This is a genomic window from Thalassotalea profundi, from assembly GCF_014653195.1.
Lineage (GTDB): Bacteria > Pseudomonadota > Gammaproteobacteria > Enterobacterales > Alteromonadaceae > Thalassotalea_B > Thalassotalea_B profundi.
In genome coordinates this window covers 230686-288356 of the sequence record NZ_BNAH01000006.1, presented here as the reverse complement: position 1 = coordinate 288356, position 57671 = coordinate 230686, and the positions used below count along the sequence as shown (strand labels likewise).

The following is a 57671-nucleotide window of genomic DNA, read 5'->3' as shown; positions in this document are numbered from 1 at the left end:
AAATGACACGATATTCTTATCATCTAATTCATTCAATTTCGGAGTGAACGCTGGTCGACTGCCCAATAAGTCTTCGACATTTTTATTAACCATTTCATTGTTTGGGTGACTTAATATTTTTCCTTTCGAGATGACTAAATAAGCGTAGCCTAAATCAAGAAAGTCTATTTGATTCAGTATTTCAATAATGTCATCAAGAAAGATATCACCACCGGCAACCCCTACAAATTCACCATTAGGCATCACAGGCGAAACTGGGGATATAACTAATTTATCTATCGTTACATCGATATAAGGCTCAGTGAATGACGACTTTCTGGTTTGTTTAACTTGGGTATACCATGGACGCTGTCTGGCATCAAACCCCTCGGGAAGCACAAGTGAATCGTCATCTAAAATGAACTCACCACTACTTTCAACCCCCACATAAGCGTTTTTAAAAGCCCCTGACTTTACTGCTTGTTGCACCGTTTTAAGTACCGTTCTCTTTTCAGGGTTTTCTGAGGTACTTTGCGCAATCGATTCGACGATACGAAGCTTACCGCTTAACCAATTGGCAATATTACTTGAGACTGAATAGCCAATTTCATCAATGGCTCGATTAAGATTTGCTTGGGTGTCATTTTTTAAAGAGATGTAATTGATGGTTGTGGAAACTGACAAAGCTTAAATTAACAAAACAGCACTGATAACAATAATTTTATGAGCAAACTTACGTTGAAGCACAAACAACTCGCTTTCATGATGATTTAAAAGGTAAAATCACTTTATCACTAGAGCGTTAAAAATCCAATTTCATTAGAAATTAATTAACTAACTTTTTGTAAATAATGAAAAAAAGATACTTACTCATATTAATTATTTCGAGCTCAATTCTTGGAATGTTCTTAACTAGAACTGCTGGTGATAACTCTCCAGAAATAGCTATAGTAAATACTGAACAACCGAGCGAAACCAGCAAAGGAAAATCTCACGAGCATAGGCTATATAACATAAAAACCGAGAGTTTAAACACTGTTGATAAAAGCGAAAGACAACCTGTATTAAAAATCAACCCCACTTACTATGTCGATGAAGATACACAAACGAAAATACTAGAGAAATACACAGAAAAGAAAGCCGATTTTTATTATCAGAGTTATTGGGCGGAAGTAGAAGTAAACGAAAACGGACTCCCTGTGATTACATTGACTGATTTAAACACATTTACTCCAGAAGCGTTCATAGCGGTTGAAAATAAATTTTATTATGAAGTAGATGAAATGAATCAATCTGAGGATATATATGGAAATTACAGCTTAGAAAACGAAGATAAGATCAGAAATATAATTTCCGAAAAAACCCCTAATATCTCAATTGATTTTTTAACCTGTAGAGATCTAAGGTGCATGTTAATCATCAATCATAACAATAGCTCAGGCTTGCTTGAATTAGATAAATCTTCCTCTAGGTTACTAGGTGGCGAAAAATCTTGTTCTTCATTTCGTTATTCAAATGGTGTCGGTAAGTTTTTTGTAACAATCGACTGCACTTAAAAATTCAAGATAAAATAAGATCTACTACAAGAGGGTTCTTCTTGTTCACTATATTATAAATAAGGATCAAGCACTTAACTCATTCGCCAAACCAACAACTGGTTGTTAGCGGGCATATCAATATCGGCCTCAAATAAAAATCCTGCCGCTGTTGCTAATTCATTTACCCATTCAAAATCACGAATTCCACTAAGCGGATCTCTATTCTTTAACCATTGTTCAAACGTCTCATTGCTATCGCTGCTATATTTACCTTGATAATTAAACGGCCCGTAAATCACTAAAATTGTATTTGATTGGCAAACCTTGGGGAGGTTGTTAAAGAATGCTTTTACATGATCAACTGACATTATATGTAAAGTATTCGCTGAATATATTGCCGTATACTTCTGTTGTGGCCAATCTGTAGGATTAGCTACGTCTAACGTTATCGGTGCTAATACATTGCTAAGATCAGCTTGGTTTTGATTATGACTTAAAGCCTCTATTCCAAGTGCTCTATCAGATAATTGCCAATTTAATTGAGGAAGGTGTTGAGCAAAATGAAAAGCATGTTGACCAGAGTGACTACCAATTTCTAATACCGAACGACAGTCAGACAACAAGGTAATTAATTGGGCTAAAATAGGGTGTTTATTACGTTCACAAGATTCTGAAAAATTTAACATGTAATGGCCATTGTAGAAATGAAAGCGAATGATAATTTAAGTAGGCACTCAAAAAGCATAGCCTACTTAAAATTCACTTAAATGCCTAGGGCATAATACATGTTTATCAATAACAATATTAATTAACAGTTAGACTGCGACCTGCGCGTTTACCATCTGCACTTCTTGCTCGTACATTTACCGGTAAACTCACCGCAACAGGTTGTAGATAACCATGCCAAGTGCCATCTTCCGTTTGATATTCTAATGGTAAGCCGCTTAGAGAGCTATTAAGGTGTAACTTGCCATCAATGACTTTAGCGCCAATAGTTGGTACGCGATAAAACACATTTAACGCATCAAGCTTAATAAGTTCTTTTTGAGCGATGGTATTACTAAATAATTGCCATTGTTGATCACGTACCGTTTGCAATTCTTTAGTAAATACATGACTGTCTTTATCATAACGAGCGCCCTTATAATTATAAGGCACGTGCCAATTAGGTGAGTGCCACGCTTTTTCGGCAAACGCTAACAACCGAGGGAATATCATATATTCCGCTTGCTGTTCACTACGTACCGTCTCACTCCAAAGCTGCCCTTGAATGCCAGCCACATGATAGTTGTTAGGCATTGGTTGATGGGTTATGTCACCTTCATCATTTTTTTGTACGGTATCATCAATCGCATAGGTTTTTCCTAAGGTATCAAGTCTAAATTCGGCGTTAATAGGTAAATTATCTGGCATAAAATTAAAGATATTACGTGTATCTACTCTTCTTGACGCCCAGTTATAACCACGCTCTTTCGGGTCGACTTCATAAGGGAAATCAAAATAAAAAACATCCGGAATTGATAATACAACCTTCCAACCACGACGAGCTTGTTCGCTTACTTGTTGATGCGCGCCACCTGGCAATGTTCCCCAAATATAAGAATAAACATCTTCAGGCATTTGTTTCACGTTAGTTTCACCTAAACCATCATTCCAGCCCCCTACAGCAATACCTTTCGCTACAATCATGTTAGCAACACGTTCAATGAAGTGTGCACCTAAATGCTTCGCATCATGTACTTCATTACTTTTATCGTTGATTAACGCTTGGCATTGAGGTGATTCTAACCATGCACCTGCTGTTTCATCTGCGCCAATATGGTAAAGCTGTAACGGATGTTCTGCTTGTTGATGTAATGAGATCAAATCGTCTAGCACTCGGTCAACAAAGCTATAGGTTGACTCCATACAAACATTAAGCGTATTGTCATTGTAGTTTTGAATAGATCTATACTTTGTTGTATCGTTAAAATCTGACAATAAATACCGTGTAGCTTCTACTTCATTTTCTTGTTCAATGAAACGTTGATATCTTGCTTCCATCGCTTTAACAGCTGCACGAGAATGCCCAGGCATATCAAGCGATGGGATCACTTGAATATGATGACGTTTTGCATAGGTTAATATTTCAATATAGTCTTCAGTACTGTAGTAACCATCGCGTTCACTTGCCCCTGCTCCACCGAGTTGTGGTTGTAAACAATGCTTATCTGTTAATGACATACAACGTTTACCACCAATTTCCGTTAATTCAGGTAAACTTGGTAACTCGATACGCCAGCCTTCATCTTCAGCTAAATGCATGTGTAATTTATTTAATTTATAGGCCGCCATTTGCTCAATTAAACGCAATACCATAGCTTTATCATGAAAGTTTCGGCCAACATCTAAATGTTGTCCTCGATATTTGTAATGGGGTTGATCTTTTATTTCCACATAAGGTACAGATAGCGTTGATAACGTTAATAAACCTGCAACACTTTGCACGCCATAAAATGCGCCGGCATTATCTGCTGCAATAATAGTGATACCTTGATCATTAATAGTCAGTAGATAGCTTTCAGCCTCAGATACTAATGCATTATCAACGCTCACCGAAAACTGCTTACCTTGCTTTTGTTGAGTAACACCTAACTTTGCCAATCGGTCCAATGCCGCATCAATTTCTGTAATGTTAATGCTGGTTAAAGACACATCAATCCCACTTTCTAATACTAAACGCTTACTTTCATCACTTACCTTGATTGATTTAGGCGTAGGAATAATCGCAAAAGGGATATGTTCAGAGGTAAGGTCAGTGTCAGCGTTATGATCATATAACCATTGTGCTGAAGCGTAAGCATTTATATCACTTGGTGCCGACTTTATACGTTTTTCAATAGGTGTTTGCCAATTGATATAGGGCTGAATTTCAAGCTGAGTTTCTGCATCTAACCTTGTTTTAGTACTTTCTATTACAGCAGGCGTTAATTGATCCGCGCTCAACCAATAATTTGGCATCAATTCCGATTCAGTGATCACAGTACTCGCAATCCATAATTGCACAGTTAACGCTTGATTAGCTTTAAAGCCACTAAAGTTTGCTTTAGGGGATATTTGATGAATATCACCATTTAGGTGCACCAATGATAATTGCTCAGATTCAGCAGCATAAGCAGGATAAACTTGCGAATAATTAATCTGCCATTCGTTCACTAAGACATTGATGGGAGAAGTAATTTCAATGGTCGCACTATAGCAATGCTTAACGACTTTACCTGCTTTGTCAGGGCAATTAGTTTCCACATTACTTAAGGGTTGGTATTCAATGTTTAACTCTTGCGCTAACACATCTAATTGCGATTGCGTAATGTTCGACAGTGGAGCGGTAACAACCTCTTTCTTGACGTCTTTAACTGGCGAACATGCTCCTAGAGCACACACCATAAAACTTGGCATTAAACACTTAAAATTTTTCAAAGAACCCCCTCCAATATTATTACTGTTATTTATTTCTCTAACTTTTATAGCACTCTATGGCTTTGGCTTTCATCGTTAAATTTTTATAAATATTTTACGATCATAAAGCCATTTCGATATCCAACCAAATAACACCACATGACTTAAGCCAAACACCAAAGAGGCTAATTTTTCAGGCATGAAATCCGCTAACCTCATAAATAACCATTGATGTAAGCTACCGTCTGCCGTTGGCACGAATACATAACTGACCACCCAAAGCCAAGAAAGTACATAGATAAAAAGTGGGTTCGTGCCATAAATGAGCAAAGGAACAATCGGTTTTTCAATATTTTTTATATCAATAATATAAATAAAAACTGCCAGTACTAAACAAGCCAAACCTGAACTAACAAGTACATAAGAGCTCGTCCACAATGATTTATTAATAGGGTGCCAAAATTGCCAAATTAATGCGGCAACAATAGAAACAAAAGCAATTTTGACTAAATGAATTATGGCTTTATTTTTGCTCTGACTTTGGCTCACCATTCGTGTCACTTCGAAGCCAAAAATCACACTCACTACGGCTGGAAGCGAGCTTATTAAGCCTTCAGGATCAAATGCTAGCCCTTTTCCTTGATAAAGGTGACTTTCCCCCCAAAGCGCAATATCAATTGTACGTACTATATTGCCATCTAAAGAATAGGCAGCTTCTGCACCCGCTATGGATAATATAAAAGGGTAACTAACCAGTAGGAGTATGCTCACAATAAACAAGCCCAAACGACTGAATATAAGTACAAGAAACGCCGCAGCAACATAGCAAAGGGCAATACGTTGTAATACCCCCATTATCCGTAAATTTTCGAATGACGCTAAAAAAGGGAAAGCATTAAGAAAAACGCCAATTAAAAAGATAATAATCCCACGCTTAATTATTTTGACACTTTGCTCTGCCGATAATGTAAATTCACTCTTTTTAAAAGCAAAAAACATCGCAGAGCCAACAATAAAAAGAAAGAAAGGGAACACTAAATCTGTTGGTGTAAGTCCATTCCAATCGGCATGTAAAAAGGGAGAATACACATGCGACCATGACCCTGGGGTATTAACTAAAATCATAAGCGCAATTGTTAAGCCTCGAAAGGCGTCTAATGCAATGTATCTGTTCAAAATAAGCTCCGATAACCTCAATAATATTCATTAAACTAAAATAAGCCAATGTTCTATCTAGATTTTTAATTATTTTCCAAGGAATGTTTGTATTTCGTTCTATATGACTTTGCCTACAAGATAAAAACAACTCTCCAGAAAAATGTAGATTCATTCTGCGGCTAAACACTCCACTTTAGTTACACTATTCTAAGCAATTATGGTACTTTACTATCATAAATTGACAACGCTGTCTTTAATATGAAATTAATGTTTGAAAAAATATTACCTAATGAAAATTCGTCCTGGCGATTTTGGTGTTATCAAGACAACGAAATTGAATTTAATTGGCATTACCATCCAGAATATGAAATAGCATTAACGTTAGGAAGTAACGGGCAGCGCTATGTAGGCGACAGTATTGAGGATTATGGAGAGTTAGACCTTGCTTTATTGGGCCCGCATTTACCACACACATGGAGTTCTGCTGCTGAGTTAAATGGTCAACTCCAACAAGTTTATGTAGCTCAAATCCCTGCAAATTGGATTGAAAACTTAGTCGTAGGCATGCCTGAGTTAGACAACATTAAAGCCTTACTCGTCATGTCAAAGCGTGGGATAAAATTTAGTGATTTCACCGCGAAAAAAGTAGCATCACATTTCAAAAAAATGCATAAACAAAATGCGTCTCAACGATTTATTAGCCTTATGGAAATTCTGCAATTAATGGTAGATGACCCAAATAAAAATACCTTATCGAGCGAAAATTATACCATTGCATTAACTTCTGATAATGCTTCAGATAAGCTCGATAAAATTATTCAATATATCTATCAACGTTATACTGACGCGATTAAAGCGGAAGATGTTGCCAAATTGGTACATATGAGTACCAATCACTTCCATCGTTTTTTTAAACAGAGAACAGAACAAACATTTATAGAGGTGGTAAATCAGTTACGGATCAGCAAAGCCTGTTCGTTACTCATTAATACCCATATGCCCATATCGACGATTAGTGATCTTTGTGGATTTAATAATATTTCAAATTTTAATCGACGCTTTTTAAAGCTGAAAGCCATGAAACCAAGTCATTTCCGTCAACATTATAAAAACATAAAAAATTAAACTATATAAAACTTATTGGATTTTAACGAACCAAACGCTACACAATTATATCTTGCTTAATAATGTTAACTAGTCGTTATTTGTGATAAAACTATTTCTATAATAAAAACTAAAAAAATAACGATAGGCGTTATGAGTAATAACTTAAAAACGTTACGCCATACAAGCTTAACCACTATAGCTAACTTGGCTCATGCTGCCAGTCAATGGCTACTATTGATAATTATAGTCAAGCAGTTCGATGATCTTATTTTAGGCTCACTTGTTCTTACCCTATCAATTATTTCACCAATTTTTTTACTGTTTAGCTTTAAGTTACGCTCATTAATTGTCACTGATTTTCATAACAAACATTCCTTCGAGCAATACATAAATACACGTATATTGGCGCAAATCTTTATTCTTGCATTATTAGCTTACCTTACCCCATTACTTTTACCTGAAGTGCCACGGGTTATTGTTATCAGTGTCATCATCTTCAAAGTTTTTGATGGTATTTCAGAGCTATGCTATAGCTATTTGCATAAGCAACAGGCTTTTAGTCGAGCCGCCCTCTCGCAAACATTAAGAAGTGCTTTGGCTATTATCGCTTTGTTAACATCTGCCATGTTAACTCATAATATTACCCTTACGTTCTTGGCATGGGCTGCTGTAACTGTGTTATTTTCATTCGTTGATATAGTCATTGTCGCTCGCACAATTAAAGTAAAAGAACACCGACGATTTATATTGAAGAAAGTCTTATTTTCTTACCAATCAATTAAAACGTCTTTATCTTTATATAAAGCCTATTGGCCCATTGGCCTATCTATCGCCTTTGGTGCTATGTTTGTCTATATTCCAAATTATGTTTTAGAGACTTATCAAGGAACAAAAGCTGTCGGGCAATTTGCTGCAATTAGTTATTTCTTAGTTGCTGGCGGTATTCTAATAAATAGCTTATCGCAAGCGGCAACTCCCTCTCTTTCTATGCAATTTAATCAGGGTGAATCTCAACGTTTTATTAAAACCTTACAAAAGCTGATGTTAGTTGGTGTACTCATTGGCATTTTGGGACTTGTTATTGCTACAACAATGGGCACTTGGTTGCTTACACTAATTTATAACGAATCGATAGCGCAATTAACGACTGAACTACAATTGATTATTTTTGCTAGCTTAATTCGCTATAGTTATATTTTTTTAGGCGCAGGGCTTAATGTTCTCCAATGTTTTAATCAACAAACTTTAGTTTATGGCGCTGGTACTATAGGGCTTACCATAATGTGTTTGCTTTTGGTACCTGACTACGGCACGTTGGGCGCAAGTATTGCGATGGTTTTCGCATGTTTTATTGAGTTATTAGTAATGAGCTTTATTTTTATCAAAAAATGGAAAACTATTACCTCTCATAACAAAACAACTGACGGTATGGCGATATGACAAAAAAAGTACTGCATATCTTCGGTATTATGAATAGGGGCGGTGCAGAACTTAGAACCCTTGACACATTATTGCCTTTAGCAAATAAAGGTATACATTTAGAATTTTGTGCCTTAACAGGGCAACAAGGCGTGCTCGATCAGGAAATAACCACACAAAAAAGCAAAGTGCATTATTGTCGGCTAGGTTTATTATTCCCAATACGTTTTTATTTACTCTTAAAAAAACATCACTTCGATAGTGTGCATAGCCATGTTGCAGATGTATCAGGCGTTATTTTATTTATTGCTAAGCTTGCTGGCGTAAAACAGAGAATCGCACATTACCGTAGTACTCAAGTCTCAGCTCAAATGACCTTAGTAAAAAGAATACGAAATCAGTGTTTTAAAAAGCTGATTGATTGGTTTGCTACAAATATTATTGGGGTTTGTAACGCCGCTCTAGACGCGTTTTGGAGTAAAGAATGGCAAAATGATACCCGATGTCGCGTAATTTATAATGGATTGAATAGACAGCAACCTTTACCAAAGGACCCTGACTATTGGCATCAATTCCAACTTACTGAAAAGTTACCGGTAATTATCAACATTGCCAGAATGGATCCCCCAAAAAACCATGAATTTACACTTGAAGTATTTATTAATACCTTTAAAGAATCCCCTTGCTACTTAGTCTTTATAGGAAAAGAAAACGCAAGCGTTAAACAAAGATTACTTAAACGTATCAACGAGGTAAAGCTAACTAAGTACGTTTACTTTGCCACTGAGCAATCTGATGTTTATCCGTTTATCTCTAATGCCGATGTGATGCTATTCCCGTCATTATGGGAAGGCTTACCTGGAGCTGTGATTGAAGCAGCATCTTTAGGCTTACCCGTTGTTTCAAGTGAATTAGCCGGTGTAACTGAAATAGCTCATTATTTACCCTGTATTCAGCAGGTTTCCTTAAATTCAGCAATAACTCAATGGAGTAGTGCATTAACAATTGCATTTGAACAAACAACAGAAGAAAAAATAGCAGCACAAACTGCGTTTATTCAAAGTCCTTTTAATTTAGCGTTATGTGTCGAATCCTTATATGCTGTCTATCAATAGCATCAATCCCTTCCACAAACTTTTATACGTTATTGTATTAGCGCTTATCGGATTTTTATTAATTCCGATCCACTTTAATATTGTACAAATATCACGAGACACCTTAGAACTAATCACTTTATTTAACTGGTTAGTTATTAGTACTATTTTAATGTACGCGATACCGAAAGGGATTTGGTCGATTAGCTTTTTCTTCTTTTTTACCTTTAGTATCTTTCATGGCGGTTTAATTTTTGTATCGGCCATAGGGATGATCACCGACCAAGCAATTTTAAAAGCAATACGTTATTGGTATTACCTTCAGGAGACTAACTTAGCAATATATCTCTTCAACTACACTATGATACTTTATGCGATCACAGCCATCATACTGTCAAAAGTACCATTACAGTCAAAAGGAGCCATACATATTAAATTAATAAAACGCTTACACCATATTGGCGGTTTGATGTTAATTTTTATGGTGTTAATTTTTTTCGCAATCGGTTTTGCAACAGGCGCTTTAAGCTCTTATGGTGCTTACCTCGCTATTGTAAAAAGCTCTCCGCTAATTACATTACTTTTTGTCTATATTTATTTATTTATTGGTATGGCCATTGTCTTTGTAGCTGCATCTTACCGTGAAGGTTTTGGTTATACCTATTTTATCGTGTTTGCTATTTGGGGCTTATTTGCCTTTAAAGTTGGTTTACGAGGGGAAGTTATGTTCCCGACAGCGGTAATAGCAGCTATTCTTGGCAGAAGGAGAATTCCCTTAAAAACACATAAATTATTTATTGTGGTAAGCCTTATGCTATTCGCCACAATTATTGTAAAAAACGCTAGAATTTCAGGTGATTATTCTTCCGTAGATAATATCAACCCACTCAACGCTATTGCAGAGATGGGCAGTAGCTTAAGGGCAATACAAGAAGTCATTAAATGGCGAAAGTCTGGTTTCGAATTATTAAATGGTGAGAGCTATTGGGCACCAATCGAAAGACAACTTGCACTATTTTTACCCATAGAACGATTACCCTCATTGCAAGATAAACGACTGTTAAATGTAGTTGTGATGGAAAAAGCGGGGCCTATAGGCTTTTCACCTGTCGCTGAAGCTTACGCCAACTTCGGTGAGAAAGGTATTATTTTAATTTCCATTATTCTTGGGAGTCTTTTTGCCAAATTGGATCGAATACCCTCGACGATTCGCTCAGATATTCTCATTGGTGTTGCCATTATCCCGTTATTTGTCATGATCAGAAATAGCTTTGCGTTTATTCCCGTACAGATATTTATTGGGGTCGTACTCGCTTTTATTATCTTACAGCTCGCTAAAGTTAAAGTGGATACTTAAATATTATGAATATACTCGTTAGTTGTGAATTTCATTTTTCTCAAACGCCTGACGGCCAAGTCTGGACCACATCTTCATTTAATTATAACTTTTGGCTACGGTATTTGAGCTGTTTTGACAATGTTGTAGTGATTGCCCGCGTTAAGCAAGTAGCTTTAGCTCAACCTGAATGGGTTTTATCCAGTGGACAGTCAGTGGCTTTTTTCAATTTGCCCGAATATTTAGGGTTATTTGGGTTAATTAGAACATTGCCAAAACTTATTTATCGATTACATCAAGCAACGAAACTAGAGGGGGTATTATTATTCAGAGTACCTTCACAATCAGCCAATATTCTGACTAAACTACTACCTAGTGGAAAAAAATATGCCTTAGAAGTAGTCGGTGATCCTGAAGATGTGTTCTCTTCCGGTGTCGGCGGAAAAATACTTGGGGGTGTTTTAAAATTTTTAAGTACACGCTCACTAAAACAACAATGCAAAAATGCTGCTGGTGTTAGCTATGTCACTAAAAGCTATTTACAACAGAAATACCCTGCGGGTAAAAATACCATCACCAGCCATTACTCGTCACTTCAACTAAATAAGAAGTCTTTTAGCTCAGAAGCACGCCAATACAATCAACCGGCTCGTCGATTAGTTTTTATTGGCTCTCTTAATCAACTTTATAAAGCCCCAGATATACTGCTTAAAGCATTTGCGAAGTTAGTGAATAACGATACAAAATATCACTTAACTATTATTGGCACCGGCATTCATCAAAACATGCTGATGCAATTGGCTAATGAATTAACTATCAAAAAAAACATCACCTTTACTGGTGAAATCAATCATCAACAAGTGCTCGAGCACTTACAACAGTCTGAATTATTTGTGCTACCGTCACGGACTGAAGGCTTACCAAGGGCGATGATCGAAGCAATGGCGCAAGCCTTACCTTGTATAGGCAGTAATGCTGGAGGCATTCCGGAATTGTTAGCGCCAGATTTTTGTGTACCTATTAATGATATTGATGCATTGTATAGCGCATTAGATAAATTATGTAACAACACCAAACTATTGTCAGCACAATCAACAATAAACTTAGCCACTTCAATTGATTATCAGGAAGACGTGTTAGCAAAAAGAAGATCTGATTTTTATGGCAAACTAAAAGAACTTAATTCATGAAAGTATTACATTTACTTAAAACCTCAACCGGCGCAACTTGGGCATTAAGGCAATTACGAGAATTAGTCAAACTAGGCGTTGAAGTACATGTTGCACTACCTGATGGACCATTAGTAACAGCTTATAATGAAGTAGGTGTTCATACACATATTCTACAAACAGCGATTCATGTAAAAAACCCATGGAAAAACATACGTCTTTTCAAAGAGTTTCGTCGACTGGTAAAGAATATTGAACCTGAAGTTATTCATAGTCACTTTGTCGCCACAACGCTGACGATGAGACTAGCGCTTGGTAAAAACCACCCAATAAAACGAATTTTTCATGTGCCAGGTCCTTTACATTTAGAACATAAGCTTTTTAGAAATGTAGAATTGCTTACTGCTGGAAAAGCAGACTTTTGGTTAGCTTCTTGTGTGTGGACAGCACAAGCTTATCAAAATTTTGGAATCGAAAAAAAGCGTATTGGCTTAGTATATTATGGAGTAGACATTGAAGACTTTACAACGGGACTAAGTGCAAATTTACATCAAGAACTTGGGCTTCCCCCAAATACACAAATTATTGGTAATGTTGCTTATTTTTATGCGCCTAAAAAACACTTAGGTCAAAAGCGAGGACTAAAAGGTCATGAAGATTTAATTGATGCCATCGATATAATCTCTCAAACACATAACAATATTGTTGGCGTTTTTGTTGGTGGTCCATGGGCTGGATGTCAACAATATATGGATGACGTTATTCAATATGCCAATAATAAGCAATATGGTAAGTATTACTTTTTAGGATTACGCCGAGACATTCAACAACTTTATGGTGATTTTACGCTTGCAGTGCACCCTTCTCATTCAGAAAATGTTGGTGGCGCAGTTGAATCATTGTTTTGTCAATGTCCAACCATTTCAAGTAATGTGGGCGGATTTCCTGATTTAGTTAAACCCAATGTCACTGGTTGGTTAACACCTGCGAAAGACCCTGAACAATTAGCGCATACATTAATTTCAGCGTTAGCCGATGAAGAAAACAGAAATCAGCTCGCTAAACAAGGCAGAGAACTTGCCCAAGAGATGTTTGATGTGAGAAATAACGCAAAAGATGTATTTTATTATTACACCAAACTCATTAATGATGGTGAATTAGGCATGAAAGATGATTAAACGATTATTGGATATAGTGAGTGCTACTGTTTTAATTATTATCTTTTTACCTTTGATGTTGATAACGGCCGTTATTCTATTTATTACCGGCTGTCGTCCCGTACTTTACACGCAAGCAAGACCCGGTGAAAAGAATCGTATTTTTAACATGATAAAATTTCGTTCAATGATAGACCAAACAGATAAGAACGGAGAGCTACTCCCCGATAGTGAGCGGCTAACATCGTTTGGTAAATTTATTAGGAAAACAAGTATCGACGAACTGCCCGGCTTATGGAATGTATTAGTAGGCCATATGAGTTTAGTTGGGCCTCGCCCTTTGCTAGTTGAATATTTACCTTTATATTCTGCCGAACAAGCAAAGCGCCACAACGTTAAGCCAGGAATCACTGGCTGGGCACAAGTGAACGGGCGTAATGCCATTAGCTGGGAAGAAAAATTTTCCCTTGATGTGTGGTATGTTGAAAATCAAAGTTTTTGGTTAGATATTAAAATATTATTGCTAACGGTTAAAAAGGTATTTGCACAAGCTGATATTAATGCCGAAGGCGAAGCAACTATGTCAAAATTTACAGGCTCAAGCCATGACTAAACCCAATACTGAAAAACCTACTATTAATAGACTCATTATCATTGGCGCAGGTGGTCATGGTCGTGTAGTCGCAGACTGTGCACTAGCGACAGGACAATATCAAGAGATCCGTTTTTTAGACGATTGCTATCCAGAGCGTAAAGATAATGCGTTGTGGAGTATTGTAGGTACAGTAAAAGAATTTACACAATATCTCGACGAGGCTCATTTTATCGTAGCTTTTGGCAACAATAAACTCCGTGAAAAAGTGCAAAGTCAATTACATGCTGCTAACGCTAATATAGTGACCATTATTCATCCCCAAGCAACTGTCAGTCCACATGCCCATATTGGTCTTGGGGTCGTAGTGTGCGCTAATGCAACAATCAACATTGGCGCAACAATTAATGATGGATGCATTATTAATACGGCTTCAACCATAGAACATGACTGCAATATTGGTGAATTTACGCATATTTCACCAAATTGTGCACTAGCCGGTGGTATTACTGTAGGAAAATTATCTTGGTTAGGAATAAACTCCACAGTGATAGAATGTTTAACAATTGCCCCAAATACTCAAGTAGGAGCAGGGGCTGTTGTCATCAGTAATACAGACAAAGATTCACTTTATCTTGGTATTCCTGCTAAACGGATATCCCCAACAGATAAACATTAACTAAATTAGGAGTAAAACGTGCTAAATACCCAATTATCCCCATGGCCTTGCTTTTCAGAGCAAGAAATAGACGCTGTTAGCGCGGTATTACGCTCAAACAAAGTAAACTATTGGACCGGTCAAGAAGGCCGACAGTTTGAGCAAGAATTTGCTGAATTTTCTGATTGTAAATATGCCATAGCGCTGGCTAACGGTACATTAGCATTAGACTTGGCACTTTATAGTTTAGGTATTGGAAAAGGCGATGAAGTTATAGTAACTTCTCGCACGTTTATAGCCAGCATTAGTACCATTATCAATGCTGGCGCTACTCCAGTATTTGCGGACGTTGAGTTAGACAGTCAAAATATCAGTGCCAAAACAATTGCTCCTGTAGTAACAGATAAAACGAAAGCAATAATCTGTGTTCACCTTGCCGGTTGGCCTTGTGAAATGGATGACATTATATCTTTAGCAAACATTCATAATCTCTATGTTATTGAAGATTGCGCGCAAGCACATGGCGCCAAATATAAAGGGCGATCTGTAGGATCCATTGGTCATGTAAGTGCATGGTCATTTTGCCAAGATAAAATTATGACCACGGGTGGCGAAGGTGGTATGTTAACCACCAACAATGAAGAGCTTTGGCGTAAAGCCTGGGCATTTAAAGATCATGGTAAATCGTACGCTGCCGTTTATGAGAAAGAACACCCTCCCGGCTATCGTTGGTTACATGAATCTTTTGGCACTAACTGGCGAATTACGGAAATGCAATCAGCTATTGGTCGCATACAAGTTCAAAAAATGCCGCAATGGTTTGCAACACGTAATCGTTATGCACAGCAAATACTCAACACTTGTGCTGCTTTCAATTTTATTCGTGTACCGACTATGCCTGAACATATTGAGCATGCTTACTACAAATGTTACGCCTTTGTTGATCTCGCACTTCTCCCTGAAAAATGGAATCGTGATAACATCATTAACGCTTTAAATGAACAAGGCGTCCCCTGCTTTTCGGGGAGCTGTTCTGAAGTTTACTTAGAAAAAGCCTTTGATGGTCAAGCCTGTAAACCCAAAAAATCACTTGTAAATGCAAAAACATTAGGTGAAACCAGTTTAATGTTTTTGGTTCATCCGAGTTTAACCCAAAAAGAAGTGGATAATGTTTGTAAAATTATGAGTAAATTATTTAAACAAATACAGACAAGCGCATAAAAACTGATACTATAGAAAAGTTGTAACAAAATAATAACAATAAAATAATAATCAGAACCTCTAAAAGGCACATCTATGATCAGAAAAATAGATTTAATTCCACGTTCGTTGAAACTGATGGTCCTACTTTCTTATGATCTTTTTTCACTTGGATTAGCTTTTTTTCTTGCCTACCTTATTAGACTTGGTGCTTCCAATATAAACTTTACTCAAGCTGAGTGGTCGGTCTTTATCACCGTTACCCTCAGTACTATGTTGCTATTTTATTTTTTTGGTACATATCGAACTATTATTCGTTACTTTAATGCAAGAACAACACTGAAAACCTTTTTACTATTGGGTTTAGCAAGCCTTATATTTTACTTGAGTGAAGTACTTTACGATGCTTTTGTGCCGCTTTCAGTTCCCATTGTATTTTTTGTGATCAGTAGTGTTTTCATTGCCGGCGCACGCGCACTCTTTGGATTAATACTTGGAAAACAATGGTTTGATAAGCGTACTGCTGTAATTATCTACGGTGCAGGAAAAACAGGTCAACAACTTGCCAATAGCCTAACATCTGGCAGCGTTTACCAACCCGTGGCATTTATCGATGAAAAAAGCCGTTATCATGGCCGAGAGTTATCAGGCATTAAAGTATTTTCAACAGATAATATTGAAAAGCTGACCAAGCGCTACGGTGAATTTAAAGTCTTAATTGCACTTTCTCACGTAGGGCCTGTACGTATGAAAGAAATTATCGCCACTTTTGAACCTCATGCGCTCGAATTACTTTCAATCCCCAGCATGGCAGACATTGTTTCTGGTAAACAAAAAATAGATCAGCTGCGTGAAGTCTCTGTTGACGAGCTCCTAGGACGAGAAGCAGTCACCCCTGTTGCCGATTTAATGCATGCCAATATAAAAGATAAAGTTGTCATGGTATCAGGTGCTGGTGGTTCAATTGGTAAAGAACTTTGTCGTCAAATAATCAAACAAGGTCCGACTAAATTAGTATTACTTGATGTGAGTGAAGCTTTTCTCTATGAAATAAATCAAGAATTAAGTGTTTATATTAATGAGCTTAATGTTGATATCCCTTTAGTCCCGCTCATTGGTAATGTGCAACACGGTATGTTAATGAGCTCAATTTTTCATACCCATAAAGTACAAACTATTTATCATGCCGCTGCCTATAAACACGTGCCTTTAGTGGAAGGTAATGTCATTGCCGGTATAGCTAACAATATTTTAGGCACCTATGAAATCGCTCAAGCTGCAATTTACTGTGATGTGGAAACATTTGTGCTGATTTCTACCGATAAAGCCGTGCGCCCTACTAATGTTATGGGCGCCACCAAACGTATGGCTGAACTAGTTTTACAATCATTATCGCCTCGAGATCATAATACCCGATTTGTAATGGTGCGATTTGGTAATGTACTTGGTTCATCAGGCTCTGTCGTACCTTTGTTTAAGAGACAAATTAAAAAAGGCGGCCCTATCACCGTTACACACCCTGATATTATTCGTTACTTTATGACAATTCCAGAAGCTGCACAGTTAGTTATTCAAGCAGGTGCCATGGGTAAAGGTGGCGATGTTTTCGTGCTTGATATGGGCAAACCGGTAAAAATTATAGATTTAGCCATCAAAATGACTCATCTCATGGGGTTAACCATTAAAGATGATCAAAACCCTAACGGCGATATTGAAATAAACTACAGTGGTTTGCGCCCAGGTGAGAAACTTTATGAAGAACTACTGATTGATGATCACGCTCAACCCACTGATCATCAACGTATTCTTACCGCTAATGAAAGATCACTCAGCTGGCCTGAAGTTAATGTGATTCTAAATGATCTCAATGACGCCATGCGCGCTGAAGATGTAGATAAGTTGAAACAAATTTTATTAAATGCACCGCTAGAATATCAACCAGAAGGTCACAGTCAACATAATGAAAAAAAGGCAACGACTAAAAATAGTGAGCTTTTAGACGATACTATTGAACCAATATTGCTTAAGTCGTAGTGTCACCCAGTTAGATCTTCATTTAAAACAAGTGAATAACTTACTTATACTGCAATAAACTATTTTTTTAATAACAACCAAGCACTTGCATAATCAGGCAATTGCTTATTTGCCTGATAATAATCTTTCCAGCCATAATAACTGCCTTTTAACCAATCAAGCTGAAATAAGTTATTATCAAATGCACCGCCTTGATCGGCTAAAATACCCAGTTTCCCTTGGATTGCTCCCTCTGCTTTGTAATTGATTAGAAACAATTTACCTAAGCCTAATGCTTTAACATTACCCGCAAAAGCAACATCAGTCTCTATGGCTATTTTACTGTCCAAGGTTTTTCCGTAGCCAAGTACATTAGGTACTTCAGCAAAGTACCAGTAACGCGCTTGTTCTGTTTTTCCAATGCCATAGTCATAAACAATGCCATTATTCCTATGAACATTAAAGTAACGAATGGTGCCATCGACCTTAACCACACCAGTGCCTTGTAAAAGTACATCATGCAATGCGGCTTCAGTTAACCAAATTAATGGTTTAGCAAGTTCTTTATCAAGTAACACACCTTTAATTACGTCTTGACGAGTGTATTTAAAGCGCGTGAGTTTGTGCTTTATTAAATCAGCTGCTTCCAATGTTAGCCCATGTTCATCATGTGGAAGGGCATAAAGTGCTTGATTGAATTTTTCGGTACGCACGCTACTAGCATTTAATAATTTGGTGTAATACTTTGTTAGAAATATTTTATCTTTGGGAATATTCGTTAATAAACGTGTTTTCACATCGTTAGTGCTTTTACTTGCCAGAAAATCTGCTTGTTTTTTATCAGGAATCCATCGATAAAAATCAAATTTTTGCTTTAAAAACTCACTATTGTTCATCTGACTTTTATTAGCCGGTAAGCACATAAAAGCTAGCGTTTCTTGTACACGTTTTAATGTAACATCAGGTGCTAAATTATCACCTGAGTGCACCGCAAATTTATCATCCTGATGTTGTGTTAAGTATGCTTGTGTGCTTTTAGAGACACGGCACAAAGCATTAACATCGATATGCATATTTGTGCTAATTTTGGGCTCTTTAGCACGAATAAACTCGGCTAAAGTTACAGGAATAAAGCCCAGTAAACAACAAGATATTCCGAGATAAAATAAGCGTTTAACCTTCATTAAACACTACTTTTATTAGTTTCAATTAACGTTTCAATGGCTTCAATAAACTCTGGATCATCAGGGCTTGTTTTAGGGCTAAACGATGTTACTTTATTGCCTTTTCCGTCTATTAAATATTTGTAAAAATTCCATTTAGGCGATGATGATTTATCCCCTAAAAACTTAAACACACTATTAACATCACTGCCCCTTACCGCACTTGGCGCTAACATTGTAAACGTTACCCCGTAATTAACAAAACAGACTTTAGCGGTATCTTTTTCAGCACTTTCTTCTTGAAAAAAGTCATTGGAAGGAAAGCCGATAACCACTAACCCTTCTTTTTCATACTTTTTGTGAATCGCTTCTAAGCTTTCAAAATGATGCGTAAAACCACAATTACTTGCAGTATTAACGATTAACACTGGGTTATTTTGTGCAATTTCACATAAATTAGCTTGTTCCGATGAATGAAGTTTTTTTAATGTCACATTTAAGTAATCAGGACAACTTTGTGCAGATACAGGTAACGTTGGCAGTAATAAGAATGTAAAGATAGCGATTAGTTTTTTCATCTTTGCCTCAATTTAAAATCATAGTGAGATTTTATCGAATAATTATACGATATGTTATACATTACTGCCTCATTAGCCAATTTAAACTACTGACAACTTTATGTACAAAATACCATCGTTATTATTAACTTTCATATTATACACTTTATTTACCTTTTCGGTTCACAGTCAAACTATTTTAAAATCTGAATTTAGCGCGTCTGTTAATAAATACCTCCAAGAAATAGCGGATCCGGTAAAAGGGATTGGCGCAAGGGAAGCCGGTAGCGCCAAAGAAAAAGAAACCATTATCTATGTTGGAAAAAACTTCAAAGAAATGGGACTTAACGTGAGTGTTCAACCATTTTCACTTACTAAAGGTGAATTAACCTCGGCTAATGTTATTGCTGACCTTAATAGCAATAAAGCAAAAACCTTAGTACTTGCTGCGCATTTAGATTCAACGGGCGCAGAACATGGCTCTCATGGTGCAACCGACAACGCAACAGGTCTTGCGGCACTGCTAACGGTAGCGGAAGAATTAGCTCATAAAGAAAATTTACCTTATAACATTCGCTTTATCGCTTTTGGCGCAGAAGAAGTTGGCTTATTGGGGGCAAAATACTACGTAAAAAACTTACTTGAAGAATCTGGAACGGCTGAAAACATTCTTGCGATGATCAATTTAGATACCATTGCTGGTGGGGATTTTTTATATGTGCATAGCGCGCATACCACGCCATATAAATGTGGTGATATTAAGGCTAAATATAACAGTGATACCCATGTTAGAGATGCCTTATTTTCGCTTTCAAGTTCACTTATCAATAAAGCGCAACAATATATTATTCATCCTGCCTACGAAGGTTACCCAGAAGGAGTCACTGGAGGCTGGTCTGATCATGCACCTTTTGCCTGCGCAGGCGTGCCAATAGCTTATATAGAATCAACGAACTTCACCATAAACGGTAAGGATGGTTACGATGGCTATTCTCAAAGTGATAATGCCGCACTATGGGATTGTTTTGATAAAACAACCCATTCAGCATGTGAGCGTAAAGAAGAAAACCAGTGGGGGCATATTTGGCACACAAAATCGGATCAATTAGCCATAATGGATCAATTATTTTCACAAAGACTAACGCAACAACTAACAGCTAGTGTAGAAGTGTTAATTGCTTTTTTAAGTAATTATAAACTTGACGAGATTGAAAATAATCAAATGAATAACCAATAAACAAGCATAAAAAGCGGTGTGTAATTCGCCAATAATTAATATTAATTTACACTTTAAAAATTAAGTTTCTACATAATGAACTATATCATTAAATCATCACTGATTTAGTCCATTTTTATAAATTAAAGCTAGCCATTTAAATAGGATTTTATGTCTAAGTTAATCTCATATATATCGCTGAGCATTTTTGCAGCTACGGCTTATATCTATTCTCTGCAAGCATCGGCACAACAAGGCCGTGCTGCCAATGTCAATGTAGCACAAGTCATTCAAACCACACTATCTCCAGTTGCTTGGGTTTCAGGCTCGATTGTAAGCCGAAACAATTCGGCTATAGCCTCCGAAGTTTCTGGTCGATTGAAAAGTTTAGCTGAATTAGGTGATACCGTTGTTAAAGGCCAAGTTATTGCGACCATAAACGATTCTTCATTAAAACTAGTGTTAAATGAAGAAAAAGCATTACTCGCAAGCTCTAAATCTAAGTTAACCTTCGAACAATCTGAAATAGAACGTAAAAAAAGCTTAGTTGAACGGCAGTTAATTTCTCAAACTGAACTTGACGAGAGTATTTCAACTTTTAACATTGCTCAAGCAAACTATGAGGCAGCTATGTCAAAAGTTGCGCTTGCAGAACAAAACCTTAATTACAGCCAATTAAAAGCACCATTCAATGGCATAGTAACCCAGCGATTAAGTAATGAAGGAGAATACGTAACGAGTGGTACAGCCATTATTCGGCTCGTAGAAACTCAGAATATTGAAGCTTCAGTTTTTGCCCCTTTAACCTCTTATTTATTTGTAAAAGCAAGAGAATCTTTAACTATCCGCTCACCTCTAGGCCAAAAACAAGTGCCAATAAAAGCAATTATTCCAGTTTCAGATAACCGCTCTCACTTAATGGAAGTACGTTTAGATTTAAGCGCTGTAGATTGGCCTATAGGTTTAAACATTCAAGCTGCCGTTGCTAATGGGGAGAAAAAATCAACGCTTGCCATTCCTCGCGATGCCATTGTTTTAAGACGTAATAGCACTACAGTTTTCCGTATTAACAATGAAAACATTGCAGAACAAGTCCAAGTTTCATTAGGTCTCAGTGAAGGCGAATTAATTGAAATAATGGGAGAAATTAAAGCTGGCGATAAACTTGTTATTAGAGGTGCAGAGAGACTACAGCCAGGCCAATCGGTTGTTATTAAAGACAATAATCAATTGCTAATTTCAGGTAAATCATGATATTAACTAAAGCCTCTCTGAATAATCCAACTGCGGTAATTGTCGCAATTTTACTTGTGGCACTTTTTGGTGCGATCAGTTTATTTAAACTCCCCGTTCAATTGACACCTGAAATCAGTCAACCACAAATAGTAATTTCAACCGCTTGGCGTGGTTCAGCACCAGAAGAAATCGAAGCTGAAATTATTGAACGCCAAGAAGATGTGTTAAAAGGTTTGCAAGGTCTAGAGCTTTTAGAATCAAACTCAAGCCAAGGTAGTGGCAGTATTACTCTGCGGTATCGAACAGGGATAAATTTAGAACGAGCCTTGATCGATGTCATGAATGCGCTTAACCAAGTCCCCAGTTATCCACCTGATGCAACTGAACCTACCATTGCTGTTGGCGGGGCAAGCACGTTTACCGCTATAGCTTGGTTTGCCATAAAACCTACTCAAGGCAATAGTAATGATATTGCAGGTTATCAAGACTATGTCGAGGAAGTCGTTCAAACGCGTATTGAACGTGTATCAGGTATTTCTCAAACCAATGCTTTTGGTGGTTTACCCTCTGAATTACGGATAACCTTTGACCCCTATAAAACGGCAAATTTAGGTTTAAATGTACCACAACTCGCAAGCACTTTAAGTAATAACACTGATGTTTCTGGCGGATTTAATGAAATAGGTCGTCGAAAATACACCATTCGATTTACAGGAAAATATGGTGTTGAACAACTTCAAGATATGGTCGTTGATTGGCGAGATGGTCAACCTATATTATTAAAAGACATAGCGAAAGTAGAACTCACCTATGCTGACCGCACAGGTATTTTAACGTTAGATGGTGAGCCTGCAATAGCAATGAATGCTCAAGTTGAGCAAGGCGTAAATGTTATTGAAGTCATGGATGGCTTAAAAGCTGCAATGAAAGAGCTAAATGAAGGCCCTTTAAAACGCTCAGGCTTAGAAATGATTCAAATGTATGATGAAACCATCTACATTGGTCGTTCGATGGCATTAGTTCAAAACAACTTATTATTAGGTATTTTTCTTGCTATTGCCGTTTTGTGGTGGTTCTTACGTAAATTTCGAGCCACTCTTATCGTCGCACTTTCTATTCCCATTTCATTAATAATCACCTTAATAGTGATGTACAGCGCAGGGCGTACTTTAAATATTATTTCTATGGCAGGTCTTGCATTTGCCGTAGGCATGGTATTAGATGCCGCCATTGTTGTATTAGAAAATATTGTTCGGTTAAGAGAAAAAGGTGAACTCCCTGAAAACGCGTCTTTACTTGGCACCTCTCAAGTATGGGGAGCGCTTTTATCATCCACCATCACAACCGTGGCTATTTTCTTGCCTATCGCATTTTTAGAAGATGTTTCGGGACAGCTATTTGCTGATTTAGCGATTACGATTGCCGTGGCAATAGTGGCGTCGCTTTTAATTGCTATAACGGTTTTACCCACCGCTGCTCGACGTTTATTAAAGGAAGTATCAGAAGACGATCCTCATCAGCATTGGTGGCATAACATTACCCAAGGTATTATGAAAATAACATCCACGCCAAAAAAACGTGCGTTATGGGTAATAGGGTTAATGCTTTTTTCTTTCTTAGGTTCATATCTAATGTTTCCTAAAGTTGACTACTTACCTAAAGGCAATCAAAACTCTTTTAACGTCTTTATTTTACCCCCACCAGGGCAAAGTTATTTAGCATCACGTGTTGAAATGAGTGATGTAATTAACGAGCGCCTTATGCCATATTTGAAAGGCGAGAAGTCTCCTGCTATCGACCATACTTGGATGGGTTTTTTTGGTAACTTTGGTTTTATGGGAGGACGAGGTAAAGACGCAGATGATATCCAAGACATAGTAAACCTTATTAACTATGAAATATTACGAGGATTTCCAGATACTATTGCATTTGCTTCTCAAGAGCAGCTTTTCAGAAATTTAAGCGGTGGACGCCGAATTGATATTGATATTCAAGGTACTGATGTTGAACAGTTACTAAAAGCAGCACAAATAGGCTTTGGTACAATTAGCCAGGTATTACCTGGTGCACAAATACAGCCGACACCAGGGTTAACATTAGCCGAACCTGAATTACAACTTCACCCTGATGAACGCAGAATTGCTGAAGCAGGGTGGACTCGACAGCAAATGGCCTCTATTTCAAGCGCTTTAGGTACAGGGCTTTATGTAGGAGATTTTTTTAATGGACAAAAACGCCTGAATGTTTTTCTTCGAACAACCGATTGGGATTCTCCTGAAGAGCTTGAAGCTATCCCCTTATTTACGCCGCAAGCAGGCATTCAACCAGTAGGCGAATTAGTAGAAGTTATAAGAACGGCTGGCCCTAGCTCTATTCGAAGGGTAGATAGAAAACGTACGATTACCTTACAAGTAACGCCCCCTGACGATATTAGTTTAGAAGAAGCTATAACTTTAATAAAAGAAAAAGCTGGCCCAACCATTTTAGCCCAATTACCTGAAGGTGGATCTATCGCGTATCGAGGTACCGCAGAGGCACTTAATGAAGCCTTATCCAATATGAGTCAAAGCTTCATACTCGCATTAATCATTTTATATTTATTAATGTCGGCACTCTTTCGCTCATTTAAAGATAGTTTACTGGTGTTATTAACCATTCCATTAGCAACGGTTGGTGGAATAGCCGTATTACAACTAACTAATATGATCATTTTTCAGCCATTAGACTTATTAACCATGATCGGATTTATCATTTTACTAGGATTGGTTGTCAATAATGCTATCTTATTGGTGTATCAAACTCGATTAGGTGAAAGTGAAGGTTTAACGCGACACGATGCGGTTAAACAAGCGGTTCGCTTACGTTTACGTCCAATATTAATGAGTACATTAACATCGCTTTGCGGCATGCTCCCATTACTATTAATACCGGGAGCTGGAGCTGAGCTATACCGAGGTATTGCCGCAGTTATCGTCGGTGGTATGGGCGTCAGTACAATATTTACTTTAATTTTCTTGCCTAGTTTATTACAAATGGGAAAAGAGAAGCAGCGAAACAAAAGCAATAAGTTTTCGACAAACACACCACTAACAAATTAATAAAATGCCGACAATTATGTCGGCATTTTTATAAGGCGAATTAATTTTTAAGATAAAAGACTTAGAGTTTAAAAAAGTGTTCTTGATAGACTTTTAATTCAGCAATAGATTCTCGAATATCATCTAATGCTAAATGCACGCCCTTCTTTTCAACTTGGTCTAATACTTCAGGCTTCCAACGACGAGCAAGCTCTTTAACCGTACTTACATCTAGGTTTCTATAATGAAAATAATCTTCAAATTCACGCATGTATTTATTAATAAAACGACGATCTTGTCCTATGCTGTTGCCACACATTGGAGAACAACCCTTGGGTACATATTGCTCGACAAACGCGATAGTTTCCGCACTTGCAGTAGCCAAATCGACTTTACTGTCACGACAACGCTGTGTTAACCCTGATTTGCCATGCACATCAATGCACCATTGGCTCATATTATCTAAAACCTCATCAGCCTGATGAATAGCAAATACAGGACCTTCCGCTAAAATATTTAATTGACTATCTGTCACAATACTAGCAATTTCTAAAATTACATCATGTTCAGGCTCTAACCCCGTCATCTCCAAATCTAACCAAATTAGATTTGTTTCACTGCAAGACATAAGCTTCCCTCTGTTTTAATACTTTGTGCTTTTTATGACATTAATTAACAATAAAAATCAGATATAAAGACAAGTATTAGATGAAACATCAATTTACCAGTATAATACGTGACAATTAACATTGTTTGAAATATTTTGTCGAGATAACTCAACGACACTATTTAACTATTATGAAAATAACTTGTGGCAAAAGCTAAAAAATTAACAAAAGGCCAAGTCAGGCGCATTAAAGCAAATCAAACGAAGAAGCTTCAAAGTAATGCGGACGATATAAAATGGCAAGATGACGAACTAGGTGACGTGCAAATGGGCACCGTTATTAGTCGTTTCGGTCAACATGCCGATGTTGAAAACACCCATGGCGAATGTGTGCGTTGTAATCTAAGGCGCAGTATAAAATCACTCGTTTGTGGTGACAAAGTATTATGGCGAGAAAGTAAAACCCACGAACATAGTATTTCTGGCATTATTGAAGCCGTACATGAACGTGATTCAGTATTAGCACGCCCTGATGTTTATGATGGCGTAAAGCCTATCGCTGCTAACATTAGCCAAATAATTATCGTTTCAAGCGTTTTACCAGCTTTTAATAGTGACATAATTGATCGCTACATAGTTGCGGCCGAAGAAACCGGCATTAAGCCAATTATTGTACTCAATAAAATTGATTTACTCACACCAGAATTAACAAAAACCATTGAATCACAATTAGCAATTTATCGAGATATTGGTTATCAAGTACTTTATGTTAGTAGTGAAACAACTGACGGTTTAAGTCAATTAAAACAACAGTTAAACCAACAAACAAGTATCTTTGTTGGGCAGTCAGGGGTAGGCAAGTCAACGCTTACTAACAGCTTGATGCCAGAGCTTGGAATTTTAACTAAAGATGTATCTGAAAACTCAGGATTAGGTCAGCATACAACCACTGTTGCACGTTTATATCACTTCACGGAAGGCGGTGATTTGATTGACTCCCCTGGCATTAGAGAATTTGGTTTGTGGCATTTAACACCAGAGCAAGTATGTAATGGTTTTACTGACTTTGCTGACTTTCTCGGTACTTGTAAATTTAGAGATTGCAAACATCAAAAAGATCCAGGCTGCGCCTTAATTAAGGCCGTAGAAAATAAACAAATTCATCCCGAACGTTTAGCGAGCTTCCAACGAATTTTAGCCAGCTTGAATGACAATACACTAACATCAAGATTTAATTAAAAATAACAATACAAAATGAAAATAAAACCGCAAGGAATACCCAGTGTCACTAAATAAATTAAAAATAACCCTACAATACATAATGCCCAAGCATGCACTCTCCCGATTGGTAGGAAAATTTGCAGTAGCAGAAGCGGGTTGGCTAACCACGAAAGCAATTAGTGCATTTATCAAATCTTATGGCATCAATATGCAAGAAGCTAAATATAAAAATGCCAGCGACTTTAAAACCTTTAACGACTTTTTTACCCGAGAACTTGAAGAGGGTGCACGCCCAATACTGCAAGATGCCAACACTATTTGCTACCCTGTTGACGGCGCTATAAGTCAGCAAGGAGAAATAAGAGACGGACAGCTTATCCAAGCAAAAGGTTTCGACTATAGCCTTATTACATTACTTGGCGGTGATAAAGAAACAGCCCAGCCTTTTCAAAATGGGGCATTTTCTTGTATTTATCTTGCTCCTAAAGACTACCATCGCATTCATATGCCCATGGCCGCTACTTTAAGAGAAATGATTTACGTGCCCGGCGATTTATTTTCAGTCAACCCATTAACAGCGAATAATGTACCAAATTTATTTGCACGTAATGAGCGTGTAGTCACTATTTTTGATACGGAATACGGACCTATGTCGATGACATTAGTTGGTGCAACTATTGTAGCCAGTATTGAAACTACTTGGGCAGGCACTATTACCCCGCCTGCAGGAAAAGACGTTTTCCGTTGGCAATATCCTGCATCTGGAACGGGTGCAATTACCTTTAATAAAGGTGATGAAATGGGTAGATTTAAATTAGGTTCAACCGTTATCACTACTTTTGCCCCTCAAATGATCAAATTTAACCAAGATGCAGGCACCGGTACAGTTACACGACTTGGTGAGCATTATGCCGATTTAATTGGCAAAAACGAGAATTAATACAGTGCTCATTATTGCCCATCGCGGTGCCAGTGGCGAGTATCCCGAAAACTCTACACTTGCCATTAAAAAAGCCATTGAGCAAGGTGCTGATGGTATTGAAATAGATATCCAACACCATAGAGCTAGCGGCGAGTTTATTGTTTTTCATGATCGTGATTTATCGAGGCTAACCAGTAAACTCGGTACTATTAATAACTTTACTTTAGATGAGCTACTGCAAACCACCATTGGGCAAGAACAAACCATTATTACGTTAGAACAAGCGATAGCGTTAATTCCAGAAGATATATTGCTTAACATTGAGCTAAAAATCAGCGCCAGTGAACAATCAATAATAGACCTTGTAATCAAAAAGCTCGAACGTGTATTAAGAAATGCGGTTAGTCATAATAAAATTAAATGGTCTCAACTATACATCTCTTCGTTCAATCACTATTTAATTCAAAGTGGAAGCTTAGTATTACCCAAAGTCCAATTTGCGGCGCTTATTGCTCATTGCCCGCTCAATTACGCACAGTTTAGTGAAAAAATGCAGTTATCTGGTGTTAATCAAGATATTGATTGTCTAAACCAAGAGTTAGTAAACGACATTCATCAGCGAGGGTTATCTTGTTGGGTATATACAGTTGATAATATTGACGATATTGAAAAGTGTTTGCTATATAAAGTGGACGCTATATTTACCAACTTTCCACAACAAACAAGAGATAAAGTTAATACGATTTGTCATTAGAATGTGAAGCATATTACATTTTTATGTAATAATGTATTGCTCATTTATTCATCACAGTATACGATTATGTTCGTATTACATAAAAATTATTATTGAATTAAACAATATTACCAATACGACGAATGACAACATTTTTTAAATTATATTGCACATTAGGGGATTTCGATGGCTCGTGATAATGAAGGTATCAAGCCGACTGAAGCAGAACTTTCTTTGCTTAATGTCTTATGGAAAATAGGTCCGGCAACAGTCAGACAAGTGCATGATGCAATTAGTGCGACTCAAACAACAGGTTACACTACTGTATTAAAGATCTTACAAATTATGCATGAGAAAACATTGGTCACCCGTGATGAAACTAATCGTGCCCATGTATATTCTCCCGCTAATAGCGAAGGGTATACTCAATCATCATTATTAAAAGATTTAGCCAGTAAAGCTTTTGGTGGTTCAACGTCAAGATTAGTCATGCGCGCATTAGATGAATCAACTAGTAAAGAAGAAATTGCTGATATTCGTCAATTATTAAATAAACTAGATCAAAAAAATTAACAATAATTGTATTTATGCCTGAGAATTTATTAGACAGCCCAATACTGTATAGTCTTGCGTTAACGCTCTTGCACTTCTTGTGGCAAGGGTGCTTACTTGCGCTTGTACTAAAGTGTTTACTTTCTAGTACTTCATATAAAAATCCGCAACTTAGATATTTTTGGTCCACTATTACCTTAATCACATGTTTAATAGTGCCCATTATCACCTTTAGCATTATTTACACACCAGATTACTTAAATATAGGGCCTCAAGGTTTAGAGGCGCTTGAGTTATTTGATTCTAATCAACCGAATTCAGTAATAAACTCAGATTGGTATCAAACCGCCGTTGATAGCTTGCCTTTTTTGTCACTCGCCTGGCTAATCACCGTGATTATTTCTTCAGTAAAACTGTTATTTGCACTCCGTCAAGTCAATCAACTACCGACAAACGACACTATTGCAGTAAATAGCACGCTACAATTAAGATTTGAACAACTGATCAGTCAATTCAAGCTCTGGCGTAAGCCACAGCTTTTAATTTCCTTAAAAACCGAAGTTCCAATGGCTATTGGTTGGCTAAAGCCTGTAATATTACTACCTGCTAGCATGATGACAGGGCTCACTTCTACTCAACTTGAGATGTTAATTTTACATGAATTAGCCCATGTTAAACGACATGATTATCTCGTAAACTTTTTACAGACATTAGTTGAAATATTATTGTTCTTTCATCCGGGCGTACGCTGGATATCTAAGCAAATGCGTTATGAGCGAGAATATTGTAGTGATGATATTGCAGTCAAACATTGCGGTAATGCAATTGCGTACGCACATACATTAGCGGATACAGCAAGTTTATGTCATAAACACCGTCAAAGCTCAATTCCTGCAATGGCAATGGCTGCTTCTGGAGGTGATTTAAAACAACGTGTTGTACGTTTAATTGATAATGACCACACATGTACTGTAGAAAATGATTCTGGAAAGTTACTCGCTTCAATTGTAATCCTATTTGCTATATTAAGTGTATTTGCAAAACCCTTTGTTGATAATAGCATGATCGATTGGGGCTCTGGTCGCATCTCATTAGTACAATCTGCTGGCGAGTTTATACAACACAAAGTTAACGAGAAAGAACAACCCCTCGCTCAAACCACATTAGCCCAGCAACTTGTAGAGCAAAACACACCTAACTCTGACATGGCTTCAGCTAATAAAGATGTTTTTTTAACACAACAAGATGCAAAAACTAGTCGCACTACCAGCGAAGAATTATTAAAAACCCCCAGAAAAATTATTGATTTAAAAGAACAAACAGTCCCTAATGAGCAACCATTAGCTCAAGTTAGCACCAAGCGAGAAAGCCAAAAAGCTGAATTAGTTAGTTCACAAAAAGACCAAGAAAGCCTGTCAAAAGTAATAGAAACTCCTGATATAAATTTATTAGCCAACACAACTAATGGTTCTACTCAACAAACCAAATCAATTTCTGAAATGGCATTTGAACGTTCAGACTCTTCAAACTCTGAAGCAAAATTTAAAAACCCTTATGCCAACCAGTTAGCTTCATTAGTTGAAGAGCCATTACCTTCAATTGATAAAGCGATTGAATTAAATAACACATATACACAGGCCTTCAACCAACCCCTGCCTAAGCAAGAAAATATACACACAAACAAAAATATTGAATATAGAAATGCACCAATTCAAAAATCATCAGCTCAGTTAATTACATCTGTAGAGCCTAGATACCCATCAATTGCCAAGCGTAAGGGGATAGAAGTTGATGTATTTGTGAAGTTTGTGATAGATAAAGACGGCTATGTAGCGGATATTGAATTTGAAGACCAAAATAAAGTGAGTTATTTTCGTAATGCCATTCGTACAGCAATGAATAAATGGCGTTTTCAGCCAGCGACCGTTAATGAAAAGCCCATCGATAGCCAAATGGCAAAAATATTTTCATTTAGTCTGATTAAGAGTTAATAAAAAGAGCAGATAAAAATCTGCTCTTTTTTGTCCATGAAGCTAAGTGTTAATAATAACAAAGTACCTACTTATAAGTTTTCAAATTTAGCGGGTTGTAATTAATCTCGCTTATTTTTCATTTTTCCTTTATGTTTGCCTTTCATTCGATTTTTCATTTTTTTAGCCTTTTCTTGCTGTTCAGGCGTCAAAATTTGCATCATTTGATGCTTATGCTTAGCTCTTAACAACGCAGCTTCGGTAAAAGTATCTTGATAAGTATTATGCAATTGTGTGAATGCTTGCTCATCGAAAGTAGCAGCTTCCATTAACACTTTTAGCTGATCCTTATAACTTTTCATTTTGTCTTTCATAGCCGTGCGATCTAATTTCGCTTGCTCTTTTAACGCTTTAAATTGTTGTTTCTGTTCATCTGTTAACTCAAGATGCTTAGCCATACGTTTAAACTGACGATGCTCTTGTTTAGCCATGTGACTTTTTCCTTCTGCATTCTCATAGGCATTAGCTTCATTGCTAAAACTCATGCTTGATGCAGAAAGTGTTAAAACAACAACAGTAACCATAGTTGAGATAATCTTGTTCATTTAAATATCCTCTTTAATTGATTCGAGTTAATAATAACAATTGCAATGCAAAGAAACGCAAACCAATGTAAAGGTTTTGTAAAGAATGGTTTTACCTATTATTGTTGGTATATCATGAGAACAATTAAGAAGCTAAGCTTGTGTGTAATTGGTGTAGTAATGAAGCAAAATAAACTATTAATAATTGATGATGATAAAGAACTCAGCGACCTGTTAGTCGAGTATTTGTCATTCGAAGGTTTTACTGTTGAATGTTGTTACGACGGCGTTAGCGGTTTAGCTCGTGCTTATGATGATAGTTATTCCCTTATTTTGCTCGATGTTATGATGCCAGGACTCAATGGTTTTGAGTTGCTTAAAGCTTTAGGTGGCAAACACAAAACCCCTATTCTTATGCTCACCGCCAAAGGTGATGATGCCGACCGAATATTAGGATTAGAGCTTGGTGCTGATGACTACCTTGCAAAACCTTTCCAACACAAAGAGTTACTCGCTAGAATTAATGCAATTTTACGCCGTATAGACATTGTCAAAAATAATAAAGTCGCTAGTAACAAACTAGAAGTAAATAACGTAAGTCTTGATAATGCAACAAGAGAAGTTCATTGCCATGGTAAAATTGTTGAACTAACGGGCACTGAATATCAAATACTCGAATTATTAATGAATAAACATGGAAAAATCGTCAGTAAAGAAGAAATTTCTGAGCAAGTGCTTAATCGTCGTTTAAGTGCTTTCGATCGAAGTATTGATATGCATGTCAGTAATATCCGCCGAAAATTACAAACGAAAAGTAGCAATGAAAAATTAAAAACGATACGTGGTGCGGGTTATCTTTTCTTATCAGGAGAGCAAACTCATGTTTAAAGGGGTCACTAAGTCATTAAGCTCTATCGCTTTTAAACTTTTTATTTCCTTTTGGTTATTTGCCATTTTATCGATTGTATTAACCCGTGTCATTTCAATTCAATTAGCCGAGGAAAGTATTTTAAGGCCTTTACATAAACAAGATATTGCTAAATTACAGCATTTAAAAAGACGCATTGAAAAGTCTAAAAAGTTAACCCTTAATCGTTTACTTACCAAAAGCACGCCGTTTCGCGGTGAAGCCATTTTAATTAAAGATCCTAGTAACTCTAAAGTATTTGCCAGTGAAAAGAATTTTTTAAAACCACTCATTCCTTATTTAGAAAAAAATAGCTTTGATAGTCCCGCAAGTATTCAATTTGCAAATGCTCGTGTAACGGGGCCCTTAGCAACCTCTATAGACAACATTGAGTATCAATTATATATCGCAGCTAAAGATCATAACCCTCACTTTAGCTCCTATCTAATGCAGTTACCTGCATGGGCGCGTATTATAATTCCTATTATTGTTAGCATGCTTTTAGCATGGTTATTGGCTCGGTCTCTCAGTAATCCGTTACTAAAAATTAAATCTGCTGCGGCTGAAATAGGCAATGGCAAATTAACGACCCGAATAGCCAAGAAAACAACTAATAGAAGCGATGAACTTGGTGATCTAAGTCGTAGTTTTAATCAAATGGCAGAAAAGCTTGAACAAAATATTAATGCTCACCAGCGTCTTTTAGGGGATGTCTCTCATGAGCTTAGATCTCCTATGACCCGATTACAAATGGCAATTGGCTTATCCTTACAATCAATTGATAATAAAGACGCTTTAACTAGTCATCTAGCACGCTGCGAGTTAGAAGTAAGTCGTCTTGATGATATGATCGCTGAAGTATTGTCTTTATCTCGTTTAGAAAATACCTTACAAAATTTAACATTACAGTCTTGCGACTTATGTGCCCTATTAACTTCATGTATTACCGATTGCCAGTACATAGCTAATGAAAAGTCTATAACTATAAGTGCAACTATGCCTGCAAAATGTATTATTCAAGCCGATAATAAATTAATCACAAGCGCACTCTCTAATATAATCACAAATGCCGTAAAATATAGTCACGAGCATTCAACTATCGAAGTTTTGATGTCAGTTAACGAACTAATGGTAACCATACAAGTGGTTGATACAGGTCCTGGAGTACCAGAAGAGTCTATCAGCCAACTATTTCAACCATTTTATCGAGTAGAAAACGCTCGCGATAGAGGCACCGGAGGAACCGGATTAGGGTTAGCTATCGCACAACAAGCTATTTTAGCTCATAATGGTAGTATATACGCCAATAACAATGCCCCTTCAGGACTAACTGTTACACTCACGTTGCCAAGGTAAATACTACTGAACACTATGATAATTAATTGGAAGAGGCTCACATTAACTGTCATTTTATTTTTAAATGTATCTATAAGTTTTGCTATGACTAACAATGATCAACACACAATTTCATCTTCCTCTAACGAAATCGACGCTTTTTGGCAAACAGGCATATTTTCATCTTTTATTGGGGTAGATAACGTAACAATAAACTATGCACAATTTGCAACAGACATTAATGCTGAATGTATTGTTATCTCACCCGGCAGGGTTGAAAGCTATATCAAATATCAAGAGCTCGCGTTTGAATTACATCAGCATGGCTATAATACTTTTATTATTGATCATCGTGGACAAGGTTTGTCACAACGTATGTCTGCAAATAAACATAAAGGACATGTAGTCACTTTTGATGACTATAGCCATGATTTAGCAACATTTATCAATCAATACGTTAATAAAAGCTGCGCCCAAAATATCAAACCAATACTACTTGCTCATTCTATGGGGGGAGCAATAGCAACACGTGTTTTACAACTATATCCTGACTTAGTTAAAGCGGCAGTATTATCTTCTCCAATGTTCGCCATAAATAATGGGGGCATTCCTTTATGGTTAGCAAAAGCCTTAATACACTCAGGCGCCTTATTAAATAAGGTTATATCGAATGAGCCATGGTACTTTTTCGGACAAGGTAATTACAATCCAAAGAGCTTTGCTGATAATCGCATCACCCATTCAAAGTCTCGCTATCAACGTTTTGTTAATCGCTATCAACTGCAACCAAAAGCACAACTTGGTGGGGTTACCTTCCAATGGTTAGCACAAGCCTTGAAAGTAAATGCCGATATATTTAATGATATCAGTAAAATAAACACTCCAATATTAATACTACAGGCCGGTGAAGACACTATAGTCGACAATGCCGCACAAGATAGTTTCTGTGAATTATTACATCAGCAGAATGAGAGCTTATGTCAAACTGGAAAACCCATTAGAATCGATGGTGCCTATCATGAGTTATTTTTCGAGCAAGACAAATATCGACAACAAGCTATCAATACGACCCTTAAGTGGTTAGCTGATCTGCAGTAGCGTCATTAGCAATATTGTTTTTTACTACCGAAATAGGATCATGATGAATAAAGACTTCGCAAGGTGACAGCTCTTTTTCGATGTCTTTTTCTAGACGTTCACCTATAGTATGAGCTTCTAAAAGACTTAACTGATCATCAAGTTCTAAATGAAACTGTATAAAGCGAATATTGCCAGAATCTCGTGTACGTAAATCATGTAAACCTTTAGCTTGGGGATGTTTCTTAACAATATCTTCGATGATACTTATATCCGCTTGTTCAAGTTCATGATCCATCAAGTGATTAACACTAAGCCAGACAATTTTTAATGCCCCGATGAATAAATACCCACCCACTAATAGCGTAAAAACACCATCAGCTCTAAGCCAGTAGCCTTGACTTAAAAATAAAGAAATTAAAACACCGGTATTTAATAATAAATCTGATTGGTAATGCAAAGCATCTGCACTAATTGCTACAGAAGACGTATGCTTAATGACATAACGCTGCACTAACACCAATAATAACGTCATCACTATAGCGATAATACTTACGATAATCCCCACTTCCGTTTGCACAACTTGTTTGGGGGTAACAATACGATCGATGCCATTAATTATTAAAAGTACCGCCGACCCTAAGACAAAAGCCGATTGCACTAACCCCGCTATGCTCTCCGCTTTTCCATGGCCAAATTTGTGCTCTGCATCAGGTGGTGCTAGAGCGAATCTTAAAATAATAAGGCTCATTAATGAGGCGAATAAATCAAGTAAGGAGTCTGTTGCTGAAGCTAGCATTGCACTTGCTTCAGTTACAAACCAAGCATATAACTTAAAGAAAAATAATAACAATGCGATTCCAGTTGCCATGAAAGCTGCTGTTGTTACCAAAAAATTGTAACTTTTTTGTGTTGTGGGCTTATTATCACTCATAAAAATTTATTCACTGTTCAACTGTGCAAGGTATAATGATCTCATTATTCCTGATTCAAGAGAGCTTATATGTTAGATGTTGTGCTATTTCAGCCACAAATTCCACCTAACACTGGAAATATTATTAGATTATGTGCCAATTCAGGTTTTAGATTACACCTTATTGAGCCATTAGGCTTTGATTTAGATGATAAAAAACTCAGAAGAGCCGGCTTAGACTATCACGAATTTGCAGCAATAAAGCGCCATAAAAATTTTCAAGCTTTTATTGAATCAGAACAACCACCACGTGTATTAGCGATCACCACTAAAACCAGTAATTATTATGGTGATGTTACTTTCACAACCGGAGATTATTTACTTTTTGGCTCGGAAACAGCAGGACTACCAGAAGACGTACGTCAACAAATTCCTGATGAAGATAAAATAAGAATACCTATGCTCAAAGACAGCCGTAGCATGAATTTATCGAATGCTACAGCGGTCATTATCTTTGAGGCATGGCGTCAGTTAGGGTTTACTAACGCAGTATAAAACTTAAATGTAGAAATTATTCGTGTTTACGTTCACGTGATAGCAAGTCATAAGCGGCAAGTTTAGCCGCTTTACCGCAATATAACACTTGATATACCTGTTCAACTATTGGCATTTCAATTTTCATGCGCTGCGCTAACATATAAACTTCTTTAGTGTTACGGTAACCTTCAACAACTTGACCAATATCAGCCATTGCTTGCTCCACGCCACACCCTTGCCCTAACGCTAAACCAAAGCGACGATTTCTCGATTGGTTGTCGGTACAGGTTAATACCAAATCTCCCAACCCCGCCATTCCCATAAAAGTACTAGGCTCTGCATTCAGTGCCGCGCCTAAACGCGTCATTTCAGCTAATCCTCGAGTAATTAATGCTGTTCTTGCGTTAGCGCCAAAACCTATACCATCGGCCATACCTGCACCAATAGCAATAACGTTTTTAACCGCACCGCCTAACTGAACACCTATAAAATCATGATTAGGATACACTCTAAATGATTTTTCACAATGCAATAAATCCGAAAGATCTTTAGTAAACTCATCATCAGTTGAAGCAAGTGAGATTGCTGTTGCCAATCCTGCTGCCATTTCTTTTGCAAAAGTGGGACCTGACAATACAGCTAAGGGTATTGCATCGCCAAGAATATCACGCGCAACATCTTGTAATAAACGCCCTGTTTTATGATCTAACCCTTTAGTTGCCCAAGCTAGTCGTGCATCTTTTCTCAACCATGGTTTAATTTCAGTAAGAATGTCACCAAAAGCATGGCTAGGAACAACCACAAGCACATTACGGCTAGATTTCACCACTTGGGCTAAGTCTGAACTAACTTCTAAGGTAGGTGGAAACTGAATACCAGGTAAGTATTTTTCATTCGATAGCGACTGCTTCATCTGATTAATATGATCAGCATTACGTCCCCATAACAGGGTTCTATGACCATTTCTCGCTAAACAGATAGCAAGAGCAGTCCCATATGAGCCTGCTCCTAATACACAAATATCAGTCATTATTGATATGTCGTACTAGTGTGTTTCAGTGCTAGCTTGAGCAGCCTGAGCTTCTGCAGCTTTTTGTTGAACATAAGAAGCAAATAATGCTTCAAAGTTAACTGGTGCTAAATTAATTTGTGGAAATGAACCACGATTGACTAAGCTAGCCACTGCTTCACGTGCATACGGGAATAACGTAGTAGGGCAAAAAGCACCAATCGTATGTGCTAATTGCGCTTCAGGTAAGTTACCAATAGTAAATATACCTGCTTGTTGCACTTCTGCTAAAAAGGCCGTTTGCCCTTCAACTGTTGCAGTAACGGTTAATGCTAATACAACCTCAAAAGTATCGTCTGTTAATTTATTTGAACGGGTATCTAAATCTAACTTAAGCTCAGGTTTCCATTCTTTTTGAAAAATAGCCGGTGAGTTAGGTGTTTCAAAAGATAAATCTTTTGTGTATACACGTTGAATTGCAAACTGTGGTGCCGCCGCTTGCTCTGCAGAACCTTCTGCTTCGTTTTGAATTTCATCAGCCATTTTTTACTTCCTAATTTGTTATTAATTTATACATTAACGAATCAATTCGTTAGTTTTTATTCTAATTACCTGTTATTTACTACCAACAAGTAATTCATCAAGTTTATTTTGTGCGTGCAATGCATATAAATCATCACAACCGCCTATAGGCTGATCATTAATAAATATTTGCGGCACTGTGTAACCCCCATGACTACGTTCAATCATTTCCTTACGTAGTTCATTATTTCCATCAATTTTAATTTCACGAAAATCAACATTTTTCTGTTCAAGCAAGGCTTTCGCTCTCATGCAAAAACCGCAAGTAACTTTGGTATATATTTCTACTGTCATTATTAGCTACCTTAACAATATGGTCTTACTTTGTAACGGGGAGTCCTGCATTTACCCATGCATTCATACCGCCCTTAAGTAAACTTGTTTTACTGAAACCCGCCTTATATAGTTTAGAAGCTGTTGTTGAAGCAGTAATACCAGCGGCACACACTACAATAATGGGTTTGTCTTTATACTTTTCAAGGGTGCCCAATTCATTTTTATTGATTTTTTCAACCGTTAAATGTATTGCATCAAGTATATGGCTAGTTTTGAAATCTTTTTCGGTACGAATATCTAATACAACGCCTTCTTCTTTATTTACAGCAAATGTAAGCTCTTGCGGGCTTAATTGCTTAATTGGAGAAAACTGTATTTTAATCGTAGTTACAATGATAGCTATAAATATCCCAACCCATGCAGCACTTAACATTGGATGAGCTGTTAAAAACGTAATAAATTGATCCATAAAACTTCACATATTGTCGATAAATAAAATTGCCGTCAGTATACAGATTACTCCCATTTTTTACAGTGTATTTAAGCGATAAAGCCGGCTTAATGATGAATATATTAACTCATCTATGCTTTTAGCACTTCAATAGAACATTTTTATCTAGATTTTCTTGCTTATTTTACTTATTTTGATCATGTTGCTTGGTATACTGATAAATGAATTAACTTACTGAATAAAGAGGGTGAACATGCCAAATAAAAAATCGACCGTTCTATTAATACTTGATGGTTGGGGTTATCGTGAAGACACTGAATCGAATGCAATATTCCATGCAAACACACCAGTGCTTGATAACTTAAAGGCAAATTATCCAAATATGTTAATTCAAACCTCTGGCATGGCTGTAGGTTTACCTGACGGTCAAATGGGAAATTCAGAAGTCGGACACGTCAATTTAGGTGCAGGTCGAATTGTATATCAAGACTTCACCCGAATAACCAAAGCTATTGCCGATAACGAATTTAACAATAATGCCACCCTATGTGATGCTGTTGATAACGCAATTGCAAGAAATGGTGCCGTACATATTTTTGGTTTGTTATCTCCAGGCGGTGTTCATAGCCATGAAGATCACATTTTTGCGATGATCGATCTTGCAAGCCAACGCGGTGCAAAACAAGTCTATTTACATGCGTTCTTAGATGGAAGAGACACGCCGCCACGCAGTGCAAAAGCCTCATTAATTAAAGCGCAAGAAAAATTTAATCAATTAGGGTGTGGTCAAGTAGCATCGATCATTGGTCGTTATTTTGCTATGGATAGAGATCAACGTTGGGATCGAGTTGAAGCTGCATATAACTTAATGACTGAAGGTAAAGCTCAATTTCAATACCCTAATGCCATTGACGCATTAGAGGCAGCCTATCAACGTGATGAAAATGACGAATTTGTTCAAGCCAGTGCTATTACTGACGCAAACAATAATACCATTGGCATAAATGATGGTGACGCCTTAATTTTTATGAACTTTAGAGCTGACCGCGCTCGCCAATTTACTCACTGCTTTACTGATAAAGACTTTGATGGTTTTAACCGAGCTAAACAACCTAAATTATCAGACTTTGTTATGCTGACTGAGTATGCTGCTGATATTAAAGCACATTGTGCTTTTCCACCCACCGCACTACATAATGTATTAGGTGAATGGCTGGAAAAACATAACAAAACACAATTACGTATTTCAGAAACAGAAAAGTACGCTCATGTAACCTTTTTCTTTAGCGGTGGTAAAGAAGATACTTATGTTGGCGAAGAGCGCATTTTAGTGCCCTCTCCTCAAGTCGCCACTTATGACTTACAACCTGAAATGAACTCAACATTACTCACAGATAAATTAGTAGCAGCGATTGAAAGTGGCAACTACGACTTCATCGTTTGTAATTATCCAAATGGTGATATGGTAGGTCATACAGGTAAATTCGATGCGGCCGTAAAAGCATGTGAAGCTGTAGATGCAAGCATTGGTAGAGTTGTTGCTGCATTAGAAAAAACAGGTGGTGAATGTTTGATAACTGCCGATCACGGTAATGCAGAACAAATGGTCGATAATAATTCGGGGCAAGCACATACTGCACATACTTGTGAACCCGTTCCTTTGATTTATTTTGGACGTAAGGCAACGGCCGAAAAAGAAGGCGCATTAAGTGATATTGCACCTACTATTTTACATTTAATGGCACTTGAGCAACCTGAAGAAATGACAGGTACTCGTTTGATGACAGTTACCTAGTTGTTGTTACTTAATGAATAAGTTTCATTTGCGAACGCATATACTATTGATTAGATTTATGACGACGCTTTGGCTAGGGTGCATCGGTTCCCTAGCCAGTTGTGTAGTTATGGCTAATGCAACGCTATTAGCCCAAGAAACAAGTTCAGCTCAAAAACTAGATCAGCTCAAAAAAGCCATTAATCAACAAAAGACAACCATTAAACAAGTTAACAAGCAGCGCGAAGAATTAGAGAAGCAGCTACAAAAAAGTGACTTAGCCATATCTCAAGTCGTTAAGGCCATTGCAAAAACTAAGCAACAGTTAGCAGAAACCCAACAAAAATTAACAACACTTGAAAAGCAACAAACAGAATTATTGAAGAAAAAAAATCAACAAGAGTTATTACTTGCTAAACAATTAAGAGCAGCATACTCTTCAGGTAATCACGACTATATTAAGTTATTGTTAAATCAAGAAAGCCCTGCAAAAGTTCAACGTAGCATTACTTATTATCAATACTTAAATACCGCAAGAATAGAAGAAATAGAACAGTTTAAAACCACCATTGATAAACTCCATCAAGTTAAAATTGAGCAAATGGATCAAATTCAGAAACTTGAACAACTACAACAAGCGCAATCAAAACAACAAAAAGAATTTAGCCAAGAGAAGAATCAACGCGAACAAACTATCGCTAAACTCAGTAAACAGTTACTAAACGATCAGCAAACTTTAGAGAAATTAGAACAAGAAGAAGCTAATTTAAAAGCAGCTTTAGCGCGTATAGCTAAACTGAGCCAACAAGAAGAAAGTTTAAAAGGGCTCAGCCGCCTAAAACGTAAATTATCATGGCCTGTCAATGGTAAAATTCGCCGTAGTTTCGGTTCAAGCAAACAAGGCTACTTAAAATGGAAAGGTGTTCTATTATCAGCACCAACCGGTAGGCAAGTAACCACCATTCATAATGGCACTGTGCTATTTTCTGACTGGCTAAAGGGGTATGGTTTAGTGACTGTCGTCGATCATGGTGAAGGTTATATGAGTTTATATGGACACAACCAAGCCTTATTAAAATCAGTAGGTGATCGGGTAGAAACAGGAGAGCCGATAGCGTTAGTTGGTCAAAGTGGTGGCCAAGAGCAATCCGGTTTATATTTCGAAATAAGACATAACGGCCAAGCAGTAAACCCTAAACTTTGGTGTCGATAATTAAAATCACTATAAAACAAAATTCATTTATCGATTTAGTGAAAAAGAACTGCTAACCTAAGATTCAATTATACGCTTAATATTAATAATAAAAATTAAACACCGTGCGACTATTTTTAGCTTTACTACTTTTCAATTTTGTTTCTATCTGCTCTGCTGAACAAGCTAGGGTTGCCATTATTATTGATGATATTGGTTATCGAAAAAGTGATATAGCCACTTTAAATATACCAGGTGATATAACTTTTGCGGTACTACCACACACTCCCTACGGGAAGTCTTTAGCCGAAATTGCCCATCAAAGTGATCACGATGTTATTTTACATATTCCTATGGAATCGAGTAATGAATCAAAAGCACTAGGTCCTGGCGCATTAACCAGTGGCATGGGTGAAGCAGAAATCAGAGCAACACTAGCAAATGCTTTTGATGAAATACCTTTTGCTATTGGTATTAATAATCATATGGGAAGTTATTTAACCACGCTCTATACACCGATGGCATGGACAATGCGCTACCTTAAAGAGCAAGAAATGATTTTTATTGATAGTGTTACTACTAATAAGAGTAAAGCAAGAAATGTAGCGCGTCACTTTGGTGTTCCCAATTTAGGACGAAGAATTTTCTTGGATAATCAATTAAATAAAGAATATATTACCCAGCAATTCAATGCTTTGATCCGATACGCAAAACGTAACAAAAATGCCGTTGCAATAGCACATCCGCATCCTGAAACTGTAGCAGCATTATCAAGCCTTATACCGCTTCTTGAAAAAAACAACATTAAACTCGTCGCCATTTCCAAGCTGCTAACACCTATTCCGCCACAAGAAATCGCCGTTCATACTGACTAGTCATTACTCTTAAATTACGTATTAATAAGCGCTATTAAATTAGTACACCTCAATGATCCGTCAATACTGACGCCCGAAATAATAACATTCACTGGCAAGCCAATTAGAGCTACCATTTTACTTTATGCTCTCTTAATAAATCATATAAATACTTAACAGGTATTGCGTAAGTAATGCCACTAGGTTTCGAAATTACCGCTTCTTTAGTTTCCTGTACAAACACTTTATTAATAACTCCGATCACAGCACCTGATTCAATATCATATAAAGCGCTGCCGCTATTACCAGGATAAGCTGTAGCATCAAGCTGATACACCAAGTACGGATCACGTAAGCGTTTTAACATAGCAATATTAATAGAGCCTGCATTTTCAACAGGGACAATAGTGGGTGTAATGCTAGCGATAATTCCGCGATGAGTAACAGGATATAAACCTAAAGCCGCCCCAATAGGAAAGCCAGTAAATGCCACAGCACTGCCTTCCCTTATAAAACTTTCCCCAGCAAGTTTCATTGCAGGTAGAGGTGCACCTTCAATTTTTAATAGTGCTAAGTCGTATTTTGCTGAAGTACCAATTATCTGAGCTTTTCTAACCTTTGCGGTTTTTCCTGAGCCTACAAACACAGCCATCTGCTGCAACAAACTAACATCAAGCTCTGTGGGTAAAACATGGTGATTAGTGACTATGTATTGACCATTCCCTATTGCAAATCCAGTACCATTAATACTATTTTGCGGACGACCTGTCGGTGTATGAACACCTATAGCAACAACTGAAGGCTTCACTTTTTCTAATGTATTGGCTAAGTCAGCATAAACAGCAAAGCTTGCCGATAGACTAACAAAAGCAATGAGTATGGTGCGACGAAAAAATAAAATCATACTAAATTTCCAAATGATTCAAGTATATAAATAAAAAAAAGTGTAGCAAAAAAAACTTATAATTACGCAAATTTATAAATATTAACCATAATTACTTTAGGTTCGGAACTCTAACTACCTAACAAGTAAGAAAATATGATAACAAAAAAAATAGTACCTATTTTTGCCGGTGGTGGCACTCGATTACCTGCACATGTGGGGATATTGCAAGCATTACAAGAGTTTGATCTCGAGTTTGATCATTTAGTAGGTGTATCAGGGGGAAGTATTATCAGCAGTTTGTATGCATCAGGCTTAACATTAGCCGAAATAAAGCATATTGCTTTGAATACAAATTACAATCAATTTCGTGAGTTTTCGTTAATCAAGTTAATTAGAAGCGGAGGTTTAAGCTCAGGTGACGTATTCGAGCGTTGGATAGATCGCCTCCTCAATGGTAAAACTTTTGCTGACTTAGATTACAATCTACATGTTGTTGCTACTGATGTTGCCCGCGGTCAACCAGTTATTTTTGATAAAGAGCATACTCCTGATGTTAAAGTTTCTCTTGCTGTTAGGTTTTCAATGTCTATACCACTAGTCTTTAGTTTTAAAACTTTTGGTAAGCATTTAATGGTAGACGGCAGTATTTTATCTGAGGATGCATTACACAGAGATTGGGCAAAAGATGAAACACCCGTCATTTGTTTTAGGTTAAAAGGTGAATATGAGTATGACGAAATTCAGGTAAAAGGCATTTTCCCTATTGTACAATATATTAGCCTATTAATACGCACTTTTATGACAACGATCTCAAGAGAATATATTAATAATGAATTTTGGCATAATACGGTAGTGGTTAATACAGGGTTATCATCAGCGGTTGACTTCAATATGACCACTCTTCAAAAAGAAGCTCTATTTTATAAAGGGTATTATACCGCACATAAAATTTTGCCAATAAAAGTAAAAGCACTATCTGAATAAATTAATAGTCTATTAATTATACAGTCATAAATAATTAATTATTAATACAGTGATTTCAGCTAAATAACTGTAAGCTAGCATTGCCATCCAAGCGCTGGTGAATTATTGTTGTATATCAATAAAATGCGTACCACATTATTGATATAAGTGTTTCATTTTATTCAAGCAACTTTCTTGAATCAATACTAATGTATATCAATAAAATATTAATTAAAATGAGGTAAAACAATTTATAACTGTTATATTTATATAAATAAATAGTCAGTTAAAATTGCAAACGGATAATGACTCAATACTCAATTGCAGAAAATTTTAATCAGTATTTCAAAATACGATTTGCCGATACCAAAGAACTTCGACAAGAAGCGTATAAAATACGCTATGGCGTCTATAGTACTGAATTAGGTTGGGAGCCCGAAAATGACCTGCAAATGGAGATTGACGAGTGTGATCACTATGCTTATCACTGCTTATTAGAACATAGACGTACAGGTGTTTTCGCCGGCTGTATCAGATTAATCATTCCACCTCCGAATGATCCTAATAAACAATTACCTTTTGAAGCTAATTGCTTACAAAGTGCAAAAAAAGAAGTTTTTGATACAAGTTCTTTACCCAGAGGAAGTTTTGGAGAAATATCACGTTTAGCGGTCCTTGCATCATTTAGACGACGTGAAAAAGAAAAGAACATCCCTTACGTTCTCAATAATATTAATCCTGAAACAATTTATTCTGAAGAAGAACGCCGTAACTTTCCTAATATTGCAATGGGTCTTTATCTAGGTGGAATATCATTAGCAAGTTTATGTCAACATCAAGGCATGGTCGTCATGATGGAACCACGACTTAATCGACGATTAAAACGCTTTGGATTACCCTTTGAGCAAATTGGTGATGTAATGGATTATCACGGGCAACGGGCAATGTTCTATTTAGACAAAAAGAACTTTCATAAAGATCTTACAGAACAACTTGAAGAGCTCTATGCCATTATTCATAAGGATATGACAGAGCAAATTAAGTTAGTTAATTTTGGTAAAAATACCCCGTTTAATATTCCAAATATAGACCTAAGTAACCATTTTTAAATATTGGTCATTTGTTTCTGTCTATTAATACTAAATATAAAGGTTTTATATGTTTAATTATGAAGAAGCATTTTCTAGAAATATCGGCTGGGTTACCGATGCAGAGCAACAAAAATTACGTAGTACTAAGGTAGCTATTGGCGGTTTAGGTGGTGTTGGTGGTGATCACGCCATCGTATTATCTCGCCTTGGGATAGGTAAATTTAATATTTCTGATCTTGATGATTACGATGTTGCTAACTTTAACCGCCAAGCCGGCGCTAATATGTCTACTATTGGCAGGGCTAAAGCAGAAGTGATGGAAGAGACTATTCAAGGTATAAACCCTGAAGCTGAAATTAAAAACTTCAACCAAGGCATTACCGATGATAACCTTGAAGAATTTCTCGAAGGCGTTGATATATATGTCGACAGCTTAGATATTTTCGCGTTAGAAATGAGAAGAAAAGTATTCCGTCGTTGTTATGAAAAAGGAATTCCGACTATCACAGCCGCACCTCTTGGTATGGGTACCGCATTTTTAGTCTTTATGCCTGGTAAAATGTCATTTGACGAATATTTTGCCATTCAAGATCCTAGTCCCACAGCAACTGAAGAAGAAAAGGCACAAATTTTTGCCGACAACATTATAAGGTTTGTTGTTGGTGTTGCTCCAGCCTGTTTACAGCGACATTATTTAGCGCAAAGAACCTCGGTTAATTTCTTTAAAAAGAAAGTACCTTCAACCTGCATGGGTATTTCCTTAGCCGCTGGAGTGTTATGTTCTAACGCGCTAAAAATTATCTTAAATAGAGGTGAAGTGATTTGCGCTCCTAGAGGTATGCACTACGATGCTTATCTTAATAAAACAGTAAAAACATGGCGCCCTTTTGGTAATAAAAACCCACTACAGCGTTATATGTTCAAAGTATTTAAAGGGATAATTGACGATAGTAAGTAGACTTATGACCCAGTTATGTCTACACCATTTAACGCCCTATCAGGGTAAATGGCGACCTACACCTACAATAATCAGCTTAGCTAATAGTAATATACAGGCCTATTGTAGGTTGGGCTCAATAGCATATTGTTCTATATCTAATTCATTAACAATCACTGCTGACCTTACTGTCGGCGTAAACACCGACCTACACTCAATCTATTTCATTAAATTTTAGGCATAAAAAAACCGCCGTAAGGCGGTTTCTTATTAAATCTATTTAAGATTAAGACTTACGACGTGACGCACCAGCGAAACCTAATAAACCTAAACCTAAGATTGCAATAGTAGCCGGCTCTGGAACTGCAAACTCTATTGAACCGTCATGCTTACCAGAAATATAAATTTCACCTGCTTGAGCATCAACACCAACAACATTTGGTTGGTCAGTATTTTGGTCGATACGAAAACGTACATTTTGACTCATTGTTGTAGCATACTCTTCAAACGTCATTGAAGAATTACCATAAGCAATATTAAAGATATCACTAGCAGCTACGCCATTTACTGTATCTGTACCAAAGTTACCAATTTCACCATTAAATACTTGGTTACCAGTTGTGTATGAATGACTTTGAATACTAGTTGTGAATAAATGTACTTCAGTACCAAAACCATTTGTAATATCAAATAATAACCAATCAATATTACCCGAAGTATAGTTAAAATCAGTACCGTCAAACGACCCCATTAAATCACTGAAGCGAAAGCTTAGTACCCAAGATGAAGAGATGCTTCCATATCCATTGTCACTAGGATCAGTAGCAAGTAAGCCTTCACCATCAATTAACGCAGTAACTTTATTGTTCGCAATAGTACCACCAAAACCTAATCCACCAGTAGAAACAATAGTATCACCAGCAGAAATAGTACCGTCACCGTCTACATCTGTTACTGTAGAGTTTGATTCAAATACTAACTTAAGGCTATTTTTCCAACCTGTAGTAGTATTACCATTACCTTGAGCGTATGTATTTCCGCCATAATCCGCACCAACATCGATATAAATTTGGTCCGCTGTTGCTGTTCCTACAAACGCTAGCGAAGCTAACGCTGCTGTAAATAATTTATTCATTTTAATATCTCCATTTAAGTTCTGTCCTGTATAATGCACCCTACGTGCCAACATTAAAAAACACTCTTAAAACAACAATATAGCGAACACAGGTAATGCCAGTATTTACTATGTGTAAAATATTCTGACACTGATTATAAACCCAAAGCGTCCACTAATTCGTTATATTTAGGCAATGTAAACTCATTCAAGTCTTGCAGGTTTATATTTGAGATGACCCCTTTAGCTTCATCCTTTTTATTATTGGCAAACAACGCCATCGCATAGTGAACTTTATAGTTATCATTTTTCAAGTTGGCCACAGAAGCTTGTTTTAAATACTTTTCAGCGTCACTGTTTTTATTTGCAGATAATAACGTTAAACCGTACGTATTTTGAATCGCACTCATATTGGGGGCTTTATCCAACGCTTCTTTTGCAAGAGAAAGCGCTTTCTCAGTATTTCCTAATTTTAAATGAATCATCGCTGCATTATTTAACATAGCAAAGTGGCGGTCAGATTGTGACAAAATCGTATTATATATATCAAGCGCCGCTTCTGGTTTGTCTTTTTCCAATAACTCAGCGTATTTAAGTAATAAATCTAATGAGGTAATCACCTTATTATTAGATTTATATTTTTCGATAGTGGCAATAGCTTCTGCTGAACGCTTTAACTGCTGTAATGACGTCGACAATTCAAAAACAACATCTTCCGATTGTAGTTTTTGATATACATTGCTTAATATATTGCGCGCTTTATCGAAATCGTTATTTAGAAATGCAATTTTTCCCAATAAACGCTCGATATTAATATTCTCTTTCCCTGATAACTTTAAATTTGAAAGTATGCTGGCCGCAGCAGGTAATTCACGATTTTTTATATGTAAATTGGCAAGCCCTAGCTTTAAACTAACTTCATTTGGAATAAGCTTTATAGCCTCTTTTTGGCTGTTTATTGCTTCAGGTAAATTCCCTTGAAGTTCAAAAACATTAGCCTTAGCAATTAATGTTGCTGGGCTATATGGATTTAGCTTTAATGCCTCATTAAAACTAACAAGTGCATTACTATAATCTTTGCTGTGAGCTTGTACCTTACCTTTTAGCATCAATAGTTGAAAGTTATTTGGATTACGTTCAAGCCCTTTAGTTAAAGCTAATTGAGCCGCATTAAATTCATTACGAACAATATAGAATGAAGCTAAATAAACATGAGCGATATATTCCCTGTCATTTTTATCGACAAGTTGTTGGAAATACTCCTCAACTGTTTCTTTGTAGTCCTCGTTTTTACTTAAGTTTAGTAATGATGAGGCGACTAATGGTGAGTTGATATTGATATTAAGCGCTTGTTGATATTGCTCAATTGCCTTATCTGTATTTTTTTCTGCTTCGTATACTTGGCCTAATTTGAAATGAACACCTGCATTTTCGTTGTTAAGGCTTAATGCTTGTTCAAATTCCTTTTTTGACTTAGCTAAATCGCCTTGACGAAAATAGATGACCCCTTTGTAGGTAAACGCTAATTCAGGATTTTCGCTGGCTACATTATTCGCTATTTCAAAGGCTTTCTCATAATCACCCTCTTTTAACCGTTCAAGTAACAGCATTGACATTGCAGATTCAAGTTCAGGATTTTTTTCTAGCGCTTTTTCAAAGAACGTTGTTGCTGTTTCATCTTTATTAAATAACTTAAACATTCCTTGCTGATATAAAACATCGGCATTCTCAGGGTCTTTTTTAGCGGCTTTTTCCAATAATGAATTTGCTTCCTCAATTTTACCTAGTTTAAATAACTCCTGAGCAGACGTGCCAAGTACATTAACATCAACATCTGTATTATTAACGCTCGACAACTCATTAAACACATCATCTTCATAACCTAACTGAAACTTTAAGGCGTTAAGAATTTTTTTCGCTGGATGTTGATAATTCAGATCAGCACTAACCGAGTTTAAATGAGAATAAGCCACTTCTAACTGCTTTAATTGATAAGCACTAATACCCGCAATCACTTTAGAAAGTACAAGTTTATTATCACCTCGAATAGCAACCTCAGCAAATTGCTTTGCTTGTTCATAATCATTTGCAGCAAAGCGGGTTTGTGCTTTTATTTGGTTTAGCTTAGGATTTTTAGGCATACCTTTAAGCAATAAATCAGTTTGCTGCTCGCCGGCTTCGTATTGTTCAGAATAAACTAAGGCTAGCGCATACATCATTCTTAGTTCATGGGCTTGAGGATGAATCGCAATATATTTACCAAAATACTCAGCAGCTTTTGCCATATCTTGTTCTTTGAAATATAGATAGGCGTTATACTCTATAGCTTCTGCAAAATCAGGTGATTCATTTAAAATGTCATCAATCACTGCAATCGCATCACTCAATTGATCATCCATACCATACTTCCAAGCTTGGCTAAGTTTGGTATATTTAGAATCATAATTAACTTCTACAACATCATATAAATAGATTATTCCTTGCTCAAACACCTCTTCCTTTATATAGGTTAAGGCTGTAAACGTTTTTAATATGGTTTGAGTCTCTTGTGATAATAAATCTATCTGGGCAATTAATTCTTCCAAGCCCTGTATGTCACCCAAGTGATAATATGACTTTGCTAACAACGGAATAACCTGTGAAGTATCATAGCCATTGGTATAGGCAATCTCTAACTCTTTACCTGCTGAAATCCATAAACCTAAACTTAAATAAGATTTCCCTAATAAAAAGCGCGCTTCAATACTTTGTGAATTAACGCTCAATACATTTTTTAAATTGATTATTGCCGCGCTAGTTTCACCTTTGTCCATCGATGTTTTAGCTAAACTTAAGTATTCTTCATCACTTTTTTTTCCACTACAGCCAATCACTGCCAAAACAACCAGTAATAATGGTACTAACCCTTTACTTTTTTTTATTATGTACATGTGCCATCCCTTGTTTTATACGTTGTAAATACTCGTTATTGTGCTAATTGTGTTAGCTGTTTTTTTCTATTTACATCTGCAGAATTTTTCAATTCTACTGATTTTAAAACTTTTAAAGCATCTTCGTTGCGTTTATTGGCAATTAATACTTCAGCATAATTTAATGCGATAGACGAATCTTTGCCATTCGACAATTTAAAAGCTTCAGCCAAACGTTTCCATGCTTCTGCCTTTTTACCAGCTTTAAGCAAAACCATACCTCGTGTATCGACTATACTAGAGACTTCAGGAGCTTCCTCGTAAGCTATTTTGGAATATTCAAGGGCTTTGTCTAATTGCCCATGCTCCATAGTTAGCCAAGCTAAGTTATTTAAGACAACCACATTTTTACTTTGTGTTTGAATTAGTTTTTCATATTCATCAATCGCTTTTAAAGGTTCACTCATAATATAGCCATTAGCTAATAGCATGCGTACGCGATCATCTTGCGCATTTTTGGCTAAATGTTCACTTAATACTTTTTGTGCCAGATCCTGCTGATTATTACCTTTATATGCAAATGAAAGTAACATCACATTTTGACTACTAGGAAATGCTTGATAAAAAGCTGGGAGCTTTTTAGAAGCTTCACTAAAGTCTTTTTCAAGTAAAGCAATACGCCCTTCCAACCCTAATTTAAGTTCAGGCTTAATCAGTTCAAATTGCTTATCTTTAAAAAGTGTTTTCGCTTCATAAAGCTTTCCGCTATCGAGTAAAAGCTGAATTTTAACAATTTTTAATGCAAGGTTGTCTTTATGATGTTCTGCCAAGCCTTTATCAATATATTGTATCGCTTTATCTACTTGTCTTTGTTTAACATAATGATCTGAAATCATTAAAATAGGTTCAATATGATAAGGGTTAGCTTGTAACCATTTTTCGATAGTTGTTAATAACTGAAGTGAATTACCTTGTCTGCGATAGATGGCAATACGTTGTAACCATGCTTTTTTAGGGGTTTTAACACTTGTATCAATAGCATTTGACACGATTAATGCTTGCGGTAAATCATCTGAATTAATTAAAGCATCAACATATAGCAAACTTAGCTCTATATTATTACTATTTTTCTTATAAGCTTGTTGAATTTTTGCCAATGATTTTTCATCTGATTTTGCTGCAAAGTTATAACGTAATGCTTTCGGACTATCAGGATATTTTTCAACAGCAAGCTCTGCATATTTAATTGCTTCTTCTTTATTGCCCTCTGTAAAATTTAACTTCGCTAATTCTGTTAAAGCAAACAAATTATTTTCTTCTTTCATTAAACTTGTTTGTAACGATTCTTTCGCTAATGCATTCTTTTTCTGAGCAATATAAACAGCAGCAAGCATGTTATAGCTACCCGCAAGTTCAGGATGTTTTTCTTGCCATTTATTGGCAACATCAAATGCTTTATCGTAATCACCAGACTGAAGTGCGGCATAAGCGATAGCTAGTTCAGCACCTTCTAAGTCAGGGTTTGCTTCAAGTGCTGACTCTAAGTTTTCGACACCTGACGGGTCATTCATCATCAGCTTCAAAATACCTTGACGAGCATCATCAATAGGTTTATTACCTTCGGTCGTACCTGATTTTTCAGCAAGTCGTTTAGCTTCTTGTGTAGCGCCAACTGAATATAAATTAAAACTAAGTGTTGATAAGAACTGTTCATCTTCTTCACTTTGAGGTGAAAAAGAGTCAAGTGAATCTGTTAAGTCATCTATTAATCCTAATTGAAACTGACTAATAATAAACATTTTTCTTGCCGGGTGTTCTGGTACCAGCATTTCAGCAATAAAAGATAAGTGATTATGAGCTTGCTCAAAGTGTCCTAAATGGTAAGCACTTGCTCCAGCTATAAGCCTAACATGTGGCGTAACATATTTTCCTTGAATTGCTTTTTCTGCATGCTCTATAGAAGGTTGATAATCTTTGGCAATAAAACGAGAAGCAGCTTTTACATAATTAGCTAATGGCTGGTTGGGCAATGCTTTTAAAATAGAATCGGCATATTTTTCAGCTTCATCATAACGCTCAGCTTTTAATAAACTGTCAGCTATAAGTAGATAAACAATACGTGCGTTAGGCTGTTGCTTTTCGTAGCGTTGATAATGTTCACTAGCTTTCGCATAATCTTGTTGAGCCGTTGCTATTTGCGCCTCAAGCATTGTAACTTCAGGAATACCCTCATCAATATTTTTTATTTTAGTAATTAATGCCTCAGCTTTATCTACTTCATCATTGGCAAGTTCAATATAAGCTTGAGAAAGCGTTGTAAATACATTGGCTGGTAATAATCCTTCTGCCTCTTCTGATGATTTTTTAGCAACTTCAAGCTGTTGAGTGCGAATAGCCGCCAAGGTTTTATAAGCAAGAAACTGCACTTTGTTTTCAGCAGGTAAAGTTTCGGTGCCTTGAAGCGCAAGAATACTTTCATCATCATTGGCAATTAAATAAGCGCGAGCTAATGAGGGCAATAATTTATCACTTTTATATTTAAGTTCTTGCGCCTTTTCCAACTCTTTAACTGCATCTAAAGCACTTCCTAACAATAAATAAGCTTGCCCTAATAAAAAGCGAACTTCACTATTCGTTGGAGCTAAACGTACCGCATTTTTTAATGCGACTATCGATTCTTTATGTTGGTTATCTATCGAATACTTCTGTGCTTGAGCAATGTATGTATCAGCATTTTCTTTTTCAGAACACGCAGAAAGCGCTAATGCAACTGATAAACAAAGTGTTATTTTTTTATTTTTTATTTTCATGTTTAATCCTTTATAACAATGCAATAACGCTTGGTATTACACTATATTTAGTTATTCAATAAAATAAAAGCCCATCAATGATGAGCTTCTTTTGTTACCCTCGAGTATTGAGTAATGGAACACTTAATTGCATATAATCATAACAAGTATGATCTGTCACTAAAATTACAACATCAGCCCATTGCTCCATTTCAGCTAATGACTCTGCTCTAGGGCAATCCCATGACGATACAAATGGGTCATGATATTTAACTTCAATGCCTAACTTTTGAAAATGTGCCAATATTGCATCAGCTGGGGTTTCTCTACAATCATCGACATTAGCTTTATAAGCAACACCTAATATACCAATTTTGTTACCACCCGACTGTTTCAATAATGCCACAGCTTGATCTGCGACAATAATAGGGCGTTGATCATTAATTTTACGAGCCAAGCGTACAAATTCACCAGCTTTAGTCTTTTCAACTAAAAACCAAGGGTCGATAGGAATGCAATGACCACCAACACCTGGACCAGGAGTTAATACGTTCACTCGAGGATGACGATTAGCAAGACGAATTACCTCATATACATCAACTTTAAGCTCTGAGCATATTTCAGCTAATTCATTTGCAAAAGCAATCCCTACATCACGAGAGGTATTCTCCACTAATTTAATACATTCAGCTGTTGTTAAGTCAGTTAAAAATACCTCACCTTTAACAAAGCTTTGATAAATACGCTTTACTTTTTGCTGAGCTTTCTCACTTGATGCACCAATAATACGATCATTATTTACTAACTCATGTAATGTATGCCCAGGTATTGCACGTTCAGGGCAATGCACTACATCAATTTTAATTCCTTTTTCAGCAAAGCGTTGCTCAACAGCCATACTCGTTTGCGGTGAAATAGTTGATTCTACAATAACGGTTTGGCCATCTTTTGCTACTTTTGCAATAGCATCTACAGCACTAAAAACATAACTTCGATCACAGCTATTATTTTTATGTGGTGTAGGCACAGCTACTAAATAAGTATCACTGGATGGTATTTCTGTAGATGCAGTTAAAAATCCTTGTGAAACAACTTTTTTAATAAGTTCAGGCATACCCACTTCATCAAATGGGCACTCACCACGATTAATTGAATCAACTTTATCTTGGTTTAAGTCAACACCCGTTACTGAATACCCAGCTTGCGCAATTAAGCTAGAAATAGGCAAGCCCATATACCCCATACCTATAACAGCTAATGTTTCATTTCGTGCAACAATTTTCTCTTCTTCTTCAATGTTACGGGTATTCGTTATTATATCGAGAATATACTTAGCAACATGACCATCACCAAAAGGGTTGTCCCATGAGTAATCTTCACGACTTAGCCATTGTTTAGCCGCCTTTACAGCTTTTTCTGCATTACGGCCCACAAGCTCACTTGCACCAACTTCAACCGCCTCTGGTCGTTCAGTATTTTCTCTGAGCGTTAAACTTGGCACACCTAATAAACATGCTTCTTCTTGGATACCACCTGAATCAGTTAAAATTAACTTCGCATGCTTTTGTAATTGAATAAAGTCTAAATAGCCAACGGGTGGTATCAATTGCAAGTAATCAGGAAGCGTTATATTAAACTCTTTTAGTTTTGACTGCGTTCTAGGATGAATAGGCCAAACAATTGTGCCCGTATAATTAGCATGCATTTCATCAAGTAAATGTAATAATTCCATTAGGTTTGATGATATATCTACATTTGATGCGCGATGAGCGGTCACCAAAAAGTAGTCACCCGCCGTTAATTGGAGATCGTTTAATATTGTACTTTTTAATGCTGATATTTCTAAATGTTGGAAAAGTGAATCGGATACAGTATTTCCCACAGTATGTATTTTATTTTGATCAATGCCTTCTTTCTGCAAAATCATTTGCTGGTTTGGACCAACTGCAAATAGATAGTCACTAATATGATCCGTCATAATACGGTTAGTTTCTTCAGGCATTGTACGGTCATAACTACGCAAACCAGCTTCAATATGCCCCACTTTAATGCCTAATTTTGAAGCAGCAAGCGCCCCCGCGAGTACTGTATTGGTGTCACCTTGAACTAACACTACATCAGGCTTTTCATCAACTAAAATAGGTTCCATTTTTATCAAGATGTTACCCGTTTGATTACTATGTAAGCCTGAGCCAACACCTAAATTATAGTGTGGGCTAGGTAACTCTAACTCTTTAAAAAAAATGCTATCCATTTCTTCTGAGTAATGTTGATTTGAGTGGATGATAAAATAAGGAATACCGCGGTTTTGGCATTCACGAATGACAGGGGCCATTTTAATAATTTCAGGGCGGGTACCAACAACGATCCCAATTTTCATTTCAACTTCCTTTAATTTACTGTCTAAACATTAGACAGCATACTGTAATGATTACCATAAGAGGTAAAAGTATCGCACAGATATTTTAATTCATAAAGGCAGAATTATAGTATTTAAATCAGCCTAAAAATAAAACTATTGGTTACTTTAGTTAACTATTGTAAAGTATTGGACGTATTAAAAAGTGTATTATTAAAGATAAAATATAAAAACATACTTTCACTTTACATTTAATAAAACAATTAAAGGATATAAAAGATAATCAATGGATAATCGTAAGAACAAAAACGCCTCTTTATCTTCACTACTTCCATTTTTAAGCATAATGATCCTTTTTACGATATTAACGCTTTTAAATTTACCTGTTATTGAAACCTTAACCCGACACAGCTTTGATGATGGCACATACTCGCACGCATACTTAATTCCGTTTATCGTTTTCTACCTTTTTTATCAGTTATCAAAAGGGGGGAAATTAATTTTTCGTGAAAAATTATCAATATTATCGATCATAATTTTTCTAGCAAGTGCAATGCTCTTATTCATTACAAGTAATGCACAAATAAGTATTGGTTATTGGATCGCAATTTTAGCATTAGCCTGTTCAAGCCTTATAATGTTATTCAACTTCAGCTGGGTTACATTATTTCCAGCAGTATTTTTAATCTTTATTTTTCCTTTTTGGGGGCTTTTAGTACCTTTTTTACAAAATCTTTCTGTTGCCGCCGTAACTTTTATCATGGGCTTTACAGGCATTCCCACCTATGTGGAAGGTGAATTTATTACTATTCCAGCTGGTGTCTTTGAAATAGCTGACGGTTGCTCTGGTCTACGTTACTTTATTGTGTCTCTCGCCATTAGTTCGCTATTTATATTCTTGTACATAAAAAGCTTCAAGCGAGCCGTTTTATTTTTTAGTGTGGCTATTTTAGGCGCACTTATCACCAACTGGATCAGAATTACTGCACTCATTATGATTGGTGAATATACCAATATGGAAAGTAGTTTGATGGAAGATCACAATGCTTTCGGTTGGTACATATATATACCTTTTATGATATTACTATTTAAGTGGGGTAATTCATTAATAGATACCGATATATTTAAAAATGAAAGTGACGTGATGGTAAACACCAAGCCTAAGCTTTCAGTGGTGTTGTTATTGATTCCTGTTTTAATAATTTCTTCTACTTCTATTAAGTCATTTTTAAATTCAACCGGCAGTATTCAAACAGTTAACTCAGAACAGGTTGAAGGTATTTATCCAGACGTTTGGTTTTATTCTGGCGTTATAAAGCAGCCTTTAGATAACCCTAATAATATTTATCAAATATATCATTTTAATGGCAGTGACCTTGATGGTAAGCCTAGTTTTTATAACAACAATATGCTGCCAACAAATTATAGGCTCATAAGTTCAAGCGTCGACAAAAACTGGAATATATCTATAGCACAATCGCCGGAAAATCGTGCCGTTATATTATACAAATACGAAATTAATAACCTTACTTACACTAATTTAAGCGCGTTCAAGATAGTCCGTTTTACAAAAGCGCTTCACAATATTAATAACACAAAATTACACTGGGTTTACTTACCTTGCGACATTAATTGTGAAACAACAGTAGATAATTTTTTAAAGTTAAATCAATAACTTCAGGAAGTTGATGGCATAAGAAATGAGATAAATATGATAAAAATATTTATCTCATCGAGTTATTAGCGAAAGGTTCGCAAGAACAACTCTATACATAATATAAAGATACTCTTAATTAATATCATAAACTTATTCTCTTATAAAAAAATAAGCAAACACGGTCTATAATAAACAATCCAGAGGTTATATGCCTTTTAATGGTTACCTAAGCACTTTTTAAATATAATGGATGCCCAAAAGTAATGAATTTTTACCCAATAAAAGTTAGTACAAAATTTTTCTATCTATTAGCATTTCTAATATTCATACAATCATGCGGTGATAGTAGTACTGATAGTGCAC

49 protein-coding genes (2 of these 49 only partly in view) are annotated in these 57671 nt (G+C 36.5%); 31 read left to right on the top strand and 18 right to left on the bottom strand.

All coding sequences use genetic code 11. The annotated features are described in order from the left end of the window. Positions 1 to 663, bottom strand: partial view of a methyl-accepting chemotaxis protein gene (locus IE155_RS09755; protein ID WP_189378058.1) — the 5' portion only. 1155 nt of this gene lie to the left of the window's left edge; 663 of the gene's 1818 nt are visible here — the first part of the coding sequence; its start codon is at positions 661 to 663; its stop codon lies beyond the left edge, outside the window. 167 nt (positions 664 to 830) lie between these two features. Here IE155_RS09755 and IE155_RS09750 point away from each other — a divergent pair, with 167 nt between their 5' ends. Continuing rightward, entirely contained in the window at positions 831 to 1535 is a 705-nt protein-coding gene (locus tag IE155_RS09750; RefSeq protein WP_189378057.1) for a hypothetical protein, read from the top strand. Between the two features lie 74 nt (positions 1536 to 1609). Here IE155_RS09750 and IE155_RS09745 read toward each other — a convergent pair whose 3' ends face one another. The 3 genes from IE155_RS09745 to IE155_RS09735 all read right to left on the bottom strand — a co-directional run bounded on the left by IE155_RS09745 (position 1610) and on the right by IE155_RS09735 (position 6131). Beyond that, complete coding sequence (locus tag IE155_RS09745; RefSeq protein WP_189378056.1) at positions 1610 to 2203, bottom strand: DUF938 domain-containing protein; 594 nt, start codon at positions 2201 to 2203, stop codon at positions 1610 to 1612. A gap of 118 nt (positions 2204 to 2321) precedes the next feature. After that, complete coding sequence (locus IE155_RS09740) at positions 2322 to 4976, bottom strand: beta-N-acetylhexosaminidase (protein ID WP_189378055.1); 2655 nt, start codon at positions 4974 to 4976, stop codon at positions 2322 to 2324. Between the two features lie 75 nt (positions 4977 to 5051). Continuing rightward, positions 5052 to 6131: an acyltransferase family protein gene (locus IE155_RS09735; RefSeq protein ID WP_189378054.1), complete on the bottom strand. Its 1080-nt coding sequence runs from the start codon at positions 6129 to 6131 to the stop codon at positions 5052 to 5054. Between the two features lie 240 nt (positions 6132 to 6371). On the opposite strand from IE155_RS09735, the gene IE155_RS09730 reads away from it, so the two are divergent. From IE155_RS09730 to IE155_RS09685, 10 genes are all read left to right on the top strand, one after another. After that, the gene (locus IE155_RS09730) at positions 6372 to 7238 is read left to right on the top strand and encodes an AraC family transcriptional regulator (protein ID WP_189378053.1); all 867 of its coding nucleotides are present in this window, start codon (positions 6372 to 6374) and stop codon (positions 7236 to 7238) included. A 132-nt stretch (positions 7239 to 7370) separates the two neighbouring features. Beyond that, positions 7371 to 8660 carry a lipopolysaccharide biosynthesis protein gene (locus IE155_RS09725; RefSeq protein ID WP_189378052.1) on the top strand — a complete coding sequence of 430 codons (1290 nt, stop codon included), beginning with the start codon at positions 7371 to 7373 and terminating at the stop codon, positions 8658 to 8660. Beyond that, positions 8657 to 9754 (top strand): glycosyltransferase, encoded by a 1098-nt coding sequence (locus IE155_RS09720; protein ID WP_189378051.1) that lies wholly within the window; start codon positions 8657 to 8659, stop codon positions 9752 to 9754. The genes IE155_RS09725 and IE155_RS09720 overlap by 4 nt, the downstream gene beginning before the upstream one ends. After that, entirely contained in the window at positions 9738 to 11090 is a 1353-nt protein-coding gene (gene wzy, locus IE155_RS09715) for an O-antigen polysaccharide polymerase Wzy (RefSeq protein WP_189378050.1), read from the top strand. The genes IE155_RS09720 and wzy overlap by 17 nt, the downstream gene beginning before the upstream one ends. Before the next feature lie 5 nt (positions 11091 to 11095). Beyond that, a complete protein-coding gene (locus tag IE155_RS09710) occupies positions 11096 to 12259 on the top strand; it encodes a glycosyltransferase (protein WP_189378049.1) in 1164 nt (387 codons plus the stop codon). After that, positions 12256 to 13416 (top strand): glycosyltransferase, encoded by a 1161-nt coding sequence (locus IE155_RS09705; protein WP_189378048.1) that lies wholly within the window; start codon positions 12256 to 12258, stop codon positions 13414 to 13416. Before IE155_RS09710 ends, IE155_RS09705 begins: the two co-directional genes overlap by 4 nt. Then, a complete protein-coding gene (locus IE155_RS09700; RefSeq protein WP_189378047.1) occupies positions 13409 to 14008 on the top strand; it encodes a sugar transferase in 600 nt (199 codons plus the stop codon). Before IE155_RS09705 ends, IE155_RS09700 begins: the two co-directional genes overlap by 8 nt. Continuing rightward, positions 14001 to 14666 (top strand): acetyltransferase, encoded by a 666-nt coding sequence (locus IE155_RS09695; RefSeq protein WP_189378046.1) that lies wholly within the window; start codon positions 14001 to 14003, stop codon positions 14664 to 14666. Before IE155_RS09700 ends, IE155_RS09695 begins: the two co-directional genes overlap by 8 nt. An 18-nt stretch (positions 14667 to 14684) precedes the next feature. Continuing rightward, a complete protein-coding gene (locus IE155_RS09690; protein ID WP_189378045.1) occupies positions 14685 to 15866 on the top strand; it encodes a DegT/DnrJ/EryC1/StrS family aminotransferase in 1182 nt (393 codons plus the stop codon). A 75-nt stretch (positions 15867 to 15941) separates the two neighbouring features. Further along, positions 15942 to 17879, top strand: coding sequence for a polysaccharide biosynthesis protein (locus IE155_RS09685; protein ID WP_189378044.1), 1938 nt, complete (start codon positions 15942 to 15944; stop codon positions 17877 to 17879). Between the two features lie 59 nt (positions 17880 to 17938). Here the strand turns inward: IE155_RS09685 and IE155_RS09680 are convergent, their stop codons facing one another. Together IE155_RS09680 and IE155_RS09675 are read right to left on the bottom strand one after the other, a co-directional pair. Further along, positions 17939 to 19042: an MltA domain-containing protein gene (locus IE155_RS09680; RefSeq protein ID WP_189378043.1), complete on the bottom strand. Its 1104-nt coding sequence runs from the start codon at positions 19040 to 19042 to the stop codon at positions 17939 to 17941. Beyond that, positions 19042 to 19599, bottom strand: a complete 558-nt coding sequence (locus tag IE155_RS09675) for a glutathione peroxidase (protein ID WP_189378042.1) — start codon at positions 19597 to 19599, stop codon at positions 19042 to 19044. Before IE155_RS09675 ends, IE155_RS09680 begins: the two co-directional genes overlap by 1 nt. 100 nt (positions 19600 to 19699) lie before the next feature. Between IE155_RS09675 and IE155_RS09670 the strand changes: the two genes are divergently transcribed. The 3 genes from IE155_RS09670 to IE155_RS09660 all read left to right on the top strand — a co-directional run bounded on the left by IE155_RS09670 (position 19700) and on the right by IE155_RS09660 (position 25128). Next, the gene (locus IE155_RS09670) at positions 19700 to 20815 is read left to right on the top strand and encodes a M28 family metallopeptidase (RefSeq protein ID WP_189378041.1); all 1116 of its coding nucleotides are present in this window, start codon (positions 19700 to 19702) and stop codon (positions 20813 to 20815) included. A gap of 150 nt (positions 20816 to 20965) precedes the next feature. Continuing rightward, positions 20966 to 22048 (top strand): efflux RND transporter periplasmic adaptor subunit, encoded by a 1083-nt coding sequence (locus tag IE155_RS09665; RefSeq protein WP_189378040.1) that lies wholly within the window; start codon positions 20966 to 20968, stop codon positions 22046 to 22048. Next, positions 22045 to 25128 carry an efflux RND transporter permease subunit gene (locus tag IE155_RS09660; RefSeq protein WP_189378039.1) on the top strand — a complete coding sequence of 1028 codons (3084 nt, stop codon included), beginning with the start codon at positions 22045 to 22047 and terminating at the stop codon, positions 25126 to 25128. The genes IE155_RS09665 and IE155_RS09660 overlap by 4 nt, the downstream gene beginning before the upstream one ends. A 61-nt stretch (positions 25129 to 25189) precedes the next feature. Here the strand turns inward: IE155_RS09660 and orn are convergent, their stop codons facing one another. After that, a complete protein-coding gene (gene orn, locus IE155_RS09655) occupies positions 25190 to 25735 on the bottom strand; it encodes an oligoribonuclease (RefSeq protein WP_189378038.1) in 546 nt (181 codons plus the stop codon). Positions 25736 to 25918: 183 nt separating this feature from the next. On the opposite strand from orn, the gene rsgA reads away from it, so the two are divergent. The 5 genes from rsgA to IE155_RS09630 all read left to right on the top strand — a co-directional run bounded on the left by rsgA (position 25919) and on the right by IE155_RS09630 (position 31133). Beyond that, positions 25919 to 26953: a small ribosomal subunit biogenesis GTPase RsgA gene (gene rsgA / locus IE155_RS09650; protein ID WP_189378037.1), complete on the top strand. Its 1035-nt coding sequence runs from the start codon at positions 25919 to 25921 to the stop codon at positions 26951 to 26953. A gap of 43 nt (positions 26954 to 26996) precedes the next feature. Beyond that, on the top strand, positions 26997 to 27875 hold the full coding sequence (gene asd / locus IE155_RS09645) for an archaetidylserine decarboxylase (protein ID WP_229817193.1): 879 nt from the start codon (positions 26997 to 26999) through the stop codon (positions 27873 to 27875). After that, the gene (locus IE155_RS09640) at positions 27856 to 28611 is read left to right on the top strand and encodes a glycerophosphodiester phosphodiesterase (RefSeq protein WP_189378036.1); all 756 of its coding nucleotides are present in this window, start codon (positions 27856 to 27858) and stop codon (positions 28609 to 28611) included. Before asd ends, IE155_RS09640 begins: the two co-directional genes overlap by 20 nt. 165 nt (positions 28612 to 28776) lie before the next feature. Further along, complete coding sequence (locus tag IE155_RS09635) at positions 28777 to 29163, top strand: BlaI/MecI/CopY family transcriptional regulator (RefSeq protein ID WP_189378035.1); 387 nt, start codon at positions 28777 to 28779, stop codon at positions 29161 to 29163. A 14-nt stretch (positions 29164 to 29177) separates the two neighbouring features. Next, positions 29178 to 31133 (top strand): M56 family metallopeptidase, encoded by a 1956-nt coding sequence (locus IE155_RS09630; RefSeq protein ID WP_189378034.1) that lies wholly within the window; start codon positions 29178 to 29180, stop codon positions 31131 to 31133. A 101-nt stretch (positions 31134 to 31234) separates the two neighbouring features. Here IE155_RS09630 and IE155_RS09625 read toward each other — a convergent pair whose 3' ends face one another. Further along, positions 31235 to 31717: a Spy/CpxP family protein refolding chaperone gene (locus IE155_RS09625; RefSeq protein ID WP_189378033.1), complete on the bottom strand. Its 483-nt coding sequence runs from the start codon at positions 31715 to 31717 to the stop codon at positions 31235 to 31237. 159 nt (positions 31718 to 31876) lie between these two features. Between IE155_RS09625 and IE155_RS09620 the strand changes: the two genes are divergently transcribed. From IE155_RS09620 to IE155_RS09610, 3 genes are all read left to right on the top strand, one after another. Then, the gene (locus IE155_RS09620) at positions 31877 to 32584 is read left to right on the top strand and encodes a response regulator transcription factor (protein WP_189378032.1); all 708 of its coding nucleotides are present in this window, start codon (positions 31877 to 31879) and stop codon (positions 32582 to 32584) included. Further along, complete coding sequence (locus IE155_RS09615; protein ID WP_189378031.1) at positions 32577 to 33959, top strand: ATP-binding protein; 1383 nt, start codon at positions 32577 to 32579, stop codon at positions 33957 to 33959. Before IE155_RS09620 ends, IE155_RS09615 begins: the two co-directional genes overlap by 8 nt. A gap of 84 nt (positions 33960 to 34043) precedes the next feature. Then, on the top strand, positions 34044 to 35036 hold the full coding sequence (locus IE155_RS09610; protein WP_189378030.1) for an alpha/beta fold hydrolase: 993 nt from the start codon (positions 34044 to 34046) through the stop codon (positions 35034 to 35036). Here IE155_RS09610 and IE155_RS09605 read toward each other — a convergent pair. Continuing rightward, positions 35011 to 35886 carry a cation diffusion facilitator family transporter gene (locus IE155_RS09605; protein ID WP_229817191.1) on the bottom strand — a complete coding sequence of 292 codons (876 nt, stop codon included), beginning with the start codon at positions 35884 to 35886 and terminating at the stop codon, positions 35011 to 35013. The genes IE155_RS09610 and IE155_RS09605 overlap by 26 nt on opposite strands. Positions 35887 to 36018: 132 nt before the next feature. Between IE155_RS09605 and trmL the strand changes: the two genes are divergently transcribed. Then, entirely contained in the window at positions 36019 to 36483 is a 465-nt protein-coding gene (gene trmL / locus IE155_RS09600) for a tRNA (uridine(34)/cytosine(34)/5-carboxymethylaminomethyluridine(34)-2'-O)-methyltransferase TrmL (protein ID WP_189378028.1), read from the top strand. A gap of 16 nt (positions 36484 to 36499) precedes the next feature. Here the strand turns inward: trmL and gpsA are convergent, their stop codons facing one another. The 4 genes from gpsA to IE155_RS09580 form a co-directional block, all read right to left on the bottom strand. Further along, the gene (gpsA, locus tag IE155_RS09595) at positions 36500 to 37504 is read right to left on the bottom strand and encodes an NAD(P)H-dependent glycerol-3-phosphate dehydrogenase (RefSeq protein WP_373295366.1); all 1005 of its coding nucleotides are present in this window, start codon (positions 37502 to 37504) and stop codon (positions 36500 to 36502) included. Between the two features lie 6 nt (positions 37505 to 37510). After that, positions 37511 to 38017: a protein-export chaperone SecB gene (secB, locus tag IE155_RS09590; protein WP_189378026.1), complete on the bottom strand. Its 507-nt coding sequence runs from the start codon at positions 38015 to 38017 to the stop codon at positions 37511 to 37513. Between the two features lie 72 nt (positions 38018 to 38089). Further along, on the bottom strand, positions 38090 to 38350 hold the full coding sequence (gene grxC, locus IE155_RS09585) for a glutaredoxin 3 (protein WP_373295364.1): 261 nt from the start codon (positions 38348 to 38350) through the stop codon (positions 38090 to 38092). 25 nt (positions 38351 to 38375) lie between these two features. After that, positions 38376 to 38801 carry a rhodanese-like domain-containing protein gene (locus tag IE155_RS09580; RefSeq protein WP_189378025.1) on the bottom strand — a complete coding sequence of 142 codons (426 nt, stop codon included), beginning with the start codon at positions 38799 to 38801 and terminating at the stop codon, positions 38376 to 38378. A gap of 235 nt (positions 38802 to 39036) precedes the next feature. Between IE155_RS09580 and gpmM the strand changes: the two genes are divergently transcribed. From gpmM to IE155_RS09565, 3 genes are all read left to right on the top strand, one after another. Next, on the top strand, positions 39037 to 40578 hold the full coding sequence (gene gpmM, locus IE155_RS09575; protein WP_189378024.1) for a 2,3-bisphosphoglycerate-independent phosphoglycerate mutase: 1542 nt from the start codon (positions 39037 to 39039) through the stop codon (positions 40576 to 40578). Positions 40579 to 40687: 109 nt separating this feature from the next. Further along, positions 40688 to 41770, top strand: coding sequence for a murein hydrolase activator EnvC family protein (locus tag IE155_RS09570; protein ID WP_229817189.1), 1083 nt, complete (start codon positions 40688 to 40690; stop codon positions 41768 to 41770). A gap of 104 nt (positions 41771 to 41874) precedes the next feature. Continuing rightward, positions 41875 to 42624, top strand: coding sequence for a divergent polysaccharide deacetylase family protein (locus IE155_RS09565; RefSeq protein WP_189378022.1), 750 nt, complete (start codon positions 41875 to 41877; stop codon positions 42622 to 42624). Positions 42625 to 42733: 109 nt separating this feature from the next. Here the strand turns inward: IE155_RS09565 and IE155_RS09560 are convergent, their stop codons facing one another. Beyond that, on the bottom strand, positions 42734 to 43507 hold the full coding sequence (locus IE155_RS09560; protein ID WP_189378021.1) for a S1 family peptidase: 774 nt from the start codon (positions 43505 to 43507) through the stop codon (positions 42734 to 42736). A 135-nt stretch (positions 43508 to 43642) separates the two neighbouring features. Between IE155_RS09560 and IE155_RS09555 the strand changes: the two genes are divergently transcribed. The 3 genes from IE155_RS09555 (at position 43643) to IE155_RS09545 (ending at position 46501) form a co-directional block, all read left to right on the top strand. After that, positions 43643 to 44473, top strand: coding sequence for a patatin-like phospholipase family protein (locus IE155_RS09555; RefSeq protein ID WP_189378020.1), 831 nt, complete (start codon positions 43643 to 43645; stop codon positions 44471 to 44473). Between the two features lie 284 nt (positions 44474 to 44757). Next, a complete protein-coding gene (locus tag IE155_RS09550; RefSeq protein ID WP_189378019.1) occupies positions 44758 to 45561 on the top strand; it encodes a PEP-CTERM/exosortase system-associated acyltransferase in 804 nt (267 codons plus the stop codon). Positions 45562 to 45610: 49 nt separating this feature from the next. Continuing rightward, the gene (locus IE155_RS09545) at positions 45611 to 46501 is read left to right on the top strand and encodes a ThiF family adenylyltransferase (RefSeq protein WP_189378018.1); all 891 of its coding nucleotides are present in this window, start codon (positions 45611 to 45613) and stop codon (positions 46499 to 46501) included. 265 nt (positions 46502 to 46766) lie between these two features. Here the strand turns inward: IE155_RS09545 and IE155_RS09540 are convergent, their stop codons facing one another. The 4 genes from IE155_RS09540 to wecB all read right to left on the bottom strand — a co-directional run bounded on the left by IE155_RS09540 (position 46767) and on the right by wecB (position 55672). Further along, positions 46767 to 47615 (bottom strand): PEP-CTERM sorting domain-containing protein, encoded by an 849-nt coding sequence (locus IE155_RS09540; protein WP_189378017.1) that lies wholly within the window; start codon positions 47613 to 47615, stop codon positions 46767 to 46769. Positions 47616 to 47749: 134 nt separating this feature from the next. Continuing rightward, positions 47750 to 50524, bottom strand: coding sequence for an XrtA/PEP-CTERM system TPR-repeat protein PrsT (gene prsT, locus IE155_RS09535; protein ID WP_189378016.1), 2775 nt, complete (start codon positions 50522 to 50524; stop codon positions 47750 to 47752). 35 nt (positions 50525 to 50559) lie between these two features. Continuing rightward, on the bottom strand, positions 50560 to 53313 hold the full coding sequence (gene prsT, locus IE155_RS09530) for an XrtA/PEP-CTERM system TPR-repeat protein PrsT (protein ID WP_189378015.1): 2754 nt from the start codon (positions 53311 to 53313) through the stop codon (positions 50560 to 50562). A 94-nt stretch (positions 53314 to 53407) separates the two neighbouring features. Beyond that, positions 53408 to 55672 (bottom strand): non-hydrolyzing UDP-N-acetylglucosamine 2-epimerase, encoded by a 2265-nt coding sequence (wecB, locus tag IE155_RS09525; RefSeq protein WP_189378014.1) that lies wholly within the window; start codon positions 55670 to 55672, stop codon positions 53408 to 53410. Positions 55673 to 55937: 265 nt separating this feature from the next. Between wecB and xrt the strand changes: the two genes are divergently transcribed. Then, the gene (xrt, locus tag IE155_RS09520; RefSeq protein WP_189378013.1) at positions 55938 to 57326 is read left to right on the top strand and encodes an exosortase; all 1389 of its coding nucleotides are present in this window, start codon (positions 55938 to 55940) and stop codon (positions 57324 to 57326) included. A gap of 245 nt (positions 57327 to 57571) precedes the next feature. Continuing rightward, positions 57572 to 57671 carry the beginning of a PKD domain-containing protein gene (locus tag IE155_RS09515; protein ID WP_189378012.1) on the top strand. Its footprint extends 2603 nt past the window's final position, so the window shows 100 of its 2703 coding nt (coding positions 1-100); the start codon lies at positions 57572 to 57574; its stop codon lies beyond the right edge, outside the window.

Excerpts from the sequence above, each read along its gene's own strand:
- IE155_RS09665 (WP_189378040.1), top strand. The coding sequence starts at position 20,966 with ATGTCTAAGTTAATCTCATATATATCGCTGAGCATTTTTGCAGCTACG.
- gpmM (WP_189378024.1), top strand. The coding sequence starts at position 39,037 with ATGCCAAATAAAAAATCGACCGTTCTATTAATACTTGATGGTTGGGGT.
- IE155_RS09705 (WP_189378048.1), top strand. The coding sequence starts at position 12,256 with ATGAAAGTATTACATTTACTTAAAACCTCAACCGGCGCAACTTGGGCA.
- IE155_RS09700 (WP_189378047.1), top strand. The coding sequence starts at position 13,409 with ATGATTAAACGATTATTGGATATAGTGAGTGCTACTGTTTTAATTATT.
- IE155_RS09725 (WP_189378052.1), top strand. The coding sequence starts at position 7,371 with ATGAGTAATAACTTAAAAACGTTACGCCATACAAGCTTAACCACTATA.
- IE155_RS09710 (WP_189378049.1), top strand. The coding sequence starts at position 11,096 with ATGAATATACTCGTTAGTTGTGAATTTCATTTTTCTCAAACGCCTGAC.
- IE155_RS09625 (WP_189378033.1), bottom strand. The coding sequence starts at position 31,717 with ATGAACAAGATTATCTCAACTATGGTTACTGTTGTTGTTTTAACACTT.
- grxC (WP_373295364.1), bottom strand. The coding sequence starts at position 38,350 with ATGACAGTAGAAATATATACCAAAGTTACTTGCGGTTTTTGCATGAGA.
- secB (WP_189378026.1), bottom strand. The coding sequence starts at position 38,017 with ATGGCTGATGAAATTCAAAACGAAGCAGAAGGTTCTGCAGAGCAAGCG.
- IE155_RS09660 (WP_189378039.1), top strand. The coding sequence starts at position 22,045 with ATGATATTAACTAAAGCCTCTCTGAATAATCCAACTGCGGTAATTGTC.
- wzy (WP_189378050.1), top strand. The coding sequence starts at position 9,738 with ATGCTGTCTATCAATAGCATCAATCCCTTCCACAAACTTTTATACGTT.
- IE155_RS09635 (WP_189378035.1), top strand. The coding sequence starts at position 28,777 with ATGGCTCGTGATAATGAAGGTATCAAGCCGACTGAAGCAGAACTTTCT.
- IE155_RS09540 (WP_189378017.1), bottom strand. The coding sequence starts at position 47,615 with ATGAATAAATTATTTACAGCAGCGTTAGCTTCGCTAGCGTTTGTAGGA.
- IE155_RS09680 (WP_189378043.1), bottom strand. The coding sequence starts at position 19,042 with ATGAAGGTTAAACGCTTATTTTATCTCGGAATATCTTGTTGTTTACTG.
- IE155_RS09555 (WP_189378020.1), top strand. The coding sequence starts at position 43,643 with ATGATAACAAAAAAAATAGTACCTATTTTTGCCGGTGGTGGCACTCGA.
- prsT (WP_189378015.1), bottom strand. The coding sequence starts at position 53,313 with ATGAAAATAAAAAATAAAAAAATAACACTTTGTTTATCAGTTGCATTA.
- IE155_RS09675 (WP_189378042.1), bottom strand. The coding sequence starts at position 19,599 with ATGAAAAAACTAATCGCTATCTTTACATTCTTATTACTGCCAACGTTA.
- IE155_RS09615 (WP_189378031.1), top strand. The coding sequence starts at position 32,577 with ATGTTTAAAGGGGTCACTAAGTCATTAAGCTCTATCGCTTTTAAACTT.
- IE155_RS09560 (WP_189378021.1), bottom strand. The coding sequence starts at position 43,507 with ATGATTTTATTTTTTCGTCGCACCATACTCATTGCTTTTGTTAGTCTA.
- IE155_RS09750 (WP_189378057.1), top strand. The coding sequence starts at position 831 with ATGAAAAAAAGATACTTACTCATATTAATTATTTCGAGCTCAATTCTT.
- IE155_RS09605 (WP_229817191.1), bottom strand. The coding sequence starts at position 35,886 with ATGGCAACTGGAATCGCATTGTTATTATTTTTCTTTAAGTTATATGCT.
- IE155_RS09570 (WP_229817189.1), top strand. The coding sequence starts at position 40,688 with ATGGCTAATGCAACGCTATTAGCCCAAGAAACAAGTTCAGCTCAAAAA.
- trmL (WP_189378028.1), top strand. The coding sequence starts at position 36,019 with ATGTTAGATGTTGTGCTATTTCAGCCACAAATTCCACCTAACACTGGA.
- IE155_RS09670 (WP_189378041.1), top strand. The coding sequence starts at position 19,700 with ATGTACAAAATACCATCGTTATTATTAACTTTCATATTATACACTTTA.
- IE155_RS09580 (WP_189378025.1), bottom strand. The coding sequence starts at position 38,801 with ATGGATCAATTTATTACGTTTTTAACAGCTCATCCAATGTTAAGTGCT.
- IE155_RS09730 (WP_189378053.1), top strand. The coding sequence starts at position 6,372 with ATGAAATTAATGTTTGAAAAAATATTACCTAATGAAAATTCGTCCTGG.
- IE155_RS09610 (WP_189378030.1), top strand. The coding sequence starts at position 34,044 with ATGACTAACAATGATCAACACACAATTTCATCTTCCTCTAACGAAATC.
- wecB (WP_189378014.1), bottom strand. The coding sequence starts at position 55,672 with ATGAAAATTGGGATCGTTGTTGGTACCCGCCCTGAAATTATTAAAATG.
- xrt (WP_189378013.1), top strand. The coding sequence starts at position 55,938 with ATGGATAATCGTAAGAACAAAAACGCCTCTTTATCTTCACTACTTCCA.
- IE155_RS09720 (WP_189378051.1), top strand. The coding sequence starts at position 8,657 with ATGACAAAAAAAGTACTGCATATCTTCGGTATTATGAATAGGGGCGGT.
- IE155_RS09745 (WP_189378056.1), bottom strand. The coding sequence starts at position 2,203 with ATGTTAAATTTTTCAGAATCTTGTGAACGTAATAAACACCCTATTTTA.
- IE155_RS09695 (WP_189378046.1), top strand. The coding sequence starts at position 14,001 with ATGACTAAACCCAATACTGAAAAACCTACTATTAATAGACTCATTATC.
- orn (WP_189378038.1), bottom strand. The coding sequence starts at position 25,735 with ATGTCTTGCAGTGAAACAAATCTAATTTGGTTAGATTTGGAGATGACG.
- IE155_RS09620 (WP_189378032.1), top strand. The coding sequence starts at position 31,877 with ATGAAGCAAAATAAACTATTAATAATTGATGATGATAAAGAACTCAGC.
- IE155_RS09685 (WP_189378044.1), top strand. The coding sequence starts at position 15,942 with ATGATCAGAAAAATAGATTTAATTCCACGTTCGTTGAAACTGATGGTC.
- prsT (WP_189378016.1), bottom strand. The coding sequence starts at position 50,524 with ATGTACATAATAAAAAAAAGTAAAGGGTTAGTACCATTATTACTGGTT.
- IE155_RS09630 (WP_189378034.1), top strand. The coding sequence starts at position 29,178 with ATGCCTGAGAATTTATTAGACAGCCCAATACTGTATAGTCTTGCGTTA.
- IE155_RS09550 (WP_189378019.1), top strand. The coding sequence starts at position 44,758 with ATGACTCAATACTCAATTGCAGAAAATTTTAATCAGTATTTCAAAATA.
- IE155_RS09545 (WP_189378018.1), top strand. The coding sequence starts at position 45,611 with ATGTTTAATTATGAAGAAGCATTTTCTAGAAATATCGGCTGGGTTACC.